Annotated in this window: 48 protein-coding genes, 1 tRNA gene, 3 rRNA genes and 2 pseudogenes (2 of these 54 running past the window's edge); 36 read left to right on the top strand and 18 right to left on the bottom strand. The window is 65.8% G+C overall.

From position 1 onward, the window contains the following. The 3 genes in view from atpD to MAAFP003_RS20030 are tightly spaced (at most 26 nt apart) and all read left to right on the top strand, a layout consistent with a single transcriptional unit that may run on beyond the window. Window positions 1–475 carry the final stretch of a F0F1 ATP synthase subunit beta gene (atpD, locus tag MAAFP003_RS20040; protein WP_096289561.1) on the top strand. It extends 974 nt beyond the left edge of the window, so the window shows 475 of its 1,449 coding nt (coding positions 975–1,449); its start codon lies beyond the left edge, outside the window; it ends in the stop codon at window positions 473–475. 26 nt (window positions 476–501) lie between these two features. Beyond that, on the top strand, window positions 502–867 hold the full coding sequence (locus tag MAAFP003_RS20035) for a F0F1 ATP synthase subunit epsilon (protein ID WP_096289560.1): 366 nt from the start codon (window positions 502–504) through the stop codon (window positions 865–867). A gap of 17 nt (window positions 868–884) precedes the next feature. Then, window positions 885–1,328 (top strand): DUF2550 domain-containing protein, encoded by a 444-nt coding sequence (locus MAAFP003_RS20030; protein WP_096289559.1) that lies wholly within the window; start codon window positions 885–887, stop codon window positions 1,326–1,328. Between the two features lie 25 nt (window positions 1,329–1,353). Here MAAFP003_RS20030 and MAAFP003_RS20025 read toward each other — a convergent pair whose 3' ends face one another. Then, window positions 1,354–1,938 carry a cob(I)yrinic acid a,c-diamide adenosyltransferase gene (locus MAAFP003_RS20025; protein ID WP_096291290.1) on the bottom strand — a complete coding sequence of 195 codons (585 nt, stop codon included), beginning with the start codon at window positions 1,936–1,938 and terminating at the stop codon, window positions 1,354–1,356. A 70-nt stretch (window positions 1,939–2,008) separates the two neighbouring features. On the opposite strand from MAAFP003_RS20025, the gene murA reads away from it, so the two are divergent. The 4 genes from murA (at window position 2,009) to rrf (ending at window position 8,748) form a co-directional block, all read left to right on the top strand. Beyond that, window positions 2,009–3,262, top strand: a complete 1,254-nt coding sequence (gene murA, locus MAAFP003_RS20020; RefSeq protein WP_096289558.1) for a UDP-N-acetylglucosamine 1-carboxyvinyltransferase — start codon at window positions 2,009–2,011, stop codon at window positions 3,260–3,262. Window positions 3,263–3,648: 386 nt separating this feature from the next. Next, a 16S ribosomal RNA gene (locus tag MAAFP003_RS20015) occupies window positions 3,649–5,171 on the top strand. A gap of 285 nt (window positions 5,172–5,456) precedes the next feature. Next, window positions 5,457–8,540, top strand: a 23S ribosomal RNA gene (locus tag MAAFP003_RS20010). Window positions 8,541–8,635: 95 nt separating this feature from the next. Next, a 5S ribosomal RNA gene (rrf, locus tag MAAFP003_RS20005) occupies window positions 8,636–8,748 on the top strand. Together the 16S, 23S and 5S rRNA genes form the textbook arrangement of a ribosomal RNA operon. A gap of 46 nt (window positions 8,749–8,794) precedes the next feature. Here rrf and MAAFP003_RS20000 read toward each other — a convergent pair. Further along, complete coding sequence (locus tag MAAFP003_RS20000) at window positions 8,795–9,286, bottom strand: methylated-DNA--[protein]-cysteine S-methyltransferase (RefSeq protein WP_096289557.1); 492 nt, start codon at window positions 9,284–9,286, stop codon at window positions 8,795–8,797. Beyond that, on the bottom strand, window positions 9,283–10,779 hold the full coding sequence (locus tag MAAFP003_RS19995) for a DNA-3-methyladenine glycosylase 2 (protein ID WP_096289556.1): 1,497 nt from the start codon (window positions 10,777–10,779) through the stop codon (window positions 9,283–9,285). Before MAAFP003_RS19995 ends, MAAFP003_RS20000 begins: the two co-directional genes overlap by 4 nt. Window positions 10,780–10,974: 195 nt before the next feature. Here MAAFP003_RS19995 and MAAFP003_RS19990 point away from each other — a divergent pair, with 195 nt between their 5' ends. Then, window positions 10,975–11,358 (top strand): VOC family protein, encoded by a 384-nt coding sequence (locus MAAFP003_RS19990; RefSeq protein ID WP_243394132.1) that lies wholly within the window; start codon window positions 10,975–10,977, stop codon window positions 11,356–11,358. Here the strand turns inward: MAAFP003_RS19990 and MAAFP003_RS19985 are convergent. Next, window positions 11,355–12,224, bottom strand: a complete 870-nt coding sequence (locus MAAFP003_RS19985) for a LysR family transcriptional regulator (protein WP_096289555.1) — start codon at window positions 12,222–12,224, stop codon at window positions 11,355–11,357. The two genes, MAAFP003_RS19990 and MAAFP003_RS19985, sit on opposite strands and share 4 nt — an antisense overlap. Before the next feature lie 90 nt (window positions 12,225–12,314). Between MAAFP003_RS19985 and MAAFP003_RS19980 the strand changes: the two genes are divergently transcribed. After that, the gene (locus MAAFP003_RS19980; protein WP_096289554.1) at window positions 12,315–13,541 is read left to right on the top strand and encodes an MFS transporter; all 1,227 of its coding nucleotides are present in this window, start codon (window positions 12,315–12,317) and stop codon (window positions 13,539–13,541) included. Here MAAFP003_RS19980 and MAAFP003_RS29255 read toward each other — a convergent pair. Then, window positions 13,538–13,681: a hypothetical protein gene (locus MAAFP003_RS29255; RefSeq protein WP_165796444.1), complete on the bottom strand. Its 144-nt coding sequence runs from the start codon at window positions 13,679–13,681 to the stop codon at window positions 13,538–13,540. The genes MAAFP003_RS19980 and MAAFP003_RS29255 overlap by 4 nt on opposite strands. Window positions 13,682–13,711: 30 nt before the next feature. Next, window positions 13,712–15,325, bottom strand: coding sequence for an adenylate/guanylate cyclase domain-containing protein (locus tag MAAFP003_RS19975; RefSeq protein ID WP_096289553.1), 1,614 nt, complete (start codon window positions 15,323–15,325; stop codon window positions 13,712–13,714). A gap of 45 nt (window positions 15,326–15,370) precedes the next feature. Here MAAFP003_RS19975 and nucS point away from each other — a divergent pair, with 45 nt between their 5' ends. Both nucS and MAAFP003_RS19965 read left to right on the top strand, forming a co-directional pair. Then, window positions 15,371–16,042, top strand: a complete 672-nt coding sequence (gene nucS / locus MAAFP003_RS19970) for an endonuclease NucS (RefSeq protein ID WP_096289552.1) — start codon at window positions 15,371–15,373, stop codon at window positions 16,040–16,042. Window positions 16,043–16,065: 23 nt separating this feature from the next. After that, window positions 16,066–16,362 (top strand): hypothetical protein, encoded by a 297-nt coding sequence (locus MAAFP003_RS19965; RefSeq protein WP_096289551.1) that lies wholly within the window; start codon window positions 16,066–16,068, stop codon window positions 16,360–16,362. Window positions 16,363–16,386: 24 nt separating this feature from the next. Here the strand turns inward: MAAFP003_RS19965 and mce are convergent, their stop codons facing one another. Further along, on the bottom strand, window positions 16,387–16,854 hold the full coding sequence (mce, locus tag MAAFP003_RS19960) for a methylmalonyl-CoA epimerase (RefSeq protein ID WP_096289550.1): 468 nt from the start codon (window positions 16,852–16,854) through the stop codon (window positions 16,387–16,389). A gap of 78 nt (window positions 16,855–16,932) precedes the next feature. Here mce and MAAFP003_RS19955 point away from each other — a divergent pair, with 78 nt between their 5' ends. Both MAAFP003_RS19955 and MAAFP003_RS19950 read left to right on the top strand, forming a co-directional pair. Further along, a complete protein-coding gene (locus tag MAAFP003_RS19955) occupies window positions 16,933–18,114 on the top strand; it encodes an acetyl-CoA C-acetyltransferase (RefSeq protein WP_096289549.1) in 1,182 nt (393 codons plus the stop codon). A gap of 179 nt (window positions 18,115–18,293) precedes the next feature. Continuing rightward, window positions 18,294–19,208, top strand: a complete 915-nt coding sequence (locus MAAFP003_RS19950) for a thioredoxin family protein (RefSeq protein ID WP_096289548.1) — start codon at window positions 18,294–18,296, stop codon at window positions 19,206–19,208. Between the two features lie 8 nt (window positions 19,209–19,216). On the opposite strand, the gene MAAFP003_RS19945 is transcribed toward MAAFP003_RS19950, so the two are convergent. Genes MAAFP003_RS19945 through MAAFP003_RS19935 form a run of 3 tightly spaced genes read right to left on the bottom strand, consistent with a single transcriptional unit; the run spans window position 19,217 to window position 23,946 of the window. Next, a complete protein-coding gene (locus MAAFP003_RS19945; RefSeq protein WP_096289547.1) occupies window positions 19,217–19,627 on the bottom strand; it encodes a hypothetical protein in 411 nt (136 codons plus the stop codon). Window positions 19,628–19,638: 11 nt separating this feature from the next. Continuing rightward, entirely contained in the window at window positions 19,639–21,831 is a 2,193-nt protein-coding gene (gene glgB, locus MAAFP003_RS19940) for a 1,4-alpha-glucan branching protein GlgB (protein WP_096289546.1), read from the bottom strand. A gap of 24 nt (window positions 21,832–21,855) precedes the next feature. Next, window positions 21,856–23,946, bottom strand: coding sequence for an alpha-1,4-glucan--maltose-1-phosphate maltosyltransferase (locus tag MAAFP003_RS19935; RefSeq protein ID WP_207768558.1), 2,091 nt, complete (start codon window positions 23,944–23,946; stop codon window positions 21,856–21,858). A 234-nt stretch (window positions 23,947–24,180) separates the two neighbouring features. Between MAAFP003_RS19935 and glgP the strand changes: the two genes are divergently transcribed. Then, a complete protein-coding gene (glgP, locus tag MAAFP003_RS19930) occupies window positions 24,181–26,796 on the top strand; it encodes an alpha-glucan family phosphorylase (protein ID WP_096289545.1) in 2,616 nt (871 codons plus the stop codon). On the opposite strand, the gene MAAFP003_RS19925 is transcribed toward glgP, so the two are convergent. Together MAAFP003_RS19925 and MAAFP003_RS19920 are read right to left on the bottom strand one after the other, a co-directional pair. Then, window positions 26,793–28,796, bottom strand: a complete 2,004-nt coding sequence (locus MAAFP003_RS19925; protein ID WP_096289544.1) for an ATP-dependent DNA helicase — start codon at window positions 28,794–28,796, stop codon at window positions 26,793–26,795. The two genes, glgP and MAAFP003_RS19925, sit on opposite strands and share 4 nt — an antisense overlap. A 27-nt stretch (window positions 28,797–28,823) precedes the next feature. Then, window positions 28,824–30,207 (bottom strand): annotated as a pseudogene (locus MAAFP003_RS19920) (nicotinate phosphoribosyltransferase). Between MAAFP003_RS19920 and clpS the strand changes: the two are divergent. The 8 genes from clpS (at window position 30,206) to MAAFP003_RS19880 (ending at window position 36,014) form a co-directional block, all read left to right on the top strand. After that, entirely contained in the window at window positions 30,206–30,511 is a 306-nt protein-coding gene (gene clpS / locus MAAFP003_RS19915; protein ID WP_096289542.1) for an ATP-dependent Clp protease adapter ClpS, read from the top strand. The pseudogene MAAFP003_RS19920 and the gene clpS sit on opposite strands and share 2 nt — an antisense overlap. A gap of 12 nt (window positions 30,512–30,523) precedes the next feature. Beyond that, window positions 30,524–31,117 (top strand): oxidative stress transcriptional regulator AosR, encoded by a 594-nt coding sequence (gene aosR / locus MAAFP003_RS19910; protein ID WP_096289541.1) that lies wholly within the window; start codon window positions 30,524–30,526, stop codon window positions 31,115–31,117. Beyond that, window positions 31,114–32,142, top strand: a complete 1,029-nt coding sequence (locus MAAFP003_RS19905) for a P1 family peptidase (RefSeq protein ID WP_096289540.1) — start codon at window positions 31,114–31,116, stop codon at window positions 32,140–32,142. The genes aosR and MAAFP003_RS19905 overlap by 4 nt, the downstream gene beginning before the upstream one ends. Window positions 32,143–32,241: 99 nt before the next feature. Further along, the gene (locus tag MAAFP003_RS19900; RefSeq protein WP_096289539.1) at window positions 32,242–32,913 is read left to right on the top strand and encodes a rhomboid family intramembrane serine protease; all 672 of its coding nucleotides are present in this window, start codon (window positions 32,242–32,244) and stop codon (window positions 32,911–32,913) included. Next, a complete protein-coding gene (gene murI, locus MAAFP003_RS19895) occupies window positions 32,910–33,725 on the top strand; it encodes a glutamate racemase (protein ID WP_096289538.1) in 816 nt (271 codons plus the stop codon). Before MAAFP003_RS19900 ends, murI begins: the two co-directional genes overlap by 4 nt. A 71-nt stretch (window positions 33,726–33,796) precedes the next feature. After that, window positions 33,797–34,582 carry a cyclic nucleotide-degrading phosphodiesterase gene (locus MAAFP003_RS19890; RefSeq protein WP_096289537.1) on the top strand — a complete coding sequence of 262 codons (786 nt, stop codon included), beginning with the start codon at window positions 33,797–33,799 and terminating at the stop codon, window positions 34,580–34,582. A 56-nt stretch (window positions 34,583–34,638) separates the two neighbouring features. Next, complete coding sequence (rph, locus tag MAAFP003_RS19885; RefSeq protein WP_096289536.1) at window positions 34,639–35,418, top strand: ribonuclease PH; 780 nt, start codon at window positions 34,639–34,641, stop codon at window positions 35,416–35,418. After that, on the top strand, window positions 35,415–36,014 hold the full coding sequence (locus tag MAAFP003_RS19880; RefSeq protein ID WP_096289535.1) for a non-canonical purine NTP pyrophosphatase: 600 nt from the start codon (window positions 35,415–35,417) through the stop codon (window positions 36,012–36,014). The genes rph and MAAFP003_RS19880 overlap by 4 nt, the downstream gene beginning before the upstream one ends. 84 nt (window positions 36,015–36,098) lie before the next feature. Here MAAFP003_RS19880 and MAAFP003_RS19875 read toward each other — a convergent pair whose 3' ends face one another. Together MAAFP003_RS19875 and MAAFP003_RS19870 are read right to left on the bottom strand one after the other, a co-directional pair. Further along, window positions 36,099–36,473 (bottom strand): DUF3817 domain-containing protein, encoded by a 375-nt coding sequence (locus MAAFP003_RS19875; protein WP_423790914.1) that lies wholly within the window; start codon window positions 36,471–36,473, stop codon window positions 36,099–36,101. Further along, window positions 36,470–36,865 (bottom strand): hypothetical protein, encoded by a 396-nt coding sequence (locus MAAFP003_RS19870; RefSeq protein ID WP_096289533.1) that lies wholly within the window; start codon window positions 36,863–36,865, stop codon window positions 36,470–36,472. The genes MAAFP003_RS19875 and MAAFP003_RS19870 overlap by 4 nt, the downstream gene beginning before the upstream one ends. Before the next feature lie 130 nt (window positions 36,866–36,995). On the opposite strand from MAAFP003_RS19870, the pseudogene MAAFP003_RS19865 reads away from it, so the two are divergent. The 3 genes and pseudogenes from MAAFP003_RS19865 to mbtN all read left to right on the top strand — a co-directional run. Continuing rightward, window positions 36,996–37,250, top strand: a pseudogene (locus MAAFP003_RS19865) (acyl carrier protein); the annotation flags it as partial. Then, window positions 37,250–38,824: a long-chain-fatty acid--ACP ligase MbtM gene (gene mbtM / locus MAAFP003_RS19860; protein ID WP_096289531.1), complete on the top strand. Its 1,575-nt coding sequence runs from the start codon at window positions 37,250–37,252 to the stop codon at window positions 38,822–38,824. The pseudogene MAAFP003_RS19865 and the gene mbtM, both read left to right, overlap by 1 nt. 22 nt (window positions 38,825–38,846) lie before the next feature. Then, window positions 38,847–39,995 carry a mycobactin biosynthesis acyl-ACP dehydrogenase MbtN gene (mbtN, locus tag MAAFP003_RS19855; protein WP_096291289.1) on the top strand — a complete coding sequence of 383 codons (1,149 nt, stop codon included), beginning with the start codon at window positions 38,847–38,849 and terminating at the stop codon, window positions 39,993–39,995. Here the strand turns inward: mbtN and MAAFP003_RS19850 are convergent. Next, complete coding sequence (locus tag MAAFP003_RS19850) at window positions 39,962–40,594, bottom strand: GNAT family N-acetyltransferase (protein WP_096289530.1); 633 nt, start codon at window positions 40,592–40,594, stop codon at window positions 39,962–39,964. The genes mbtN and MAAFP003_RS19850 overlap by 34 nt on opposite strands. A 130-nt stretch (window positions 40,595–40,724) precedes the next feature. Between MAAFP003_RS19850 and MAAFP003_RS19845 the strand changes: the two genes are divergently transcribed. From MAAFP003_RS19845 to MAAFP003_RS19820, 6 genes are all read left to right on the top strand, one after another. Continuing rightward, a tRNA-Leu gene (locus MAAFP003_RS19845) sits at window positions 40,725–40,806 on the top strand. A gap of 188 nt (window positions 40,807–40,994) precedes the next feature. After that, a complete protein-coding gene (locus MAAFP003_RS19840; RefSeq protein WP_096289529.1) occupies window positions 40,995–42,122 on the top strand; it encodes a ferredoxin reductase in 1,128 nt (375 codons plus the stop codon). A gap of 12 nt (window positions 42,123–42,134) precedes the next feature. Further along, window positions 42,135–43,355 carry a fatty acid desaturase family protein gene (locus MAAFP003_RS19835; RefSeq protein ID WP_096289528.1) on the top strand — a complete coding sequence of 407 codons (1,221 nt, stop codon included), beginning with the start codon at window positions 42,135–42,137 and terminating at the stop codon, window positions 43,353–43,355. Between the two features lie 119 nt (window positions 43,356–43,474). Further along, window positions 43,475–46,084, top strand: coding sequence for an ABC transporter ATP-binding protein/permease (locus MAAFP003_RS19830; RefSeq protein WP_096289527.1), 2,610 nt, complete (start codon window positions 43,475–43,477; stop codon window positions 46,082–46,084). Continuing rightward, on the top strand, window positions 46,081–47,820 hold the full coding sequence (locus tag MAAFP003_RS19825) for an ABC transporter ATP-binding protein (RefSeq protein WP_096289526.1): 1,740 nt from the start codon (window positions 46,081–46,083) through the stop codon (window positions 47,818–47,820). Before MAAFP003_RS19830 ends, MAAFP003_RS19825 begins: the two co-directional genes overlap by 4 nt. Before the next feature lie 92 nt (window positions 47,821–47,912). Continuing rightward, window positions 47,913–48,989 (top strand): phosphotransferase family protein, encoded by a 1,077-nt coding sequence (locus MAAFP003_RS19820; protein ID WP_096289525.1) that lies wholly within the window; start codon window positions 47,913–47,915, stop codon window positions 48,987–48,989. 6 nt (window positions 48,990–48,995) lie between these two features. Here the strand turns inward: MAAFP003_RS19820 and MAAFP003_RS19815 are convergent, their stop codons facing one another. The 3 genes from MAAFP003_RS19815 to MAAFP003_RS19805 form a co-directional block, all read right to left on the bottom strand. Continuing rightward, a complete protein-coding gene (locus tag MAAFP003_RS19815) occupies window positions 48,996–50,846 on the bottom strand; it encodes a fatty acyl-AMP ligase (protein WP_096289524.1) in 1,851 nt (616 codons plus the stop codon). Window positions 50,847–51,114: 268 nt separating this feature from the next. Continuing rightward, window positions 51,115–51,936 (bottom strand): mycofactocin-coupled SDR family oxidoreductase, encoded by an 822-nt coding sequence (locus MAAFP003_RS19810; RefSeq protein ID WP_096289523.1) that lies wholly within the window; start codon window positions 51,934–51,936, stop codon window positions 51,115–51,117. Then, entirely contained in the window at window positions 51,936–53,126 is a 1,191-nt protein-coding gene (locus MAAFP003_RS19805; protein ID WP_096289522.1) for an acyl-CoA dehydrogenase family protein, read from the bottom strand. The genes MAAFP003_RS19810 and MAAFP003_RS19805 overlap by 1 nt, the downstream gene beginning before the upstream one ends. A gap of 119 nt (window positions 53,127–53,245) precedes the next feature. On the opposite strand from MAAFP003_RS19805, the gene fabG reads away from it, so the two are divergent. The 5 genes in view from fabG to MAAFP003_RS19780 are tightly spaced (at most 20 nt apart) and all read left to right on the top strand, a layout consistent with a single transcriptional unit that may run on beyond the window. After that, window positions 53,246–53,986 (top strand): 3-oxoacyl-ACP reductase FabG, encoded by a 741-nt coding sequence (fabG, locus tag MAAFP003_RS19800; protein WP_096291288.1) that lies wholly within the window; start codon window positions 53,246–53,248, stop codon window positions 53,984–53,986. Further along, window positions 53,983–55,197 carry an acetyl-CoA C-acetyltransferase gene (locus MAAFP003_RS19795; protein WP_096289521.1) on the top strand — a complete coding sequence of 405 codons (1,215 nt, stop codon included), beginning with the start codon at window positions 53,983–53,985 and terminating at the stop codon, window positions 55,195–55,197. The genes fabG and MAAFP003_RS19795 overlap by 4 nt, the downstream gene beginning before the upstream one ends. A gap of 2 nt (window positions 55,198–55,199) precedes the next feature. After that, on the top strand, window positions 55,200–56,399 hold the full coding sequence (locus MAAFP003_RS19790) for a CoA transferase (RefSeq protein ID WP_096289520.1): 1,200 nt from the start codon (window positions 55,200–55,202) through the stop codon (window positions 56,397–56,399). A 20-nt stretch (window positions 56,400–56,419) separates the two neighbouring features. Then, window positions 56,420–57,613 (top strand): acyl-CoA dehydrogenase family protein, encoded by a 1,194-nt coding sequence (locus tag MAAFP003_RS19785; RefSeq protein WP_096289519.1) that lies wholly within the window; start codon window positions 56,420–56,422, stop codon window positions 57,611–57,613. A 4-nt stretch (window positions 57,614–57,617) separates the two neighbouring features. After that, window positions 57,618–57,671, top strand: the 5' end (the start) of a protein-coding gene (locus tag MAAFP003_RS19780) for a GntR family transcriptional regulator (protein WP_096289518.1). 627 nt of this gene lie beyond the right edge of the window; the window shows 54 of its 681 coding nt (coding positions 1–54); it begins with the start codon at window positions 57,618–57,620; its stop codon lies off the right edge, out of view.

Raw genomic sequence — 57,671 nt, 5'->3', positions numbered from 1 at the left:
GGCGCCGGCCACCACGTTCGCCCACCTGGACGCCACCACCGAGCTGTCGCGTTCGGTGTTCTCCAAGGGCATCTTCCCGGCGGTGGACCCGCTGGCGTCGAGCTCGACCATCCTCGACCCCAGTGTCGTCGGTGACGAACACTACCGGGTGGCGCAGGAAGTCATCCGAATCCTGCAGCGCTACAAGGACCTTCAGGACATCATCGCCATCCTCGGTATCGACGAGCTGTCGGAAGAGGACAAGCAGCTGGTGCAGCGGGCGCGTCGCATCGAGCGGTTCCTGTCCCAGAACATGATGGCGGCCGAGCAGTTCACCGGTCAGCCGGGTTCGACGGTCCCGCTGAAGGAGACCATCGAGTCGTTCGACCGCCTGACCAAGGGCGAGTTCGACCACGTGCCCGAGCAGGCGTTCTTCCTGATCGGTGGTCTCGACGACTTGGCCAAGAAGGCCGAGAGCCTTGGCGCCAAGCTTTAGTCGGCGATTCCGAAAGATGGTGTGACATGGCTGAATTGAACGTTGAGATCGTCGCCGTCGACCGAAAGATCTGGTCGGGTGAGGCAACGTTCTTGTTCACCCGCACCACTGTCGGCGAGATCGGTATCCTGCCGCGACACATCCCGTTGGTGGCCCAGTTGGTCGATGACGCCATGGTGCGCGTCGAGCGCGACGGCCAGGACGATCTGCGGGTAGCGGTGGACGGTGGATTTTTGTCGGTGACCGAGGAGAGCGTCACCATTCTCGCGGAGTCCGCCGAATTCGCTTCGGAGATCGACGAGGCCGCGGCCAAGCAGGATTCCGAGTCCGACGATCCTCGTGTTGCCGCCAGGGGCCGCGCCAGATTACGCGCCGTCGGCGCAATCGACTAGCCGCACAGGACGAGGCGATGAGCGCGCCCATGATTGGCATGGTCGTGCTCGTCGTCGTGCTGGGGGCGGCCGTTCTGGCCCTGAGCTACCGGCTGTGGAAGCTGCGGCAGGGCGGGACGGCCGGGATCATGCGCGACATTCCGGCGGTGGGAGGTCATGGCTGGCGGCACGGCGTGATCCGTTACCGCGGCGGCGAAGCCGCTTTCTATCGGCTATCCAGCCTGCGCCTGTGGCCGGATCGGCGGGTGTCCCGCCGGGGCGTCGAGATCGTCGCCCGGCGCGCGCCGCGCGGCGATGAATTCGACATCATGACCGACGAGATCGTGGTGCTAGAGCTGCGCGATACCACCCAGGAGCGCAGGTCGGCCTACGAACTGGCGCTCGATCAGGGCGCGTTGACCGCGTTCTTGTCGTGGCTGGAGTCTCGTCCGTCACCGCGCGCACGCCGTCGCAGCGTCTGACGAAAAGCCCGGCAGCTCAACTTGTTCAGGCGCCACCGCCTGGCTTCCCTCCTGGTTTCCAGAGCACATCGCCATCCACGTTGGCGGCCCTGGACAGGATGAAGAGCAGATCCGACAACCGATTCAGGTATTTCGCCGGCAGCACGTTGACTTCGCCGGGTGCGGAGTCGACTGCGGCCCAGGCCGATCGCTCGGCGCGACGCACCACGGTGCGGGCGACGTGCAACAGTGCTGACAACGGCGAACCTCCGGGAAGCACAAAGGAATTCAGCGCCGGCAGCGACTCGTTGTATTTGTCACACCATCCTTCGAGCCGGTCGATGTAGGACTGGGCGACGCGCAGCGGAGGGTATTTCGGGTTTTCCACCACCGGGGTCGACAGGTCCGCACCGGCGTCGAACAAATCGTTTTGGATCTGCCGCAATACGGCGGCGACTTCGGAATCTGGCCGGCCCAGCGCGATCGCGGCGCCGATCGCGGAATTGGCCTCGTCGCAGTCGGCGTATGCGACCAGGCGGGGGTCGTTTTTCGAGACGCGGGAGAAGTCGCTCAATCCCGTGGTTCCGTCGTCGCCGGTCCGGGTATAGATGCGGGTCAGATGTACTGCCATGATCAAACCGTACTCGGCGAAGTGAGTTAGCTGACTGACAAGCCGATACCCCTTCACTAGACTGACGCGGGTGGCTGAGCGATTCGTGGTAACCGGCGGTAATCGGTTGTCAGGCGAAGTCGCAGTAGGGGGCGCCAAGAACAGCGTGCTCAAGCTGATGGCCGCGACCCTGCTGGCCGAGGGCACCAGCACGATCACCAATTGCCCCGACATTCTCGATGTCCCGCTGATGGCCGAGGTGCTGCGCGGCCTGGGCGCCACCGTCGAACTCGACGGCGACGTCGCGCGCATCACCTCACCCGACGAACCCAAGTACGACGCCGACTTCGCGGCCGTGCGACAGTTCCGCGCCTCGGTCTGCGTGCTCGGGCCACTGGTCGGCCGGTGCAAGCGCGCCAGGGTGGCGCTCCCGGGCGGCGACGCGATCGGCTCGCGTCCGCTGGACATGCATCAGGCGGGCCTGCGGCAACTGGGTGCGACGTGCAATATCGAGCATGGGTGTGTGGTCGCTCACGCAGATACGTTGCGCGGCGCGGAGATTCAACTGGAATTCCCCTCGGTGGGGGCCACCGAGAACATCTTGATGGCCGCCGTGGTCGCCGAAGGTGTCACCACGATCCACAACGCCGCGCGCGAACCCGACGTCGTCGATCTCTGCACGATGCTCAACCAGATGGGCGCACGGATCGAGGGTGCGGGTTCGCCGACGATGACAATCACCGGCGTCGACCGGCTGTATCCCACCGAGCACCGGGTGATCGGGGACCGGATCGTGGCCGCCACCTGGGGGATCGCCGCCGCGATCACCCGCGGCGACATCACGGTCAGCGGTATCGATCCGGCGCACCTTCAGGTGGTGCTGCACAAACTGCATGACGCGGGTGCCACCGTCACGCAGACAGACAACAGTTTTCGCGTGACGCAGTACGAGCGTCCGAAGGCGATGAACGTTGCGACGTTGCCGTTTCCCGGTTTCCCGACGGATCTGCAACCGATGGCGATCGCGCTGGCATCGATCGCCGATGGCACCTCGATGATCACGGAGAACGTGTTCGAGGCGCGCTTCCGATTCGTCGAAGAAATGATCCGGCTGGGCGCCGACGCGCGCACCGACGGCCACCACGCCGTGGTCCGGGGCCTGCCGCAACTTTCCAGCGCACCGGTCTGGTGTTCGGATATTCGCGCAGGTGCCGGCCTGGTATTGGCCGGCCTCGTCGCCGACGGTGACACCGAGGTCCACGACGTCTTTCACATCGATCGCGGCTACCCGTTGTTCGTCGAAAACCTGGCGATTTTGGGAGCGGAGATCGAGCGGGTACAGTAACCAAAGTCAGTGCCCCACAGGCGCGGTCACCACTCGAAGGAGACCGAGACCGGGGCTTGACTCCCTCGCCGGATTGGTACTAACCTGGCACGGCTGCCCTCGCAGCGATCACCACGATCGCAAGAAATTGGGGGTTGACGCCTCTGCCGGATCTGTATTAAGCTGGCAGGGTTGCCCCGAAGCGGGCGAGAAAAGCAAGAAAAGTGTTGTTTGAGAACTCAATAGTGTGTTTGGTGTTTTTGTTTGTTGTTGTTTTTTGACCACTCCCAAAACACTCCCCGTGTGATAGGGATGTGGTCGTTTATTTTGATGCCAGTTATATGGCGTCTTTTTGTTAGGTCAGATTTTCTCTGATTCGAAATTCACCTCGCTTGTCGAGGAGTTTTTGTTTGGAGAGTTTGATCCTGGCTCAGGACGAACGCTGGCGGCGTGCTTAACACATGCAAGTCGAACGGAAAGGCCTCTTCGGAGGTACTCGAGTGGCGAACGGGTGAGTAACACGTGGGTAATCTGCCCTGCACTTCGGGATAAGCCTGGGAAACTGGGTCTAATACCGGATAGGACCTTTTGGCGCATGCCTTTTGGTGGAAAGCTTTTGCGGTGTGGGATGGGCCCGCGGCCTATCAGCTTGTTGGTGGGGTGACGGCCTACCAAGGCGACGACGGGTAGCCGGCCTGAGAGGGTGTCCGGCCACACTGGGACTGAGATACGGCCCAGACTCCTACGGGAGGCAGCAGTGGGGAATATTGCACAATGGGCGCAAGCCTGATGCAGCCATGCCGCGTGTATGAAGAAGGCCTTCGGGTTGTAAAGTACTTTCAGCGGGGAGGAAGGGAGTAAATTGACGTTACCCGCAGAAGAAGCACCGGCTAACTACGTGCCAGCAGCCGCGGTAATACGTAGGGTGCGAGCGTTGTCCGGAATTATTGGGCGTAAAGAGCTCGTAGGCGGTTTGTCGCGTCTGGTCGTGAAAACCGGGGGCTTAACCCTCGGCGTGCGGGCGATACGGGCAGACTGGAGTACTGCAGGGGAGACTGGAATTCCTGGTGTAGCGGTGGAATGCGCAGATATCAGGAGGAACACCGGTGGCGAAGGCGGGTCTCTGGGCAGTAACTGACGCTGAGGAGCGAAAGCGTGGGGAGCGAACAGGATTAGATACCCTGGTAGTCCACGCCGTAAACGGTGGGTACTAGGTGTGGGTTTCCTTCCTTGGAATCCGTGCCGTAGCTAACGCATTAAGTACCCCGCCTGGGGAGTACGGCCGCAAGGCTAAAACTCAAAGGAATTGACGGGGGCCCGCACAAGCGGCGGAGCATGTGGATTAATTCGATGCAACGCGAAGAACCTTACCTGGGTTTGACATGCACAGGACGCCGGCAGAGATGTCGGTTCCCTTGTGGCCTGTGTGCAGGTGGTGCATGGCTGTCGTCAGCTCGTGTCGTGAGATGTTGGGTTAAGTCCCGCAACGAGCGCAACCCTTGTCTCATGTTGCCAGCGCGTAATGGCGGGGACTCGTGAGAGACTGCCGGGGTCAACTCGGAGGAAGGTGGGGATGACGTCAAGTCATCATGCCCCTTATGTCCAGGGCTTCACACATGCTACAATGGCCGGTACAAAGGGCTGCGATGCCGTAAGGTTAAGCGAATCCTTTTAAAGCCGGTCTCAGTTCGGATCGGGGTCTGCAACTCGACCCCGTGAAGTCGGAGTCGCTAGTAATCGCAGATCAGCAACGCTGCGGTGAATACGTTCCCGGGCCTTGTACACACCGCCCGTCACGTCATGAAAGTCGGTAACACCCGAAGCCAGTGGCCTAACCTTTTGGAGGGAGCTGTCGAAGGTGGGATCGGCGATTGGGACGAAGTCGTAACAAGGTAGCCGTACCGGAAGGTGCGGCTGGATCACCTCCTTTCTAAGGAGCACCACGAGAAACACTCCAATTGGTGGAGTGTGAGCCGTGAGGGGTTCTCGTCTGTAGTGGACGGGAGCCGGGTGCACAACAGCAGGCAATCGCCAGACACACTATTGGGCCCTGAGACAACACTCGGCCGGCTTTGGTCGATGTGGTGTCCCTCCATCTTGGTGGTGGGGTGTGGTGTTTGAGCATTGAATAGTGGTTGCGAGCATCTAGACGGATGCGTTGCCTTAGGGCTGCGTATTCGTCAAAAATGTGTAATTTTTCTTTTGGTTTTTGTGTTCGTAAGTGTTTAAGGGCACATGGTGGATGCCTTGGCATCGAGAGCCGATGAAGGACGTGGGAGGCTGCGATATGCCTCGGGGAGCTGTCAACCGAGCGTTGATCCGAGGATTTCCGAATGGGGAAACCCAGCACGAGTTATGTCGTGTTACCCGTATCTGAATATATAGGGTGCGGGAGGTAACGCGGGGAAGTGAAACATCTCAGTACCCGTAGGAGAAGAAAACAAAAGTGATTCCGCGAGTAGTGGCGAGCGAAAGCGGAACAGGCTAAACCGCATGCATGTGTAACCGGGTAGGGGTTGTGTGTGCGGGGTTGTGGGATTGATATTTCTCAGCTCTACCTAGCTGGGGGGCAGTCAGAAAGTGTCGTGGTTAGCGGAAGTGGCCTGGGATGGTCTGCCGCAGACGGTGAGAGCCCGGTACGCGAAAACCCGGCACCTGCCTTGTATCAACTCCCGAGTAGCAGCGGGCCCGTGAAATCTGCTGTGAATCTGCCGAGACCACTCGGTAAGCCTAAATACTTCTCGATGACCGATAGCGGATTAGTACCGTGAGGGAATGGTGAAAAGTACCCCGGGAGGGGAGTGAAATAGTACCTGAAACCGTGTGCCTACAATCCGTCAGAGCTTCCTTGTGGAGTGATGGCGTGCCTTTTGAAGAATGAGCCTGCGAGTCAGGGACATGTCGCAAGGTTAACCCGTGTGGGGTAGCCGCAGCGAAAGCGAGTCTGAATAGGGCGCTTGAGTGGCATGTTCTGGACCCGAAGCGGAGTGATCTACCCATGGCCAGGGTGAAGCGCGGGTAAGACCGCGTGGAGGCCCGAACCCACTTAGGTTGAAGACTGAGGGGATGAGCTGTGGGTAGGGGTGAAAGGCCAATCAAACTCCGTGATAGCTGGTTCTCCCCGAAATGCATTTAGGTGCAGCGTTACGTGTTTCACCACGGAGGTAGAGCTACTGGATGGCCGATGGGCCCTACTAGGTTACTGACGTCAGCCAAACTCCGAATGCCGTGGTGTATAGCGTGGCAGTGAGACGGCGGGGGATAAGCTCCGTACGTCGAGAGGGAAACAGCCCAGATCGCCGGCTAAGGCCCCTAAGCGTGTGCTAAGTGGAAAAGGATGTGCAGTCGCAGAGACAACCAGGAGGTTGGCTTAGAAGCAGCCACCCTTGAAAGAGTGCGTAATAGCTCACTGGTCAAGTGATTGTGCGCCGATAATGTAGCGGGGCTCAAGCACACCGCCGAAGCCGCGGCAACCGCAAGGTTGGGTAGGGGAGCGTCCCCCATGCAGAGAAGCTGTCGGGTAACCGATGGTGGAGTTTGGGGGAGTGAGAATGCAGGCATGAGTAGCGATTAGGCAAGTGAGAACCTTGCCCGCCGAAAGACCAAGGGTTCCTGGGCCAGGCCAGTCCGCCCAGGGTGAGTCGGGACCTAAGGCGAGGCCGACAGGCGTAGTCGATGGACAACGGGTTGATATTCCCGTACCCGTGTATGAGCGTCCCTGACGAATCCATTCTGCTAACCACCCAAATGGTGGTCTATCAATCCCTTCGGGGTGCGAAGACCGCCGGCTGCGTGGGACCCGGGTGGGTAGTAGTCAAGCGATGGGGTGACGCAGGAAGGTAGCCGTACCAGTCAGTGGTAATACTGGGGCAAGCCTGTAGGGAGAACGATAGGCAAATCCGTCGTTCATATTCCTGAGAGGTGATGCATAGCCGATTGAGGCGAATTCGGTCATCCTCAGCTGCCAAGAAAAGCCTCTAGCGAGCGCATACATGGCCCGTACCCCAAACCAACACAGGTGGTCAGGTAGAGAATACCAAGGCGTACGAGATAACTATGGTTAAGGAACTCGGCAAAATGCCCCCGTAACTTCGGGAGAAGGGGGGCCGGCTTACCGTGAACGGCCTTGCGCTGGGAGCGGGAACCGGCCGCAGAAACCAGTGGGAAGCGACTGTTTACTAAAAACACAGGTCCGTGCGAAGTCGCAAGACGATGTATACGGACTGACGCCTGCCCGGTGCTGGAAGGTTAAGAGGACCCGTTAATCGTAAGGTGAAGCGGAGAATTTAAGCCCCAGTAAACGGCGGTGGTAACTATAACCATCCTAAGGTAGCGAAATTCCTTGTCGGTTAAGTTCCGACCTGCACGAATGGCGTAACGACTTCCCAACTGTCTCAACCATAGACTCGGCGAAATTGCACTACGAGTAAAGATGCTCGTTACGCGCGGCAGGACGAAAAGACCCCGGGACCTTCACTACAACTTGGTATTGGTGTTCGGTACTGTTTGTGTAGGATAGGTGGGAGACTGTGAAACTCTAACGCCAGTTAGAGCGGAGTCGTTGTTGAAATACCACTCTGACCGTATTGGACACCTAACTTCGAACCCTAATCGGGTTCAGGGACAGTGCCTGGCGGGTAGTTTAACTGGGGCGGTTGCCTCCTAAAATGTAACGGAGGCGCCCAAAGGTTCCCTCAACCTGGACGGCAATCAGGTGTTGAGTGTAAGTGCACAAGGGAGCTTGACTGCGAGACCTACACGTCAAGCAGGGACGAAAGTCGGGACTAGTGATCCGGCACCCCCGAGTGGAAGGGGTGTCGCTCAACGGATAAAAGGTACCCCGGGGATAACAGGCTGATCTTCCCCAAGAGTCCATATCGACGGGATGGTTTGGCACCTCGATGTCGGCTCGTCGCATCCTGGGGCTGGAGCAGGTCCCAAGGGTTGGGCTGTTCGCCCATTAAAGCGGCACGCGAGCTGGGTTTAGAACGTCGTGAGACAGTTCGGTCTCTATCCGCCGCGCGCGTCAGAAACTTGAGGAAACCTGTCCCTAGTACGAGAGGACCGGGACGGACGAACCTCTAGTGCACCAGTTGTCTCACCAGAGGCACTGCTGGATAGCTACGTTCGGACAGGATAACCGCTGAAAGCATCTAAGCGGGAAACCTTCTCCAAGATCAGGTTTCTCACCCTTTTAGAGGGATAAGGCCCCCCGCAGACCACGGGATTGATAGGCCAGACCTAGAAGCTCAGCAATGAGTGCAGGGAACTGGCACTAACCGGCCGAAAACTTACCAACACAATCGCAACCACTATTTTTTTCTGCGGCATTTGCCGCGAAAACCTCGATACCACACCCCCCACCAGAACACTTGAATGAAAAATAAATAGAGTTACGGCGGCCACAGCGACAGGGAAACGCCCGGTCCCATTCCGAACCCGGAAGCTAAGCCTGTCAGCGCCAATGATACTGCCCTATCGGGTGGAAAAGTCGGACACCGCCGAACACACACAAAAATGCCCCCTGCAAAGGGGGCATTTTTGCGTTCTCTGTCAATCGAATAACGTTAAATTGGATCGCAGATTTTCCAATTCGAGCAATGCGCGTTTGCGGCCGAGTCCGCCGCCGAAACCGGTCAGGCTGCCGTTGGCGCCGATGACGCGATGGCATGGCACGACAATCGCGACCGGATTGTGGCCATTGGCCAGTCCGACCGCACGCGCGGCACCGGGGGCGCCGATCCGTTCGGCGATTTCTCCATATGAACGAGTCTGTCCATATGGAATCGTCATCAGCGCCTTCCAGACCCGTCGCTGAAATTCGGTGCCCCGCAGGTCGAGTTCAATGTCGAAAGTCGTGAGCTCGCCGGTGAAGTACGCCACTAATTGTTCGACGGCCGCGCCGAACGCTCCCGGATTGGGCGACCAGTCGGCGCGACTCGGTTCGTAGGTCTGGTCGACCATCCGCAGATTGGTCAGCACCGTGCCGTGGCCGGCCAGGGTCAGCAGCCCGATCGGGCTGTCGATGGTGCGGTACTGGATCATGCGACCTCCTGTGGCGGCCATCGGTTCACCGGGTGCTCGAGCGTGGTCCACAAATGCTGGGTGGCGTACGAGCGCCACGGGCGCCAATGTGCGCTGTGCTCAATGAGTTTGCGTTGATTCGTCGGCAAGCCCAGCTGTTTGGCGGCGAGTTGAAGCCCAAGGTCGCTGGCGGGAAACGCGTCCGGGTCGCCGAGACCGCGCATCGCTATCACTTCGGCGGTCCATGGGCCCACCCCCGGCAGTGCCAGCAGCTGAGTGCGCGCGCTGTCCCAATCGCTGCCGGCGTCTAGGACCACGCTGCCATCGAGGAGACCGGCGACCAACCCGGTCATCGTCCGTTGCCGCAACTTGGGCACCGCCAGATGGACGGGATCGATCTCGTCGAGCTGCTCGATCGACGGGAAGGCATGCGTGAGTGTGCCTTCGGGGTCGTGGACGTGCGGCCCGTACGCCCTGACCAATCGGCCGACGTGGGTGCGTGCGGCCTTGGTGGAGACCTGCTGACCGAGCACCGCACGCACCGCGAGTTCCGCCTCGTCGACCGCGCGCGGAATGCGTTGTCCCGGCGCCTTGGCCACGACTGGGGCCAGCAGCGGGTCGCGACTCAACGTGTCCACGATCGCTTCCGGATCCGCGTCGAGGTCGAGCAGGCGCCGACAGCGGGCGATCGCGGTCGTGAGATCGCGAAAGTCATCGAGGGCGAGCAGGCAGCGGACGTGATCGACGGCCGGCGTCAGCGCGACCACGGCGTTGCCGGCCGGCAGCCGAAGGCTGCGCCGGTAGGCGCCGTCGCGCACTTCCTCGCAACCGGGTACGGCGCCCGCGGCCAGATGTCCGAAGACGCCCGCGTAGGCGAAGGGAGTGCGCACCGGCAGCCGAAGGCACACTGTCCCAGGCGAAGTCACTCCGGCTTTCGAAGCCCCCGACCGGGACGCCGCGCGCGTGCGCAGGCCGGTCGGTGTGCTCTCGAACACCAGGCGCACGGTGTCGTTGAACTGGCGGATGCTGGAAAAGCCGGCGGCGAACGCGACGTCGCAGAACGGCAGGTCGGTCGTCTCGATCAGTAGCCGGGCGGTCTGGCTTCGTTGCGCGCGCGCCAGCGCGAGCGGACCGGCGCCGACCTCGGCCTGCAACAGCCGCTCCAGCTGCCGGGGCGTGTACCCGAGGTGGGCGGCTAGACCGCCCACCCCGTCGCGGTCCACCGTTCCGTCGGCGATGAGCCGCATGGCCCGCGCCACGACGTCGCCGCGCACATTCCATTCGGGCGACCCCGGCGAGGCGTCGGGACGGCATCGTTTGCACGCGCGGAAACCCGCCCGCTGCGCGGCCGCCGCCGCCGGATAGAAGCGCACATTGCGGGCCAACGGCGGACGTACCGGGCAGCTGGGCCGGCAGTAGATGCGGGTGGTGAGCACCGCGGTGACGAACCAGCCGTCGAACCGGGCGTCCTTGGACTGGACCGCGCGGTAACAGCGTTCGAAATCGTCGTGCACGCCTCCACAGTTACACCAGAAGGCCGACAAGACTGGCGGAAAAGCGACATGATGGTGGGCGGACGCGCACGCTGTGAACTGCCGATGCCCCGAGGAGTCTGCCATGACCGAGCCGAGGCCCATTGCCGTCGAGAACTTCTCCCATGTCTGCATCGGCGTCTCCGACATGGACAGGTCACTGGCGTTGTCACCGCGGTGCTGGGCATCGACGTCGTCTTCGATGTCGAACTCGAGGGCGGCGGCCTCGACGCCGTGACCGGCGGCACGGCCCAGAAAGGCCGCATGGTCGGCGGACTGATCGGTGCAGCGATGGTCGAACTGCTGTTTCTCGGCGATGTACCGGCCAGCCCGGCCGGCCCGCACCGTGGCTACACCAACATCTCCTTTCGCGTCGCCGACCTCGACGCCACGTACGCGGCCGTGCGGCGCCAGCACCCCGAGGTGCGCACCGAGCCGATCGTCGACATCGGTGGGGTGCGGATGTTCTTCGTCCACGACCCCGATGACACGCCCATCGAGATTCTCGAGCTGCCCGGCGGCGCGCGCAGCACGGTCGAGCTCTGGCGACCCGGCGGCTAAGCCCTCGCGGCGGATGCGATGAAGTCCCGCGCGGCGCGCGACAACGGCCGCGACGAGTCCCAGATCATCCCGATGTCGCGGTAACCGTCCGCGTCGGCCAGGTGCAGCACGCAGACTCCTGGCGCATGCTCGCTGCCGTCGATCGGTGTCAGGCTGATGCCCAGGCCCGCGGCCACCAGCCCGGCGTTGGTGGTCAGGTTCGCCGACTCCAGGACGATGCGTGGCTGGAATTGTGCTGCGGCACAAAGCTCATCGAGTAGCTGTCGCATACCGAATCCCGGATGCATGGTGATGAAAGGCTCGTCGGCGAGATCCGTCATCGACACGGCCGTCGCGCCCGAGAGCCGATGGTCGCGGGGCACCGCGATGCCGAGGCGCTGACGCAACAGGCTGCGCCAGGCCAAGCTTGGCTTCTGTGGTCGAGGCGATACCACCGCAACGTCGATCAAGCCCTCCAACACGCGATCACTGATCGACTCGGCCGCGCCCTCCTCGAGCGTGAACGTCACACGCGGCGACACCTTGGTGAACCCGGCGATCAACCGCGGCACGACGATCGAGCCGAACGAACTCAAGAAGCCGAGCCGGATCTCACCGGCCGCGGGGTTGCTCAGGTCCTCGATTTCGCGCCGGGCCGAATCGAGCTCCAACTGCGCCCGTCGCGCGTGCTCGTAGAAGATGCGGCCGTAGGTGCTCAGCGAGAGTCGGCGGCCGTGGCGGTCGAACAGCGCCACCCCGAGCCGGCGTTCCAGGCGCGCCAGCATCCGCGTCAACGTCGGCTGCGCGATATGCAGTTGTTGGGCCGCCGCCGTGACGTGTTGCAGCTCGGCAAGTGTGAGGAACCACTCGTAGTCGCCATCGGCCATGACCGCCGCCTTTACTTATGTCGCATCTGCATCATAATGTGGGAAATAATTCATTTCCGTTGAGCCGGGTCACGGCGGACTATCAGGTCTATGCCCCAACTCACCGCGACCCCCAGTGCGCACCAAGCCGGCTGCCGCGGATACCGGCGTATCACCGCGGCGCTGGTCGGTGCCGGGCTGGCCAGTTTCGCCGCCATGTACTGCACACAGGCGCTGCTTCCCGCGTTGTCGGCGTACTACCGGATCTCCCCGGCCACGTCGGCGCTGACGGTCTCGCTCACCACCGGAATGCTGGCCGTGTCCATCGTTCCGGCCAGCGTGCTCTCGGAACGCTATGGGCGAATCACCGTGATGCTGGTCTCGGGGGTCGCCTCCAGCGTGATCGGCTTGCTGCTGCCGTTCAGCCCCACGCTCGGTGTGCTGCTGGTCGGGCGGGCGGCCCAAGGCGTCGCGCTCGCCGGGATTCCGGCGGTCGCGATGGCGTTTCTCGCCGAGGAGGTGCACGCGTCGTCGCTGGGATCGGCGATGGGGCGCTACATCGCCGGGACGACGATTGGTGGCTGCGCGGGACGGATCATCCCGGCGCTGGTGCTCGAGGTCAGCAGCTGGCGGGTCGCGCTATTGGTGTGTTCGGTGATGACGTTGGCCGCGACGGTAATATTCGCCCTGCTGGTGCCGAAGTCCCAGTTCTTCGCCCCGAAGCCGGTGAGCATCCGCGCGACCACCCAGAGTCTGCTGACGCATCTGCGAAACCCGTTGTTGCTGAAGCTTTTTGTCCTGGCGTTCACGCTGATGGGCGGATTCGTCACCGTGTACAACTACCTCGGCTACCGGCTTGCCGCCGCGCCGTTCGGGTTGCAGCCGTCGGTGGTGGGCCTGCTGTTCCTGCTGTACCTGGTGGGCACCTGGACGTCGGTCGTGGCGGGACGGCTCGCCGACCGCCGGGGGCGCTTGCTCGTGCTGGGATGCGCCCTGCCAATCACCGCGGCGGGGCTGCTGATGACACTGCCGAACGCGCTGCCGGTGGTCGTCGTCGGGACCGGCGTGTTCACCGGCGGGTTCTTCGCCGCGCACGCGGTGGCCAGCGGCTGGGTGGGGTCCGTGGCACGCCGCGATCGCGCCGAGGCGTCCGCGCTGTACCTGTTCAGCTACTACCTGGGCGGGTCGGTGGCCGGGGCGGCGGGCGGGCTGGTCTACAGCGTGGGCAGCTGGCGGTCCACCGTCTGGTTTGTGGGAACGCTGCTGATCCTTGCCCTGCTACTGGTGACGTCGTTGGTCAGGGCCACGGTGCCCGTGCGGATCCGCAGTCTGTCCTAGCGGTCGAAGACATTGCCGCGCACGGTGCCCGGATCGACGAACCATTCATGGCGCAGCACCAGTCCGAACGCTTGCGGTGCGTACGCGGTGCGTGCCGTGTCGGCCTCGTAGGGCGCCGGAAGCCGAAGCAAGCGAAGCACATTGACGAGGGTGTCCACTGAACGACCCCGCTATTCGCCGCGTTCGGGCGAGGCCAGCCGGGTGGGGTGATCGTGTCCACGCAGTGTCACAGTCTCACCCAAACACCAACGGGCACCTTCGCTTTCGCTCGCACCCCGGACGGTGTCCGCGGTCGCCAACAGTCGACCCGGGTGTGACTTGGCCAGCTCGCACAGCCGGGCCGCCTCGTTGACCGGTTCGCCGATCACGGTGTATTCGAAGCGTTCCTTGGCGCCGACGTTGCCCGCGACGACCTGGCCGGCCGCGACGCCGATCCCGGCCTCGAGCTCACTCATTTCGTGCGCCAGCCGATTGCAGATCGCGCGTGCCGCGGCCAGCGCCTCGTCCTCGGGACAGTCGAGGTGATTCGGGGCGCCAAAGATGGCCAGCGATGCGTCGCCTTCGAACTTGTTGACCAATCCGTGGTGCCGGTCGACTTCCTCGACGACGATCGCGAAGAAGCGGTTGAGCACATTGACGACCTCGGTCGGGCGCTGACTGGTCACCAATTGCGTGGAGCCGACGATGTCGATGAACACGACCGCGACGTGGCGCTCTTCGCCGCCGAGTTTCGGTCTGTCGCGCTCGGCGGCCAGGGCGACTTCTCGACCGACGTGCCGGCCGAAGAGATCACGTACTCGCTCGCGCTCGCGCAGGCCGTCGACCATCGCGTTGAAACCGCGTTGCAACTCGCCGAGTTCGGTGCCGTCGAACACCACCAGGTCGCCCCGCAGATCGCCCTGCTCCACTCGCTTGAGGGCCGCGCGCACCACCCGCACCGGTGTCGCCGTCAGCCAGGACAGGATCCACATCAGGATGAAGCCGAAGATCAGCGTCGCGATCGCGACGATCAGCACCGCGACGCTGAGTTGGGTCTCGGTCAGATTGTGCAGCACCAGCGCGAAGAACGCGATCAGCGCGATGCCGAGCACCGGCACGCCGGAACTGAGCAGCCAGACCGTCAGTGTGCGGCCCATGATGCCCGGCGCCAGCCGCTGCGGTACGCGGCCGGCCTCCAGCGCTTGGGCGGCCACCGGTCGCAAGGCGAACTCGGTGAACAAATAGCACGCGGTGGCCACCAAGATGCCGCAGAAGCTCACCGAGAAGCCCACGATCGGGATGAACAGCTTATTGGCCAGCCCGTAGAGCGTGGTCAGCAACGCGGTCCCGACGCCCCACAACACCAACACCCCGATCGCCAGCCAGAACGGGGCCAGGAAGGTGTTGCGTTCGTCGTCGAGGGTGGGCGCGCGCTCCTCGATCGCCCACCGCAGGGCGGCCGTCGTCCGGTGGGTGATCCAGAAGGTGCCGAGCGCCAGCGCGACGGCGACGTATCCGGGTGCGACGGCCCAGGTGATCCACGCCGGCGCGTCCGTGAAGATGCTGGGCGACGGCAACGCGACGCCCAAAAGCAGCACAGCCACGCCGATCCCGATCAGATTCGTGATCAGGATGAAGATGGTCAGGATGAGCTGAATGCGCACCCGCCGGCGGGCCTGGCTCTCGCTCACCCGTCCGAGCAGCAACGAACCGTAGGCGGGCGTCTCCTGTAACCGGCCGCTCTGACGGGTGACCCTTTCGAGCACCCGTCCCAAGCGTTGCGCCATGCTCTTGTTCGCCGACATGGTGGCGTCAGCCTAATTCGTCAACGACGCTCTAAGGTGAGTCGGGTGCGTCTAGTGATCGCCCAGTGCACCGTCGACTACGTTGGCCGGCTCACGGCGCATCTGCCGTCGGCGCGTCGGTTGTTGCTCTTCAAGGCCGATGGGTCGGTCAGCGTGCACGCCGACGACCGCGCCTACAAGCCGCTGAATTGGATGAGTCCGCCGTGCTGGTTGACCGAAGAGGTCGTCGGCGAGACGCCGGTGTGGGTGGTGCAGAACAAGACGGGCGAACAGCTGCGCATTACCGTCGAGGAGGTCGAGCACGACTCCAGCCACGATCTGGGCGTCGACCCCGGGCTGGTCAAGGATGGTGTCGAGGCGCATCTGCAGGCGCTGCTCGCCGAACACGTCCAGCTGCTGGGTGAGGGATATACGTTGGTGCGCCGCGAATACATGACGGCGATCGGCCCCGTCGATCTGTTGTGCCGGGACGCCCACGGTGGCTCGGTGGCCGTGGAGATCAAACGGCGCGGCGAGATCGACGGCGTGGAGCAGCTCACCCGCTACCTCGAACTGCTGAATCGCGATACCGTGCTGGCTCCGGTCCAGGGCGTGTTCGCGGCGCAGCAGATTAAGCCTCAGGCCCGAACTTTAGCCACCGACCGCGGAATACGTTGTCTTACACTGGATTACGACAAGATGCGCGGAATGGACAGCGACGAGTACCGGCTGTTCTGACTTGCCCGATTAGACTGGTCGGTATGGCTCGGCGCCGCACCCCGCCCCGCCGGCAACAGCTGCCTTCGCTGTCGCCGGCGCTGCGGCGAGTGGAAATCGGGCCCGGCGGTGACGACTACGAGGTACGTCCGATTGCCGCCGCGCGTGCACTCAAGACCTACCGATGCCCCGGCTGCGATCACGAAATCCGCTCCGGCACAGCACATCTGGTGGTATGGCCGACGGACTCACCACTGGGCGGGGTGGACGAGCGTCGGCACTGGCACACGCCGTGCTGGACGAACAGAGCAAACCGCGGCCCAACCAGAAAATGGTCGTGAAACGACAGGGCGGCTAGAGAGCGGCTAGGAAGCCGGCTCGACCAACTCCATCAAGACGCCGCCGGCGTCCTTGGGGTGGATGAAGTTGATCCGCGAGTTCGCTGTGCCGCGACGTGGGGCCTCGTAGACCAGTCGGACGCCCTGGGACTGCAGGTGTTCGCAGAGCGCGTCCAAATCGCTGACTCGCACCGCCATCTGCTGGATGCCCGGGCCGCGCTTGTCCAGGAATTTGGCGATCGTCGAGGACTCGTCGATCGGGGCCATCAACTGGATCTGCGCCGTGCCGGGTTCGCCGTCCTGGACGGCGATCATGGCTTCGCGGATTCCCTGGTCCTCGTTGACTTCCTCGTGCACCAACACCATGCCGAGGGTGTCGTGGTACCAGGCGATGGCCGCATCCAGGTCGTCGACTGCGATGCCGACGTGATCGATCGCAGTCACCAATGAGGTGGCCAGGATCTGACGGGCGTCAACTTGATCGGTCGTCATCACATAACGGTAACCTGGCGGCAAAGATTGCGCTTCTCCGGGAGGCCGAATGGGCCGTCCATGCGTCGCTAGGAGGTAGTTATGACGACATCGGTGATCGTTGCTGGAGCACGGACCCCGATCGGCAAGTTGATGGGTTCGCTGAAGGATTTCTCGGCCAGCGATTTGGGTGCGATCGCGATCGCCGGTGCGCTGGAGAAGGCCAATGTGCCCGCCTCCGCGGTGCAGTACGTGATCATGGGCCAGGTGCTGACCGCAGGCGCGGGCCAGATGCCCGCCCGTCAGGCCGCGGTGGCCGCCGGCATCGGCTGGGACGTCCCGGCACTGAGCATCAACAAGATGTGCCTGTCCGGAATCGACGCCATTGCGCTGGCCGATCAGCTGATCCGGGCCGGGGAGTTCGACGTCGTGGTGGCCGGTGGCCAGGAGTCCATGACCAAGGCCCCACACCTGCTGATGGACAGCCGCGCGGGCTACAAGTACGGCGACGTGACCGTGCTCGACCACATGGCCTACGACGGCTTGCACGACGTGTTCACCGACCAGCCGATGGGCGCGCTGACCGAGCAGCGCAACGACGTCGACAAGTTCACCCGCGCCGAGCAGGACGAGTTCGCTGCGCGGTCGCATCAAAAAGCCGCCGCGGCGTGGAAGGACGGCGTCTTCACCGACGAGGTGGTGCCGGTGAACATCCCGCAGCGCAAAGGCGATCCGTTGCAGTTCGCCGAGGACGAGGGCATCCGGGCAAACACCACGGCCGAGTCGTTGGCCGGCCTGAAACCGGCCTTCCGCAGCGACGGCACCATCACCGCCGGCTCGGCGTCGCAGATCTCGGACGGGGCCGCGGCGGTCGTGGTGATGAGCAAGGACAAGGCGCAGGAGATGGGCCTGTCGTGGCTGGCGGAGATCGGCGCTCACGGAGTCGTGGCAGGGCCCGATTCGACGCTGCAGTCCCAGCCCGCCAATGCGATCAAAAAGGCACTCGGCCGCGAGGGCATCACGGTTGACCAGCTCGATGTGGTGGAGATCAACGAGGCGTTCTCGGCGGTGGCACTGGCATCAACACGCGAACTCGGGATCGACCCCGAGATCGTCAACGTCAACGGCGGTGCGATCGCGGTGGGACATCCGATCGGCATGTCAGGCGCCCGGATCACGCTGCATGTCGCCTTGGAGCTGGCGCGGCGCGGTTCGGGTTACGGCGTCGCGGCGCTGTGCGGCGCCGGGGGCCAGGGCGACGCACTGATTCTGCGGGCCGGCTAACCCCGGACTGACCAGCGGTCAGCGTTGCTGGAAGACCGGCTGCGGTGCGCGTTGTGATGTTGCTCTCATGAGACGACCAGGTGCCTTGGCGGGGCCGGTTTTCGGTCGAATCCGCCCGTGCGGGAGCCCCTGCGCAACCGGGTGGATTGATGGTCGGCGCGCATGACAGACTTGACGGCGTGACGCGTCCGAGATCATCGATCGGGCCCGCGCTTGCCGGTGCGGTCGACCTGTCCGGTCTGAAGCAACGTGCTCAGCAGACCCCGTCAGCCGCCGGTGCCGCGGGCCGGCCGACGCCTGCGGGGCCGGGGACCACCGAGGTCAACGAGGCCAATTTCGAAGCCGAGGTGCTGATCCGCTCCGACGAGGTGCCCGTGGTGGTCGCTTTGTGGTCGCCGCGCAGCGAGGCATGCGTCGAGCTGGTCGACACGCTGTCCGGTCTGGCCGCCCAGGACGGCGGCAAATGGGCGCTGGCGACGGTCAACGTCGATGTGGCGCCACGGGTGGCCCAGATCTTCGGTGTGGAAGCCGTTCCCACCGTCGTGGCCCTGGCGGCCGGCCAGCCGCTGTCCAGCTTCCAGGGTTCGCAGCCCGCCGATCAGTTGCGCCGCTGGCTGGACCAACTGCTGTCGGCGACGGCCGGAAAGCTCAAGGGCGCAACCGGTTCCGAGGACGACGCCGAGGTCGACCCGGCCCTGGCCCTGGCGCGCCAGCAGCTGGAAGCCGGTGATTTCGAGGCGGCCAAACAGTCCTACCAGGCGTTGCTGGACACCAATCCGGACAGCGTCGAGGCCAAGGGCGCGATCCGCCAGATCGACTTCCTCACGCGCGCAACCGCACAACGTCCGGATGCGGTGACCGTCGCGGACGGCGCGCCGGGCAACATCGAGGCGGCCTTCGCGGCCGCCGATGTGCAGATCCTCAACCAGGACGTGACAGCGGCATTCGAGCGATTGACGGCGTTGGTGCGCAGCACTTCTGGCGATGAGCGCACTCGGGTCCGAACCCGGCTGATCGAGTTGTTCGAACTCTTCGATCCCGCCGACCCTGAGGTCATCGCCGGCCGTCGAAACCTCGCCAACGCGCTGTACTAGAGCAAACCTCAGTTGCGGTAGGGGGCCGGGGCCGCAGGCACGGGGATCGGGTTGGCGAGCACCCAAGAGACCGCCAGCTCGGCGACTCGGTATAACTCGGCCCTTCCGCCCCCGCCGCTTCGTACGGTGTCTCTCAATGTGTTCAGTTCGCTCTGATCGGCCACCGGGCGCCCACCGGTCAGCAACTGCGCCAGGTGGTCGGCCATAGCGCAGAAATCTGCGTCCCAATTGATAGCGCCGTTATCCAGGATCTCGCGTGAAAGCTTGCCCGCCAGGCGAATCGCCTCGCCCTGTTGGCTCGCGGCGGCACCGCCCTGCGGCACCAGCAGGCGCCACAGCTCGTCGAACTGTTCTTGCCAAGCCGTGCTTGTCACCGCAATCGGCGCCGCGGTGGCGTACTTGTTCTTCCGTCTCCACACCGCGCGGGGGATTACTCCGGTGCCAGCCACAGCGCCGACGTGGGCGGCAACACCAGCTGCGCCGAGGCGGGACGGCCATGCCACGGGTCCTCGGTGGCGTCGACTCCGCCGAGATTGCCGATGCCGGAACCGTTGTAGTCCGTCGCGTCGGTGTTGAGCACCTCGCGCCAGCGACCGGCGCTGGGCAGACCGAGTCGATAGCCGCTGTGCTCGGCGCCCGCGAAATTGAACACGCACGCCATGACCGAGCCGTCGTTGCCGTAGCGCAGGAAGCTCAAAACGTTGTTGCCGGAATCGTTGGCGTCGATCCAGGAGTAACCCTCGGGTGTGGTGTCGCGGCTCCACAGCGCCGAGTGGTCACGGTAGATGGCGTTGATGTCGCGCACGAAACGCAGTATGCCGTTGGAGAAGCCCTGCTCGTCGAGCTGCCACCAGTCCAAGCCGTTTTGTTCGGACCACTCGGCGCGCTGGCCGAATTCCTGTCCCATGAACAACAACTGCTTACCGGGATGAGCCCACTGGTAGGCGAGCAGGCTACGCAGCCCGGCGGCCTTGACGTGGTTGTTGCCGGGCATGCGGCCCCACAGCGTGCCCTTCCCGTGCACCACCTCGTCGTGGCTGAGCGGCAGCACGTAGTTCTCGCTGAACGCATACAGCATCGAGAAGGTCATCTCGTGGTGGTGGAAGCTGCGGTGGATCGGGTCGCGGCTGATGTAGTCCAGCGTGTCGTGCATCCAGCCCATGTTCCACTTCATCGAAAAGCCCAGCCCGCCAAGGTTGGTCGGCCGTGTTACGCCGGGCCACGACGTCGACTCCTCGGCGATCGTGACGATCCCCGGCGCGGCCTTGTGCGCCGTCGCGTTCATCTCCTGCAGGAACTGCACCGCTTCGAGGTTTTCTCGTCCGCCGTATATGTTGGGTGTCCAGCCGCCCTCGGGCCGCGAGTAGTCCAGGTAGAGCATCGACGCCACCGCGTCCACTCGCAGGCCGTCGATGTGGTATTCCTCGAGCCAATAGAGCGCGTTGGCGACCAAGAAGTTGCGTACCTCGCGCCGGCCGAAGTCGAAAACGTAGGTGCCCCAATCGAGTTGCTCACCGCGCTTGGGGTCGGAGTGCTCGTAGAGCGCAGTGCCGTCGAAGCGGCCCAACGCCCACGCGTCCTTGGGGAAGTGCGCCGGAACCCAGTCCACGATCACGCCGATGCCGGCCTGGTGCAGGGCGTCGACGAGCGCCCGGAAATCGTCGGGGGTGCCGAATCTCGATGTCGGCGCGTAGTACGACGTGACCTGATATCCCCACGATCCGGCGAAGGGGTGCTCGGCCACCGGCAGCAGCTCTACGTGGGTGAAGCCATGCTCCACAACGTAATCCGTCAGCTCGGTGGCGAGTTGGCGGTAGCTGAGTCCGGGCCGCCACGAGCCGAGGTGTACCTCGTAGGTGCTCATCGGTTCGAACACCGGATTGCGCTGGGCGCGCTGCGTCATCCAGTCCGCGTCGGTCCAGGTGAACGTGCTCGTCGTCACTCGCGACGCGGTATGCGGCGGCACCTCGGTGGCGAAAGCGAACGGGTCGGCCCGCTCGGTGACGACGCCGTCGGCGCCGTGCACCCGGAACTTGTACAGGCCGTCCGGCGCGAACCCGGGCCAGAACAGCTCCCAGACCCCGGTGGAGCCCAGCACCCGCATCGGAGCCTCAGTACCGGTCCAGCCGTTGAACTCGCCAATCAGGCTGATGCCCTTGGCGTTTGGCGCCCACACCGCGAACGACACGCCGTCGACGACGCCATCGGCCGTGGTGAAGGAGCGCGGGTGGGCACCGAGGACTTCCCAGAGTCGCTCGTGGCGACCTTCGGAGAAAAGGTGCAGGTCAACCTCGCCCAACGTGGGCAGGAACCGGTACGCGTCGGCCGTCACGTGCGCGCCGGAGCCGTAGTCAATCTTCAGCCGGTAGTCGATCAGATTGGTGAACGGCAACGCCACGGCGAACAATCCGGCGTCGACGTGCTCCATCGCGAACTCGTCGTCACCGACCAGCGCGACAACTTCCTGCGCATGCGGGCGGAAGGCCCGGATCACGGTGTGGTCGCCGTACTCGTGAGCGCCCAGGATGCTGTGCGGGTTGTGGTGGGTGCCGCTCACCAGCCGGCCCAAGTCGCCCGGGTCGGGCGCCAGGTTCGTATCGGTTCGGCTTTCGGTTCGGCTCATGCTGGTATCCCCTTCCGGGCCCTCTTACCTCCTGCGCAGCAACGTGTTTCGAGACTCCTGCGGGATGATCGGCATATTGATGATGTGGGCGACCGCCTGCCCGGGGTCGATGCGAATGTAATTAGACTGCCCCCACTGGAATTCCTGGCCGGTTATCTCGTCGCGTACCCAAAACCGCTCATAGGCCTCCATACCCAATGCCGCCATGTCTAACCACAGCGTGCCCTCCTCGGGCCCGAATGCGTTGAGGGTCACTACCACCAGCACGCAGTCCCCGGTGGCCGGGTCGAACTTGCTGTAGGCCAGCAACGCGTCATTGTCGACCGCGTGGAAGTAGATGGTGCGCAGCTGCTCGAGCGCGGGATGGACCCGGCGAATCGCGTTGAGCTGCTTCAGAAATGGTTCCAGTGACCGACCCTCGGCGCGCGCCGCCTCGTAGTCGCGGGGCCGCAGTTCGTACTTCTCCGAGTCGAGGTATTCCTCGCTGCCCTCGCGTACCGCGCGGTGCTCGAACAGCTCGTAGCCGGAATAGACACCCCAGGCCGGACTCATGGTCGCGGCCAGTACCGCGCGGATGGCGAACATGCCCGGGCCGTTGTGCTGCAATATCGCGTGCAGGATGTCGGGCGTGTTCACGAACAGATTCGGCCGCCGGAAGTCCGCGAGATCCGCGATGTCGTTGCCGAATTCGGTGAGTTCCCATTTGGCGGTGCGCCAGGTGAAGTAGCTGTAGGACTGGGTGAACCCAAGCTTGGCCAGGCCGTACTGGCGGGCCGGGGGGGTAAACGCCTCGGACAGGAACAGCACGTCGGGATCGGCGTCTTTGACCTGACCGATCAGCCAGGCCCAGAAGTCCGGCGGCTTGGTGTGCGGATTGTCCACCCGGAAGAACTTGATGCCGTGGTCAACCCAGTGCCGGACCACGCGCAGAACTTCGTCGTAGAGCCCGGCGGGATCGTTGTCGAAGTTGATCGGGTAGATGTCCTGGTACTTTTTCGGCGGGTTCTCCGCGTAAGCGATGGTGCCGTCCGGCAACTCGGTGAACCAGTTCCGGTGTTCGCGCGCCCACGGGTGATCGGGGGCGCACTGCAGCGCCAGGTCCAGGGCGACTTCCATGCCCAGGTCGCGGGCCGCGGCGACGAAGTTGTCGAAGTCCTCGATCGTGCCGAGCTCCGGGTGGATCGCATCGTGGCCGCCCTCGTCGCTACCAATCGCCCACGGCGAACCCACATCGCCGGGAGCGGCGGTGGGGGAGTTGTTGCGCCCCTTGCGGTGTACCTTGCCGATCGGGTGGATCGGCGGCAGATACACGACGTCGAAGCCCATCTCGGCGATGCGCGGAAGGTCCGCGGCTGCCGTCGCGAACGTGCCGTGCACCGGCTTTCCGTCGGCGTCCCAGCCGCCGGTTGAGCGCGGAAACATCTCGTACCAGGAGCCGAAGCGGGCCAGCGGCCGGTCCACCCAGATGCCGTGCTGCTCGCCGCGGGTGACGATCTCCCGCAGCGGATAGGTGCCGAGGATCTCCTCGATGTCGGGCGCCAGCGCCAGCGCGGTGCGTGTCACCGGATCTCCCGGAGCACGCAGCGCCGCCGCGGCGGCCAGCAGCGGCTCGCGCGCGGAGCGTGGCACCCCGGTGGCGGCGCGCTCGAGCAAACCGGCGCCCACCAGCAAGTCGTTGGACAGCTCCTTCTCGCCCTGGCCGGCGTCCAGCTTGGCCAACAGTCCGTGCCGCCAGGTGTCGATCGGATCACCCCAGCCGTCCACGCGATAGGTCCACAGCCCCACCCGATCGGGCGTGAACTGACCATGGAACACGAAGGGCTCGAGGCCCATCGTCATCGGCAGCTGCAGCGGTTTGACCCGCTCGCGCGGTTCGGCGTCCACCGCGGGCAGTGGCTTCTCGGGAGCCTGCACCGCCGTAACGCGGCGCGTCTCGTTGACCTGCGGGTAGCGCGGCCCCAGGTAGCGGACCACCAGGGTTGCCGCGACCGCGTCGTGGCCTTCTCGCCACACCGCGGCACTCACGGGGACCATCTCTCCGACCACCGCTTTGGCGGGGTACGCGCCGCAGGAAATTACGGGTGCGACGTTATCGATCTCGACACGACCGGGCACCACCACTCCGTTCCGTCCGATTGGTTACGGGCAAACCGCGGATTGTGCTGCGGCGCGGAATGCTTGCCGTCTGAGGAAACATCGTCACGTGGGGAAAGTTCCTGTGCAGGGGAAGCGTCTTTGCGGCCCCAATTACTACCCGTACCCACCCTAGTGTCTGGTCACACACGGCCGGCGGCGAACCATCGAAGACTGACCCTGCGAGCGGGCCAATCCTAAGTAAGGTTGTCTTGCGTGAAAGCTCTCCGCCGCTTTACGGTCCGCGCCCACCTGCCCGAGCGGCTTGCCGCACTCGAACAGCTGTCCATCAATCTGCGATGGTCCTGGGACAAGGCGACGCAAGACTTGTTCGCAAGCATCGATCCGACGCTGTGGGCGAATAGCGGCAACGATCCGGTGGCGCTGCTGGGCGCGGTCAGCCCCGCCCGTCTCGACGAATTGGCGCTGGACGAGGGCTTTCTGCGCTGGCTCGATGAGCTGTCCGCCGACTTGAACGACTACCTGTCCCGCCCGCGGTGGTACCAGCAACAGCAGGAAGCCGGCATCGCGATGCCGACCGGTATCGCGTATTTCTCGATGGAGTTCGGCGTCGCCGAGGTGCTGCCCAACTACTCGGGTGGCCTGGGCATCCTGGCCGGCGATCACCTCAAGTCCGCGTCCGATCTGGGCGTGCCGCTGATCGCCGTCGGCCTGTACTACCGCTCGGGGTACTTCCGGCAGTCGCTGAGCGCGGAAGGCTGGCAGAACGAGACCTACCCGTCGCTGGATCCGCAGGGGCTTCCGCTGCGGCTGCTCACCGATGCCGGCGGGAATCCCGCGCTGGTCGAACTGACGCTGCCCGACTCCGCGCGGCTGTCCGCGCGGATCTGGGTGGTACAGGTGGGCCGGGTTCCGTTGCTGCTGCTGGATTCCGACGTCCCCGAGAACGAGCACGATCTGCGCAGCGTCACCGACCGGCTGTACGGCGGCGACCAGGAGCACCGGATGCGCCAGGAGATCCTGGCCGGGATCGGCGGCGTGCGGGCGATTCGCGCGTTCACCGCGATCGAAGGCCTGCCCGCTCCCGAGGTGTTCCACATGAACGAGGGGCACGCCGGCTTCCTCGGTGTGGAGCGCATTCGCGAGCTGATCACCGATCAGGGACTGGACTTCGACACCGCCCTGACGGTGGTGCGCTCGGCCACCGTGTTCACCACCCACACGCCGGTGCCCGCCGGGATCGACCGGTTCCCGGTCGAGATGGTGCAGCTGTACTTCGACGACCATTCCGACGAGGACCTCGACGATCAGGAGCTCGCGTTGCTGCCGGGGGTCCCGATCGACCGGGTGCTCGCCCTCGGCGCCGAAGACGATGAAACCAAATTCAACATGGCGCACATGGGGCTGCGGCTAGCCCAACGCGCCAACGGTGTCTCGCTCCTGCACGGCCGCGTCAGTCGTGGCATGTTCAACGAACTGTGGCCGGGATTCGACCGGGCCGAGGTGCCGATCGGGTCGATCACCAACGGCGTGCACGCCCGCACCTGGGCGGCGCCACAATGGCTGCAGCTGGGCCGCGAGCTGGCCGGGCCGGACGACGCCGCGTTCAGCGATCCGGGTGTGTGGTTACGGCTGCGCGAAGTCGACGCCGGTCATCTGTGGTGGATCCGCTCCCAACTGCGTGCGCTGTTGGTCGAGGACGTCCGGCGGCGGTTGCGCCGCTCGTGGCTGGAGCGCGGCGCGCCACATGCTGAGTTGGGTTGGATCGCAAAGGCATTCGATCCAGACGTGCTCACCGTCGGTTTTGCGCGCCGGGTGCCGACCTACAAGCGGTTGACGTTGATGCTGAGCGACCCCGACCGCCTGGAGCGCCTGCTGCTCAATGAGGATCGCCCGATCCAGCTGATCGTGGCGGGCAAGTCACACCCGGCCGACGACGGGGGCAAGGCCCTGATCCAGCAGATCGTGCGTTTCGCCGATCGGCCCGAGGTGCGCCACCGCATCGCGTTCCTGCCGGACTATGACATGTCCATGGCCCGGCTGCTGTACTGGGGCTGCGACGTCTGGCTGAACAACCCGCTGCGGCCGCTGGAGGCGTGCGGCACGTCGGGAATGAAGAGCGCGCTCAACGGCGGCCTGAACCTGTCCATCCGCGACGGCTGGTGGGACGAATGGTACGACGGCGAAAACGGTTGGGAGATACCGTCGGCCGACGGGGTGAGCAACGAGCAGCGCCGCGACGAGCTGGAGTCCAGCGCCCTGTACGGACTGCTCGAACAAGCGGTAGCGCCGAAGTTCTACGAGCGCAATGAACACGGGGTGCCGCCGCGCTGGATCGAAATGGTTCGGCACACCTTGCAAACGCTCGGGCCCAAGGTGCTGGCGTCCCGCATGGTGCGCGACTACGTCGAGCAGTACTACACGCCGGCTGCGCAGTCGCTGCGCAAAACCATTGCCGACACCGGCGAGGGCGCTTTCGGCGCGGCGCGTGAGCTGGCCGACTACCGGCGCCGTGCCGTTGCGGCGTGGCCGAAGGTCGCGATCACCGATGTCGACTCCACCGGTCTGCCCGACACTCCGGTGCTCGGCTCGAAGCTCACCCTGACCGCGACCGTGCAGCTGGACGGTCTGGCGCCCGACGAGGTCACCGTGGAGGCGGCGGTGGGCCGGGTCGATTCCGGCGATGCACTGCTGGACCCGGTCACCGTCCAGATGTCCTACACCGGAACGGCCGAAGGCGGCAACCAGGTCTTCTCGACGACGACCTCGCTGCCGGTGGCGGGTGCGGTCGGCTACACGGTTCGGGTGCTTCCGTATCACCCGATGCTCGCGGCCGGCAACGAACTCGGCCTGGTGGCGCTCGCCCGTTAGGTGTCGGGCGCGGTGCGCAGGCGCTGCAGGGCGCCGCGGACCTGCTCGGCGTTAGTGGTCTGCCAGAACGGCGGCAGCGACGCCCGCAGGTAGCCGCCATACCCGGCGGTGACCATTCGCGAGTCGAGTATCGCCACCACTCCGCGGTCGGTGTCGCGGCGCAGCAGCCGTCCCGAGCCCTGCGCGAGCAACAGCGCCGCATGATTGGCCGCGACGGCCATGAAACCGTTGCCCCCGCGCGCGGCCACCGCGCGCTGGCGGGCACCCAGCAGCGGGTCGTCCGGACGCGGGAACGGGATGCGGTCGATCAGCACCAGCGACAGCGACGGCCCCGGCACGTCGACGCCCTGCCACAGCGACAGCGTGCCGAACAGTGAGGTCTCGGGGTCGGCACTGAACTGCTCGACCAATGCCGAGGTGCTGTCGTCGCCCTGACACAGCACCGGCGTGGACAACCGCTCGCGCATGGCATCGGCGGCGGCTCGCGCGGCGCGCATCGACGAGAACAGGCCCAGGGTGCGACCGCCGGCTGCGGTGATCAGTTCGGCGATCTCGGTCAGCTGTTCGGCCGAGCCGGTGCCGTCGCGGCCGGGCGGCGGCAGATGCTTTGCCACGTAAAGGATGCCGGCCTTCGCGTGCTCAAACGGCGACCCGACGTCGAGACCCCGCCAGGGCGGGCGTTGCGTCGCATCGTCGGGTCCGGCCAGGCCCCACGCCGAGGCCATCGCATCGAAGGAACCGCCGATCGTCAGCGTGGCGGAGGTCAGCACGGTCGTCGACCGCGAGAACACGTGGTTGCGCAGCAAGCCGGCCACCGTCAGCGGAGCCACCCGCAGCACGGGACGCGTCGAGCCGCGGTTGTCCTCGTGATCCAGCCACACCACCTCGGTGCGATCGGGGATCGCGGGCCCGAACGACGTCAGAATCCGCGACGCGGTATCGGAGATCTCGCTCAGCGCCGCAACGGCTTCGGCGCGCGCGGCGGCCGCCTTGGCGTCGCTGGTGGTGTCGATGTCGGCGCGCGCCGCGCCGGCCACGTCGCGCAGCGCGCGCAGGTACGTCGCCAGCTCGTCGTCGAGGTGGTCGATGCGACCCGGCGTGGCGTCGTGGATCGCCGCGGCGAAGGTTGCGGTGGTCGCCTCCAGGCGTCCGACCAGTTCCGGGTTCACCAATCGGGTGATCCGCCGCGCGGCGACCCCGAGGGCGGCCGACGTCAACTCCGCGGTGGCCACCGACGTCACCCGGTCGGCCAACTCGTGCGCCTCGTCGACCACCAGCAGCGAATGTTCGGGCAGCACCGTCGATTCGGAGACGGCGTCGATGGCCAGCAGGGCGTGATTGGTGACGACGATGTCGGCCACGCCGGCGCGCCCGCGAGCGCGTTCGGAGAAGCATTCCGAGCCGAACGGGCAGCGGGCCACCCCGAGGCATTCGCGCGCCGAGACGCTGACCTGCGACCAGGATCGTTCCGGCACACCGGGTTTGAGGTCATCACGGTCACCGGTATCCGTCGTCGCGGCCCATGCGGTGAGTCGCTGCACGTCGCGGCCCAGGGCGCTGGCCGCCATCGGATTGAACAGCTCCTCCTGGGGTCGTGTCTCGTCGCCGTCGGGTTCTTCGGCAGAGCCGTTGTGAATCTTGTTCAGACACAGATAGTTTCGCCGTCCCTTCAGCAACGCGAACCGGGGTCGATGCGGCAGCGCGTCGGCAAGCGAATCGGCCAGCCGCGGCAGGTCACGATCGACAAGCTGGCGCTGCAGCGCGATCGTCGCCGTCGACACCACGACCGGCTCCTCGTCGGCGATCGCGTGCACGATCGCCGGAATCAGGTAGGCCAGCGACTTACCGGTCCCGGTGCCGGCCTGTACGGCGAGGTGCTCGCCGGTTTCGAATGCGCGCGCGACCGCGGTGGCCATCTCCTGCTGGCCGCTGCGTTCGCTGCCGCCGAGCGCGGCCACGGCGATCGCCAGCAGCTCGGGCACAGACACCTCTGGCGTGATAACTCCCGTTGTTGCGCGCGGATTCGGCTAGCTCGACCGTATCGATTCGACCGGGACGCGCGTCGTCGGAATCGCCGGTTCGCCGTGCGCCAATTTCAGGCCCTCCCAAGGCAGGCTGTGCAGCCCGGACGCCACCAGGTCCCGGGCGGCGGACAGGGCCACGCGGTCGGTGCCCGCCACCACCTCGCCGCCGCGGACGAGCGGGACGGTCAGCACCCGGAACGGCTCGGTGGTCGCCGGGGGCCGGCCCGCGGGGTGCACGACCTCTTCGATGATCGTGCCGGTGGCGCGGGATAGTCGCAGCGCTTCTTTGTGGCCACCCTGGGATTCCTTGTGGCTGCTGCGCTTTTGCACCGGTATGCCGTCGACTTCGACCAGCTTGTAGACCATGCCCGCGGTCGGGGCGCCCGAGCCGGTCACCACCGAGGTGCCGGCGCCGTAGCTGTCGACCGGCTCGGCCCGCAGCGCGGCGATGGAGAACTCGTCGAGATCGCCGGACACCACGATGCGGGTGCGGGTGGCGCCCAGCTGGTCGAGCTGCTCGCGCACCTGGCGGGCGAGCACGCCGAGCTCGCCGGAGTCCAGTCGCACCGCGCCGAGCGTCGCCCCGGCGGCGGCCACGGCGTTGGTCACGCCGGTTGTCACGTCGTAGGTATCCACCAGCAGCGTGGTGTCCACGCCCAGCGCGTCGACCTGGGCCCGGAATGCGGCGACCTCGTCGGGCCCACCCTCGCCGGTGTGCAGCATGGTGAACGCGTGTGCGGCGGTGCCTTCGGTGGGGACGCCGTAGCGACGCTCGGCTTCGAGGTTCGATGACGCGGCGAAACCGGCGATGTAGGCCGCGCGGGCCGCGGCGACGGCGGATCGTTCGTGGGTTCGCCGCGATCCCATTTCGATCAGTGGGCGCCCGGCGGCCGCACTGACCATGCGCGCCGCCGCGGAGGCGATCGCCGTGTCGTGGTTGAAGATCGACAGCGCCAGCGTTTCGAGCATCACACATTCAGCGAAGCTGCCGCGCACCGTCAGCACGGGCGAGCCCGGAAAGTAGAGCTCGCCTTCGGCGTAGCCGTCGATATCGCCGGTGAACCGGAAATCGCGGAGATAACGCACGGTGTCGGCGTCGAGGAATTGCCCCAGTAGCCGGCACGCGTCGTCGTCGAACCTGAACTCTGGCAAGAGCTCCAGCAAACGACCGGTGCCGGCGACCACGCCGTAGCGCCGGCCTGCGGGAAGGCGGCGGGCGAACAATTCGAACGTGGTCCGGCGCTCCGCCGTGCCGTCGCGCAGCGCCGCTGCCAGCATCGTCAACTCGTACTTGTCGGTTAACAGCCCAGCTAAGGCCGGCTCGTTCATTCTCCCAACGGTAACGGCTGGCAGCGGGCGGCCGGTCTCTCGGTATCCTGGAGGCCATGGTTGCCGCATCAGCGCCCACCAAGCCCGGCACCTCCGGGCAACGCGAGTCCGCTCCGGTCGAGGTCACCGCCAGTCCCTGGGTCACCATCGTGTGGGACGACCCGGTCAATTTGATGACCTACGTGACGTACGTGTTCCAGAAGTTGTTCGGCTACAGCGAGCCGCATGCCACCAAATTGATGCTGCAGGTGCACAACGAAGGTAAGGCAGTGGTGTCGGCGGGTAGCCGCGAGTCGATGGAAGTCGACGTGTCCAAGCTGCACGCCGCCGGTTTGTGGGCGACGCTGCAGCAGGACCGCTGAGATCGATTTCCGGTGCGCAAATGGAAGCGGGTTGAGACCGCCGACGGTCCCCGTTTCCGGTCTTCCCTGGCTCCGCATGAGGCGGAGCTGCTGAAGAATCTGGTCGGTGCGTTGATCGGCCTGCTCGACGAGCGCGAATCCTCTTCGCCGCCAGACGAACTCGAGGAGATCACCGGCATCAAGACCGGAAACGCCGAGCCGCCTCAAGATCCGACGCTGCGACGGCTGCTGCCGGACTTCTTCCGGCCCGACGACGAGGACACGTCGAGCGTTGGGTCGCAAACACCCGAAGGGCTGAACTCGGCGCTGCGCAGTCTGCACGAGCCCGAGATTATCGACGCCAAACGTGTTGCGGCACAGCAGTTATTGCGCACTATTCCGGATAGTGGCGGACGGTTCGAGCTCAGCGAGGACCAGGCCAACGCCTGGATCTCGGCCGTCAACGACATTCGGCTGGCGCTGGGAGTCATGCTGGAAATCGGGCCGGACGGGCCGGAACGGCTGTCGGCCGATCATCCGATGGCCACCCACTTCGACGTCTACCAGTGGCTGACCGTGCTGCAGGAGTACCTGGTGTTGGTGCTGATGGGTAAGCAGGCCGGATGAACGCGCTCACCGACGTCGGGGGCATCCGCGTCGGCCACTATCAGCGCCTGGATCCGGACGCGTCCTTGGGCGCCGGGTGGGCCAGCGGCGTCACCGTCGTGCTGACCCCGCCGGGGACCGTCGGCGCGGTCGATTGCCGCGGCGGCGCACCCGGCACCCGGGAGACCGATCTGCTGGACTCGGCCAACACGGTGCGATTCGTCGACGCGGTGCTACTGGCCGGCGGCAGCGCCTACGGCTTGGCGGCCGCCGACGGCGTGATGCGCTGGCTGGAGGAGCACGAGCGCGGCGTGGCGATGAAGGGCGGACTGGTGCCCATCGTCCCGGGTGCCGTGATCTTCGATCTGCCGGTCGGCGGCTGGGACTGCCGGCCGACGGCGGAGTTCGGCTATGCCGCCTGCGAAGCCGCCGGCGCGGCGGTGGCCGTCGGCACGGTCGGCGCCGGGGTGGGGGCGCGGGCCGGCGTGCTCAAGGGCGGCATCGGCACGGCGTCGACCACATTGCCGTCGGGCGTCACCGTCGGCGCGGTCGTCGCGGTCAACTCCGCCGGCGAGGTCGTCGACCGGACCACCGGCCTGCCGTGGATGGCGGATGCGATCAAGGCGTTCGCGTTGACGCCGCCGCCGGCGGACCAGATCGACGCGCTCGCGCAGCTACCGTCGCCGCTGGAACCGCTCAACACGACGATCGCGGTGGTCGCGACCGACGCGGCGCTGAGTTCCGCGGCGTGCCGACGGGTCGCCATCGCCGCCCAGGACGGCCTGGCCCGCTCCATTCGCCCGGCGCACACCCCGCTGGACGGCGACACCGTGTTCGCGCTGGCGACCGGGGCGGTCGAGGTGCCGCCGCCGGCCGATGCGCCCGCGGCGATGTCCCCGGAGACGCCCCTGGTCACCGAGGTGGGTGCGGCCGCGGCCGATTGCCTGGCCCGTGCCGTGCTGGTCGGTGTGTTGTCGGCCGAGTCGGTCGCCGGAGTACCGACCTACCGCGACACGTTGCCGGGTGCATTCGGGACAGGGAGCTGACGTGCTGGTGATCCGTGCCGACGCTGGGCGGACGTGCCAGGCTGGCGACGCCTGTGCCGGTAGCCTGGATGTTGCCGTGGACGCTCGAGAAGGGCAATTATGGGCATGAGCCCCAGACAGCAACGCGTACCCGCTACCCAAAAAAAGCGGCCCGAGTGGGTGGTGGGCGGGGCCACGATCCTCACCTTCGTGGCGCTGCTGTATCTGATCGAACTGTTCGATCAACTCTCGCGGCATTCCTTGGACGCAAACGGCATCAGGCCGCTGGAAACCGACGGCCTGTGGGGCATCGTCTTCGCGCCCGTGCTGCACGCCAACTGGCAGCACCTGATGGCCAATACCGTTCCCCTGCTAGTGCTGGGGTTTTTGATGACCCTGGCCGGATTGTCCCGCTTCGTGTGGGCGACCGCGATCGTGTGGATCCTGGGCGGCTTCGGCACCTGGCTGATCGGCGACTGGGGCAGCAACTGCGGCCCGACGGACCATATCGGGGCCTCTGGGCTGATCTTCGGCTGGCTGGCCTTTCTGCTGGTCTTCGGGATATTCGTGCGCCGGTTCGTCGACATCGTCATCGGCCTGGTGGTGCTGTTCATCTACGGCGGCGTGCTGCTCGGCGCAATGCCGGTGCTCGGCCAATGCGGCGGGGTGTCCTGGCAGGGCCACTTGTGTGGCGCCATCGCCGGAGTTGTCGCCGCGTATCTGTTGTCCGCCCCGGAACGCAAGGCCCGGGCGAAGCGTAAAGCGGGCACCGTGCCGCGGCTGAAGGCATGAGCTCACCCATGGCGCCCGTCGGGGTCTTCGACTCCGGCGTCGGGGGACTGACGGTCGCCCGCGCGATCATCGATCAACTGCCGGACGAGGACATCGTCTATGTCGGCGACACCGGCAACGGCCCCTACGGCCCGCTCACCATTCCCGAGGTGCGCGCCCACGCGCTGGCCATCGGTGACGACCTGGTCGGCCGTGGGGTGAAGGCGTTGGTGATCGCCTGCAACACCGCGTCGGCAGCCTGCCTGCGCGATGCCCGCGAGCGCTACGACGTGCCCGTCGTCGAGGTGATCCTGCCGGCCGTGCGCCGCGCCGTGGCCACCACCCGCAACGGCCGCATCGGCGTGATCGGCACCCAGGCGACCATCACCTCGCACGCCTACCAGGACGCGTTCGCCGCCGCCCGTGACACCGAGATCACCGCGGTGGCCTGCCCGCGCTTTGTCGACTTCGTCGAGCGCGGCGTGACGAGTGGGCGTCAGGTCTTGGGTCTGGCCGAGGGATACCTGGAGCCACTGCAACGCGCTCAGGTCGACACGTTGGTGTTGGGCTGCACGCACTACCCGCTGTTGTCGGGGTTGATTCAGCTGGCGATGGGCGAAAACGTGACGCTCGTTTCCAGCGCCGAGGAAACCGCGAAGGAAGTGCTGAGGGTGCTCAGCGAACGGGATTTGCTGCGCCCGCATGACGCGCCGCCGGCGACGCGCGTTTTCGAAGCCACCGGCGACCCCGAGGCGTTCACGAAACTGGCGGCGCGATTTTTGGGACCGGCCGTCAATGGCGTCCGGCCGGTGCACCACTCGCCGATTGGCTAGTCGGCAGCGAGATTCTCATCACATCAATCGTGCGATGTTTTTCTCATGGTGCTTCCGGGCATGGCACAGTAGTGCCTGTGCGAATAACCGTGCTCGGCTGCTCGGGCAGCGTGGTCGGTCCGGACTCGCCGGCGTCGGGATATTTGCTTCGGGCTCCGGACACTCCGCCGCTGGTCCTGGACTTCGGCGGGGGTGTGCTGGGCGCGTTACAGCGTTATGCCGACCCGGGTTCCGTGCACGTGCTGTTGTCCCATCTGCATGCCGACCATTGTCTGGATATGCCGGGGCTATTCGTGTGGCGCCGCTATCACCCGTCGTCGCGTCCGCTCGGCAAGGCGATGTTGTACGGCCCCAGCGACACCTGGTCGCGGTTGGGCGCCGCGTCGTCGCCCTACGGCGGTGAAATCGACGACTGCTCGGACATATTCGACGTCCGTCACTGGGTCGACGGCGAGCCGGTCGAAGTCGGCGCCCTCACCGTGACACCACGCATTGTCGCGCATCCCACCGAGTCCTACGGTTTGCGGATCACCGATCCCAGCGGGGCGTCGTTCGTCTACAGCGGGGACACCGGAGTCTGCGATCAGCTCGTCGAGCTGGCTCGTGACGCCGACGTGTTTCTGTGCGAGGCGTCCTGGACGCACGCGCCGGATCGTCCGCCCGCACTGCACTTGTCGGGCACCGAAGCCGGCCGGGTCGCGGCACAGGCCGGCGTCCGCGAGCTGCTGCTGACCCACATACCGCCGTGGACCTCGCGGGAGGACGTGATCAGCGAGGCCAAGGTCGAGTTCGACGGTCCGGTGCACGCCGTGGTGTGCAACGAGACATTCGACGTTCGGCACTCCGAACGAGTCTGATTCAGCCGACCTGCCTGCGTGACGCACCGGCGGGCTGGGGTGGCTAGGGTTATTGGGTGTCGAAACGAGAAGACGGTCGCAATGACGACGAGCTTCGTCCGCTAGTCATCACGCGGGGGTTCACCGAGAATCCCGCGGGTTCGGTCCTGATCGGATTTGGTGGAACCAAGGTCCTGTGCACCGCGAGTGTCACCGAGGGAGTACCGCGCTGGCGCAAGGGGACTGGCCTGGGCTGGCTGACCGCGGAGTACGCCATGCTGCCGTCGGCCACCCACACTCGCTCCGACCGGGAATCGGTGAAGGGCCGGCTGTCCGGGCGCACCCAGGAAATCAGTCGGCTGATCGGTCGATCGCTGCGCGCGTGTATCGACCTGGCGGCGCTGGGGGAGAACACCATCGCCGTCGACTGCGATGTGCTGCAGGCCGACGGCGGTACCCGCACGGCGGCGATCACGGGTGCCTATGTGGCGTTGGCCGACGCGGTGACCTATCTGTCGGCGGCGGGCAAGCTGTCGGATCCGCGGCCGTTGTCGTGCGCGATCGCGGCGGTCAGCGTAGGCGTGGTCGACGGCAGGATCCGCGTCGACCTGCCCTACGAGGAGGACTCGCGCGCCGAGGTCGACATGAACGTCGTCGCCACCGACACCGGAACCCTGGTGGAGATCCAGGGCACCGGCGAGGGCGCGACGTTCCCGCGCTCGACGTTGGACAAGCTGCTCGATATGGCGCTCGGCGCTTGCGACACGCTCTTCGCCGCCCAGCGTGAGTCGCTCGAGTTGCCATATCCGGGTGTGCTCCCCGAAGGGCCCGGGCAGTCGAAGGCGTTCGGCAGCTGACCCGCCTGCTCGTCGCCAGCCGCAACCCCAAGAAGCTGGCCGAACTGCGCCGGGTGCTGGATGGCGCAGGGCTGACGGGGCTGACGCTGGTGTCGCTCGACGACGTCGCGCCGTTCGACGAGGCGCCGGAAACCGGCGAGAGATTCGAGGACAACGCGTTGGCGAAGGCGCGGGATGCGTTCGCGGCCACCGGCTTAGCGACGGTTGCCGATGACTCCGGCCTAGAGGTGGCGGCGCTGCGCGGTATGCCCGGCGTGCTGTCGGCCCGCTGGGCGGGCAGTCACGGCGACGACGCCGGCAACACCGCGCTGCTGCTTGCCCAGCTGCGTGATGTGCCCGACGAACGGCGCTGCGCGGCATTTGTGTCGGCCTGCGCGCTGGTGTGGGACAGCGGCGAAGTCGTCGTCCGCGGCGAATGGCCGGGCACGATCGCCCACGCGCCGCGCGGCGACGGCGGGTTCGGCTACGACCCGGTCTTCATCCCGGGCGGCTCCGAGCGCTCCGCGGCGGAGTTGAGTCCCGCGGAGAAGGACGCGGCCTCGCACCGCGGTCGGGCCCTGGCGCTGCTGTTGCCCGCGTTGCGCGCGCTGGCCTGAGTCAGTCGGGCGGCCCGCGAGTAGTGAAGCCAGCCGCACGTTCGGCCTCGAGTGTGAAGCCAGCGTCACACCCGGCGGCGAGATCTACAGCCCGAAGCGGGCCTTGATGTCCTTGGTCTGGAAGTGCTCGACGATGATGCCCAGCAGCGGGATCGTGCCGGCCAGCAGCACGCCGATGGTCTTACCGATCGGCCAGCGGACCTTGATCGCCAGATTGAAAGCCGTTAACACGTAAGCGAAATAGACCCAGCCGTGCACGATTCCGATCCACCGGATCTCGTGGTGGAACACCAGATGCGAGACGATTTCGTAGCACAGAGCGATCAGCCACAGACCCGTGGTCCACGTCATGATCCGATAGCCGAGCAGAGCCGGGCGGATGCGGTCGGCGGAGACGGCTGGGCTGGTTTCGGAGCTAGTTTCAGAGCTAGTTTCAGGGGGTGTCTCGGGTGTGGTCACGCGGTGGTCCTGTTCTGCTTTTCGGCATCGTGGGCAGCGAGCTGGGCCAGATAAGCGTTGTACTCCCGCAGGGCGGGGTCGTCGTCGGATGGTGGCTGCGCGGGAGCGGGCCGCTCGGGTAGCAGCCCGGCCGGGATCTCGGTGACCGCCCCGTGATTGCGCGGCTGCGGCGGAGCCTCTTCGTAGCGGACGAAGTTGCGGTACGCGTAGACGCAGAACCACGCGAACAACGGCCATTGCAATGCGTAGCCGAGGTTTTGGAACGTGCCGGACGGGGACTCGAAGCGTGTCCACTGCCACCAGCCCAAGGCCAGGCAGCCACCGGCCGCGACGATCGCCAAAACGATCAGCGCGGGCCGGTGATGGCGCTGACGACGGGCCTCACTGGACACCCCTCGACGGTACCGCGCGCTATTGAGGCCGCGTGACAGCAGCGCGGTGGGTTCGCTGGACGGCTGATGTGGCAAAACTCTCACCGGCCAATAGAAGGCTAGCCTTGCCTTACTCAGACGTGTAACGTCGCTCGCCATGGCCTCCTCTTCCGCTGCGGTGACCACTGCGCTGCAAAGCATTCTGCGTGACGACCTCAACGTCGACATGGCCCGGGTCACCCCCGATGCCAGGCTGGTCGATGACGTCGGCCTGGATTCCGTGGCCTTTGCTGTGGGCATGGTTGCCATCGAAGAGCGGCTCGGCGTCGCGCTGTCCGAGGAAGAGCTGCTGACCTGCGATACCGTCGGCGATCTGGACGCGGCGATCGCGGCCAAAAAACCGTAATGAGCGAACTTGCGGCGGCGATCACCCGGTCGATGCGGACCGCGACCTCCGAATTGGCCGTCTTCGACAAGGAGTCGTCGGACTGGAAGCGGCTCCCGTGGCCGGAAGTGCACGGGTTAGCCGAAGGGGTTGCGGCCTGGCTGCTTGACCATGACCGGCCCGCCGCGGTCGGTCTCGTCGGTGAGCCGACCGTCGAGTTCATCGCCGCGATCCAGGGTGCGTGGCTAACCGGCGCGGCCATCTCGATCCTGCCGGGGCCGGTACGAGGCGCTGACTCTCAGCACTGGGCGGAGTCGACGCTGACCCGGTTTGCCGGCATCGGGGTAGGCGCGGTACTGAGCCACGGCTCGCACTTGGAAGGCCTGCGAGCGGCCGCGCACCCGAGCATCGTCACCGAAGACCTCGCCACCGCGGCAGGCACCCGCCGCTCGGCTTCGGGCATCCCCCACGCCGACCCAGTCGGCCCCGCCATTCTGCAGGGAACGGCGGGATCGACCGGATCACCCAAAACCGCGATGCTGTCGCCGGGCGCCGTACTCAGCAACATGCGCGGTCTCGATCAACGATTCACCCTTGACGCGTCCCGTGACGTTGTTTGCTCATGGCTGCCGCTTTTTCACGACATGGGGCTTACCTGCGTGCTCGCCTCGACGCTGGCCGGGATGCCACTGTGGCTGTCTTCGCCAACGGCGTTCTCCGCATCGCCGTTCAACTGGCTGAAGTGGCTCTCGGAAAGCCGTGCGACGATCACCGCCGCACCCAACCTCGCCTACAACATCCTCGGCAAGTACGCGTCGCTGGTGTCCGACGTCGATCTCGGCGCCATGCGGGTTGCCATCAACGGTGGCGAACCGGTGGACTGCGACGGGTTTGCGCGATTCACAGAAGCCATGGCGCCGTTCGGGTTTGACGCTGGTGTGCCGGCACCGTCGTACGGCCTCGCCGAGTCCACCTGCGCGGTCGCCCTGCCCACGCCCGGTACCGGATTGACCTTCGCCACCGTCTCGGACGAGAGCGGTTCGCGTAAATACGCCGTTCTGGGCGAGGCGCTTTCGGGCATGGAAATCCGGGTGGTATCCAGCGATCGGTATGCCGGCACGGCCGACCATGAGATCGGTGAGATCGAAATTCGCGGCACGTCGATGATGGATGGTTACCTGGGGCACCCGGCCATCGATCGCGAAGACTGGTTTCCCACCGGCGATTTGGGCTTTTTCGACGATGGCGGTCTGGTCGTGTGTGGCCGGGCCAAAGAAATCATCTCGATCGCGGGACGCAATATTTTCCCGACGGAGATCGAGCTGATCGCCGCTCAAGTCACCGGGGTGCGAGAAGGCTGCGTGGTCGCCCTGGGCACCGGCGAGCGGTCCGCTCGTCCCGGCCTGGTCGTCGCCGCCGAGTTCAAAGGCGACGACCAGACCCAGGCCCGCACCGAAGTGATCCAGCGCATCGCGTCGGTATGCGGAATCGTGCCGGCCGACGTGGTTTTCATGTCTCCTGGTTCCCTGCCGCGCACCTCGTCGGGCAAGCTGCGTCGGCTGGAAGTGCGGCGCACCCTCAAGCTGGTGGACTGACGTGACCGCGACAGGCCAGACGGTGTTCGATGCCGACTACCGTGCGCTGCTCTGCGAGGCGTTCGACGACCGTGTCACCGAGTGGACCTCCGAAGCCGAAGCGCAGCAACGCTTTCCGCGCAAGCTGATCGAGCATCTGGGAGCAAGCGGAGTTTTCGCCGCTAAGTGGACCGACCAGGCTCACCCCGACGTCAGCAAGCTCGTCGAGCTTGCCCTGGCGCTGGGCCACCTGGCCTCGGCCGGTATCGGAGTGGGCGTCAGCCTGCACGATTCGGCCATCGCCATGTTGCGCCGGTTCGGCAAAACCGACTACCTGAAAGACATCTGCGAGAAGGCGATTCGCGGCGAGGCCGTGCTCTGCATCGGCGCCTCGGAAGAATCGGGTGGGTCGGATCTGCAGATCGTTGAGACCGAGGTCCGTTCGCACGACGGCGGTTTCGCAGTCCGCGGTATCAAGAAGTTCGTCTCGCTGTCTCCGATCGCCGACCACATCATGGTCGTGGCGCGCAGCGTCGACCACGACTCGTCCAGCCGGCACGGCAACGTCGTCGTGGTGGCGGTGCCGACCACACATGTCGACGTGCAGCAGCCGTACAACAAGGTGGGTGCCGGGCCGCTGGACACGGCGGCGGTCCACATCGATACCTTGGTCCCGGCCGACGCGATGGTCGCGCGGGCCGGCACCGGGCTGGCGGCCATAAGTTGGGGGTTGGCGCACGAGCGCATGTCGATCGCCGGCCAGATCGCGGCGTCGTGCCAACGCGTGATCGGAATTACCCTGGCCCGCATGATGAATCGGCGCCAATTCGGCAACACCTTGTTGGAGCATCAGGCGCTGCGGCTACGGATGGCGGACCTGCAGGCGCGGGTCGACCAGTTGCGTTTCGCGCTGCACGGCATTGCCGCTGCGGGACGGCTGGATCTGCGGGCGGCCGCGGGGATCAAGGTCACCGCGGCACGCCTCGGCGAAGAAGTCATCGGCGAGTGCATGCACATCTTCGGCGGGTCCGGCTATCTCGTCGACGAAACACCGCTGGGCCGGGTGTGGCGGGACATGAAGCTGGCCCGGGTCGGCGGCGGCACCGACGAAGTCCTCTGGGAATTGGTCGCGGCCGGCATGAAAGCCGATCACGCCGGTTACGAGGATTGGGTCGCGCGCTCCAACGCGTAGAGCGCCATCCGCCGGTTCGGCGCGTCGTGCTCGCCCAGCGAACGGCATCCGACGAAATCGCACAGCCGGCGCACGGTGGTGTTGCGGTGATCCGGGTCGAACATGATCCGCTCGCAGCGTGGTTCCTGGTCGAACACGCTGGCCACGATTCGCGGTAGCAGTCGTGGGCCGAAGCCGCGGTTGACCAGCCTCAGATCCGCGATGGCCGCATGGAGCCCGATGTCGTAGGGCTGAGCGTCGTAATGACGCGAGATCATGTCCTTTGCTGCCCAATAGATCTCGAGGTAGGCGCACTCTTCGCCGCGCAGGGTGGCGATCAGCGGCAGCGAATAGGTCCCCGCGAGCTGCGCATCGAGGTGCTGACGCCACCGCGGCGCCGGCCACGCGTACTCCCAGGTCTCGGCGAGATGCGGGCGATTCATCCACTCCGACACCATCTCTGCGTCGTCGCCGACCGCGGCGCGCATGTCGTATGGCGGTTCCAGCGCGGGGACCGGAGGCCGGCCAACGCGCTGTACCTCTTCGGGGAGGTCCTTGCGCTCGCGCTTCAGTACCTGGGTCGACGTATCGTCGGTTTGGGTGCTTGCGGCTCCGTTCATCGTTTGCTGACCTTACCCGAGCCCGGTTTCAGGTTAGGTTAGGCATGCCAATTGTACGGGAGCTGCTGGGCCAGGCCGCAGCAACGTGACGGCTTTACGGGCGCCGCAGCGGTAATATCGCTACGCCCAGGCGCGAGTGGCGGAATTGGTAGACGCGCTGGATTTAGGTTCCAGTGTCTTAGGACGTGGGGGTTCGAGTCCCCCCTTGCGCACTCTGGCGTTCGTGTCGCCCTGCCGTGCACGGATGTGCCGAGCTCAACTGATCTCGATTTCGTGACCAGCGGATCGCCTCCGCGTCATTCAGCGAACAAGTGTTTAGTGAATTTCCGGCCCGGGTAGTCGGACAAGAACCGTGCCTCAGCCGATCCACGGTGAGCCGACAAAGACGTTGGGACGACGTATGGGTTCTACGCTGCACAGCCTCACTCGATGGAGCAAGTCGCCCGCCAAGGGCGTCACCGCCGCCAAGTCCTGGGTCAACGTGCCACGAGGACTCGCCGCCCGTGCGACCACTCCATTGCTGCCGGACGACTACCTCAAAATGCTCAATCCCTTGTGGTCGGCGCGCGAACTGCGCGGCCTCATCGTCGACGTGCACCCAGAGACCGCGGATTCGGCGACCGTCACCATCAAACCCGGGTGGGGCTTCTCCGGGAAATACCGGCCGGGCCAGTACGTCGGCATCGGATTACGGATCGACGGTCGGTGGCATTGGCGCTCGTACTCGCTGACCTCAATTCCGCAGCGCGACAACAAGAACATCACGATCACCGTCAAGGCGACGCCCGAGGGCTTCCTGTCCACACACCTGGTCAACGGCGTGGAACCGGGCACCATCGTGCGGCTGGCGACTCCGAAAGGAGAGTTCGCACTGCCCGACCCGCCGCCGGCGAAGATCCTGTTCGTCACGGCCGGCAGCGGGATCACGCCGGTAATGGCGATGTTGCGCACCCTGAAGTCCAGGGGACACAGTTCCGACGTCGTGCACGTTCACTCGGCACCGACGGTCGACGACGTGATTTTCCACGACGAGCTGCGCGAGCTGGAAAGCAGCGAGCCCGGGTATCGACTTCACTTGCACCTCACCGAAACTGAGGGCCACCTCGATTTCGGCGACCTGACCGGGATCGTGGGTGACTGGAAGGAACGCCCTGCCTGGGCCTGCGGGCCTCCCGCCCTCCTCGACACCGTCGAACGCGCGTGGAAGGACGCGGGTCGCGGCGACCAGCTGCATATGGAGCGCTTCACCATCGCGGCCACCGACAAGGGCGGTGAGGGCGGCACCGTCAACTTCGCGATATCCGATAAGACAATCGAAATTGATGGCGCCACATCCCTTTTAGAGGCAGGAGAGAAAGTCGGCATCCAGATGCCGTTCGGCTGCCGGATGGGCATCTGCCAAACGTGTGTGCTCCCGCTCGAGGCGGGGCACGTGCGCGACTTCCGGTCCGGAACCGAACACGGCGCGGGTGACCGTATCCAGACGTGCATATCGACGGCGTCCGGCGACTGCACGCTCAAGATCTGAGGAGGAAATCCGATGGCTATTACCGATGTCAAGCAATACGCACATCTCAGCGACGAGGACGTCGAAGCGCTGGGGCGCGAACTCGACGCGATCCGCGCCGACATCGAGGAATCGCGCGGCGAGCGCGATGCCCGGTATATCCGGCGAGCAGTGCACCTGCAACGAATGCTTGTCGTTGGCGCTCGAATCGTGTTGATGGCCAGTAATAATCGGTACGCATGGGTTGCCGGGACGGCGATGCTGGGTACCGGCAAGATCATCGAGAATATGGAACTCGGCCACAACATCACGCACGGTCAGTGGGACTGGATGAATGATCCGGAAATCCATTCGACCGAATGGGAATGGGACACCACCTCACCGAGCGTGCATTGGAAGAAGTCGCACAACTTCATCCACCACAAGTACACGAACATCGTCGGGATGGACGACGATGTCGGTTACGGCATCATGCGGGTCACCCGCGACGAGCCCTGGGCGCGTTGGATGATCGGCAACCCGATCTACAACCTGCTGCTGGGCACCCTGTTCGAATGGGGTGTGGCGGCGCACGGGCTGGAGCTTTCCCATGTCCGCCGACACGAGAAATCGTGGGCCGAAGTCCGCAAAGATCTGCGCATCATCGCCAAGAAGGTCGGCAAGCAGGTCGGCAAGGACTACATCGTTTTTCCGGCGCTGGCCGGACGCAACTGGAAGCACACGCTGCGGGCCAACGCGGTCGCCAACCTGATTCGCAACTACTGGTCCTACATGGTGATCTTCTGCGGTCACTTCCCCGACGGCGCCGAGAAATTCACCGTAGAAGAGTTCGAGAACGAGACGCAGGCGGAGTGGTACCTGCGCCAGATGCTGGGCTCGGCGAACTTCCACGCCGGGCCGCTGTTGGCTTTCATCAGCGGTAATCTGTGCTACCAGATCGAGCACCACCTCTTCCCCGATCTGCCCAGCAACCGCTACGCGGAAATCTCGGTCCGGGTGCGCGAGTTGTGCGAGAAGTACGACTTGCCGTACACCACCGGTTCGCTCGGACGGCAGTACTGGCAGTCGTTCTGGACGATCCTCAAGCTCGCCCTGCCGGACAAACTGCTCACCGCAACAGCCGACGATGCCCCGGAGACTCACTCCGAGTTGAAGTTCCGCGTGCGTGAGGGACTTAGGGACAGCTTCGTCGACCCGGCGACCGGCAAACGGCGGGGCCTGCGCACCGCGCTGCGCGAGCTACAGGCGCACTGAGTAGCCGCCTGACGCGCGGCTGCTTCTAGGACCGCGCCTCGACCGCCCTGGTGGCTTCAGCTATGGTAAGGCAACCCTTAGTTTGAGCTGAGCCACGACCAGGGTGGAGAGGACCGCTGATGGCCCGCGGGTTTCAGGGCGCGATACTGCGCGGATTCGGCGCGCGCGATCACCTCGCAACCGTGCTCGAAACCGTGCACATCGCACCGCATTTCGTGCGGGTCCGGATGGAGTCGGCAACCCTGTTCGAAGACGTCGAGGCCGAGCCCGCCGCGTGGCTGCGGTTCTGGTTCCCCGACCCGGCCGGATCGGACACCGAGTTCCAGCGCGGCTACACGATCTCCGAAGCCGATGCCCCGACCGGCCGCTTCGCGGTCGACGTCGTATTGCACGAACCCGCCGGCCCGGCATCGACGTGGGCCCGCACCGTCGCCCCCGGCACCACGATCGCGGTGATGTCGCTGATGGGTTCGTCGCGGTTCGACCCGCCCGAGGAGCAGCCGGCCGGTTACCTGCTGATCGGCGACTCGGCGTCGATCCCCGGGATGAACGGCATCATCGGCACGATTCCCGACGACGTGCCGATCGAGATGTACCTCGAGCAGCATGACGACCACGACACGGCGATCCCGATCACGGACCATCCCCGGCTGCGGGTGCATTGGGTACCTCGCCGGGACGACAAATCGCTGGCTGACGCCATCGAGTCCCGCGACTGGTCGAATTGGTATGCCTGGGCGACACCCGAGGCCACCACGCTGAAGAACGTGCGCAAGCGACTGAAGGAGGCCTTCGGCTTTCCCAAATCTGAGGTTCACGCGCAGGCGTACTGGAGCGCCGGGCGCGAAATGGGCACCAGCCGCGGCGGTGAGTCGCAGGCTCTCTCGGCGCCCGCCGACGAGGCGACGCTGGAAAGCGTTGCTGCACAGCCCGATACACCGACGGCCGCCGTTGGCGAGGCGAACCCCGGCAACTGGCGCGCTCAGGCCGCAGGCCGTTTGCTCGCGCCGCTGCGTTCGGCGCTGATCCTCTCCGGTGTGCTTCAGGCCGTGATCACGCTCCTGCAGCTCGCGCCGTTCGTGCTGCTGGTCGAGCTCGCCCGGCTCCTGGTGACCGGCGCCGACGCCTCGCGATTGTGGGATGTGGGCATCGCGGCCGTCCTGCTGCTGGGGCTGGGCACCGTGCTCGGCGCCGCCCTCACCCTCTGGCTGCACGTGATCGATGCCCGGTTCGCCAGCGCGCTGCGTTCGCGGTTGTTGGGCAAGATGTCGCGGCTGCCGCTGGGCTGGTTCACCGCCCGTGGATCGGGCGCGATTAAGCAACTGGTCACCGACGACACACTGTCGCTGCACTATCTGGTCACGCACGCGATCCCGGACGCGGTCAATGCGGTCGTCGCGCCGGTGGCGGTGCTGGTCTATCTGTTTACCGTCGACTGGCGCGTGGCGCTGGTCTTGTTCGGGCCGGTGCTGGTCTATCTCGTGATGGCGTCGGCGTTGTCGATCCAATCCGGTCCGAAGATCGCGCAGTCGGCGCGCTGGGCCGAAAGAATGACGTCGGAAGCCGGTGCCTACCTCGAGGGTCAGCCGGTGATCCGCGTCTTCGGTGGCGCGGCGGCGTCGAGTTTCCGGCGCCGGCTCGACGAGTACGTCGGATTTTTGGTGGCCTGGCAGCGCCCGCTGGCCGGCAAGAAAACCGCGATGGACCTGGCTACCCGCCCGTCCACCTTCCTGTGGCTGATCTCGGTCATCGGCACCCTGCTGGTCGTCACGCACCGGATGGATCCGGTGAACCTGCTGCCGTTTATGTTGCTGGGCACCACCTTCGGTGTCCGGCTGCTCGGCATCGCCTACGGGCTCGGCGGCATTCGCACCGGAATGCTCGCCGCCCGGCGCCTGCAAATCGCGCTCGACGAGCAAGATCTCGGGGTGACCGCGCATCCGGGCTCGACGGTCGGCGACTCGGTGGCCACCGTGGTGTTCGACCGCGTCGGCTTCAGTTATCGCCCCGGGGTTCCGGTGATTAAGGACGTATCGCTGGAACTGCGCCCGGGAACGGTGACCGCGCTCGTCGGACCGTCCGGCTCTGGCAAGTCGACGCTGGCGGCGCTGCTGGCGCGGTTCCACGATGTCGAACACGGCGCGATACGTGTTGGGGGACAAGATATCCGGTCACTGACCGCCGATGAGCTCTACCCGCGGGTCGGCTTCGTGCTGCAGGAAACCCAGCTTGTGCAGGGCACCGTCGCGGAGAACATCGCGCTGGCCGTGCCGGATGCCACCCGCGAACAGATCCAGGCCGCCGCCCGCGAGGCGCAGATCCACGACCGGATACTGCGACTGCCGCAGGGCTACGACACCATGCTGGGCGCGAATGCCGCACTCTCCGGCGGTGAGCGCCAGCGCCTCACCATCGCCCGCGCGATTCTCGCCGACACTCCGGTCCTGATCCTCGACGAGGCCACCGCGTTCGCCGATCCAGAGTCGGAATACCTTGTGCAGCAAGCGCTTAACCGGCTGACTCGCGATCGGACCGTGTTGGTGATCGCGCACCGGCTGCACACCGTCACCCGGGCTGACCAGATCGTCGTGCTCGATCACGGGCAGGTCGCCGAACGCGGTACCCACGAGGAGTTGCTCGCCGCCGACGGGCGGTATCGGCGGTTGTGGGATACCGGTCAGGGCACTGCGGTGGCCGCGACCGGCGCGGCGCAGGAGGGCGGGCGATGATGCGCACCTGGATCAGCCTCGTTCCGGCGCACAGCCGCGCGAAGATGACCGCCTACGGGATCCTCGCGCTCATCTCCGTCGTCGTGCGTGCTGTCGGCGCGGTCCTGCTTGTCCCGCTGGTGGGCGCACTGTTCAGTGACGCACCGCAGCGTGCGCTGGCGTGGCTGGGCTGGCTGACCGTCGTCACCGTGACCGGATGGGTCGTCGACACCATGACCGCTCGCACCAGCTTCGACTTGGGTTTCGCGGTGCTCGACCATTCGCAGCATGACGTGGCCGATCGGCTGCCCAGGGTGCGGTTGGACTGGTTCAACTCCGACAACACCGCGACGGCCCGCCAGGCGATCGCGGCAACCGGTCCGGAACTGGTCGGCTTGGTGGTCAACCTGCTGACGCCGCTGACGACGTCGATTCTGCTGCCCGCGGTCATCGGCCTGGCGCTGTTGGGAATCTCGTGGCAGCTCGGTGTGGCGGCGCTGGCCGGTGTGCCGCTGCTGCTCGGCGCGCTGTGGGCCTCGCTTCGGTTGGCCCGGCGCGCCGACGTGGCGGCCGGGGACGCCAATACCGCACTCACCGAACGGATCATCGAGTTCGCGCGGACCCAGCAGGCGCTGCGTGCCGCGCGGCGGGTCGAGCCGGCCCGCAGCCAGGTGGGTTCCGCGCTGGGCGAGCAACACCGCGCGACGATGCGCCTGCTCGGCATGCAAATCCCCGGCCAGCTGCTGTTCAGCGTCGCCAGCCAGCTGGCCCTGATCGCGCTGGCCGGCGCCACCACGGCGCTGACCATGGACGGCACGCTCACCGCGGCGCAGGCGGTTGCCTTGATCGTCGTGATCGCCCGCTACCTGGAGCCGTTCACCACCGTCAGCGAGCTGGCACCCGCGCTGGAGAGCACCCGCGCCACCCTGGACCGCATCCGCAGTGTGCTCACCGCACCGGCCGTGGCGTCGGGCGCCGCCGACCTGCCGGACACCATGTCCGCCCCCCGCATCGAATTCGACGACGTCGCCTTCGGTTACGACGGCGCCCGCGCGCCGGTGCTGGACGGGGTCAGCTTCGCACTGGACCCCGGAACCACGACGGCAATCGTCGGGCCGTCGGGCTCCGGAAAGAGCACCATCCTGGCGCTGATCGCCGGGTTGCACCAACCCACCCGCGGCCGCGTCGTCATCGACGGCGCCGACGCCGCCACGCTGAACGCCGACGCGCGCCGCGGCCTCAGCAGTGTCGTGTTCCAGCACCCGTACCTGTTCCACGGGACGATCCGCGACAACGTCCTGGCCGGCAATCCGACCGCGGGCGGGGAGCAGTTCGGCCGGGCCGTCGCGCTGGCCCGGGTCGACGAGCTGATCGACCGGTTGCCAGACGGCGCCGACACCGTCGTCGGCGAGGGCGGCTCGGCGCTCTCCGGTGGCGAGCGGCAACGGGTCAGCATCGCGCGGGCGCTGCTGAAGCCCGCTCCCGTGCTACTGGTCGACGAGGCGACCAGCGCCCTGGACACCGAGAACGAGGTCGCGGTGGTCGACGCGCTCACCGCCGACCCGCAAGCGCGCACCCGCGTGATCGTGGCCCATCGGCTGGCGAGCATCCGCCACGCCGACCGCGTGCTGTTCGTGGACGACGGGCGTGTCGCCGAGGACGGGTCGATCGACGAATTGCTGGCTGCCGGTGGCCGATTCAGCGAATTCTGGCGGCAGCAGCATGAGGCTGCCGACTGGCACATAGTCGCTGAGTAAGTCGCCGATCAGGTCACGGCGGGTGGCACTTGCGGTATGCCTTACAGTTGATCGGTCGGTCAGCTGGTTGAATCCCGGAGGCGTGGTTGCGTATGAGTGCTGTGGTCTCGATTCCGCGGTACCCCGGCGATGTGACACCCGCATGGCTGTCCGCCGCACTGAGCGGACGGCACGCACCGGTCGAGGTGTCCGGAGTCGACGTGGTGGCCATCGGCACCGGCCAGACCGGGGCGACCTATCGCGTGACGGCCGAGTACGCCGCCGATCCCGGTGAGCTGCCGCAGACCTTCGTGATCAAGCTGCCCGCCCAGGACGACACCGTGCGCGACCGCGTCGTCATCGGCTACCGCAGCGAATGCGCCTTTTACACGTCGGTGGCCGACCGCGTGCGGGTGCCTACCCCGAGTTGCTACTACTGCCAGATCACCGACGACGCCATGGAATACGCGCTGCTGCTGGCCGACCAGGCACCCGCGGTGCAGGGCGATCAGATCGCCGGCTGCGGCGAGCAGGAGGCGCGGCTGTCGGTGCTGGCGCTGGCCGGCCTGCACGGGCCCAGCTGGTGCGACGCCTACTGGCTGGATCTGCCCGGGCTGGCATTTCCCCGTCCGGATGACGACATGGCCAAGGGTCTCGGCGAAGTCGCGAAGATGAGCGCCGACATCACCCTGGAAAAACTGGGCGACCGGATGAGTGCCGAAGATCGCGAGACCTTCACCACGACAATGGGTTTGGTGACACCATGGCTGTCATCCGAGCGGGAGCGGTTCGCGTTGCTGCACGGTGACTACCGGTTGGACAACCTGCTGTTCGATCCGGAGCGCACCCGGGTGAGCGTGGTCGACTGGCAAACGCTCGGTGTGGGTCTGCCGGCACGCGATCTCGCGTATTTCACGGCGACGAGCCTGAATCCGGAGCTTCGATCTATTGTCGAGAAAGACCTTGTCGACGACTATCATCAAGCGCTGCTGGGTTACGGCGTCACCGGCTACGACCGCGAAACATGTTGGCGTGATTACCGACTCGGGATGCCGCAGGCGTTGCTGATTTCCGCCCTGGGCTTCGCCTTCGCAACCTCGACCGAACGTGGTGACGACATGGTGCTGGCGATGCTCAGTCGTGGCTGCCAGGCCGTCCGCGATCTGGGGACGCTGGAACTGTTCGGCTGAGCCCGGTTATCGGTTGAACCGGCCGTCGAGATACTCGGCCCGGCACGCGTTGCGCGCGAGTTTGCCGCTGGTGGTGCGCGGAATCGCGCCGGCGGCAACGAGCCGCAGGTCGGCTACCCGAACCTGATGCTCGCGTGCGACCGCCGCTCGCACGGCCGCGGCGATCGCCTCGGGATCCGCGCGCCCGACGCCCGCGGCGCGTTCGGCGACGATGACAAGTTGCTCGGCCGAGCCACCGTCGGAAGCCTCGGCCGGTACGGAGAACGCCGCCACGTAGCCGGTCCGGATGGCCGGGGACGAATGACTGACCGTGGTTTCGATGTCGTGCGGATAGTGGTTGCGACCGTCGATGATGATGAGGTCTTTGATCCGGCCGGTCAGGTAGATCTCACCGTCGATGTAGACGCCGAGATCGCCGGTGGCCAGCCAGTAGCAGTTGTCCGGCGCGCCCTCGGCATGGCTGCCGTGCTCGAGGCGGGACTGCAGCTTGTTGCCGAACGTGCGCTGCGACTCTTCCTCGCGCCCGAAGTAGCCGCGGGCGACGTTGTTGCCGTGCAGCCAGATTTCCCCGACTCCGTAGTCCGGTACCTCGCCACCGTCCGGGCTGGCGATCACGGCCCACAGATCGCGGAACGGGTGGCCGCAGGACACGTAGGCAACCGCACCGTCGGCGTCCGGCTCGACGATCACCGCGCGCCCGGCGGCGAGTTCGGCGCGGTCCAGGTAGACCGCCTTGAACCCGGAATGCGGGGGAGTGCTGGCAACTCCGAGCGTCGCCTCCGCCATCCCGTAGGACGGTTTGACCGCCGTCGCTGGCAGTCCGTACGGCGCGAAGGCCTTGGTGAATTTCTCGATGGCCGCAATGGTCACCGGCTCCGAGCCGTTGAGCAGGCCGACCACATTGTGCAGGTCGATGTCGGCGCCTTCGGGGGGCAGCCCGCGCTCGGCGGCCAATTCGAATGCGAAATTCGGTGCGGCGGCGAATGTCGGGCCGTTGGCGGCTTCCGCGCTCAGTTCCTTGATCCAGCGGAACGGCCGGCGCACGAAGGCCATGGGATCCAGCAGCGTCAGGTATTCGCCACCGCACAACGCCGGGAACATGATCATGATCAGTCCCATGTCGTGGTAGAGCGGCAGCCAGCTGACACTGTGAGTGTTTCGGTGCAGGTCGCCGGCCAGGATCATCTGCAGCACATTGGTGCAGACGGCGCGATGGGTGACCTCCACGCCGGCCGGGCTGCGGGTCGACCCCGAGGTGTACTGCAGGTATGCGATGTCGTCGGTGCCGATCGTCGGCTCGACGAACATCGAGGCCAGCGACGCCGGGATCGCGTCCACCGCGATCAGTCGCGGGCGCCCGGCCACCGGATGCGCGCGCAACGACTCCCGCACTGACTCGGCCGCCGCGCTGGTCGTCAACACCACGGCGGGGCGCGCGTCGGCCAGCACGGCGGTCAACCGCTCGGTATGACCGGCCAGGGTGGGAGCGAACAGCGGAACCGCGATGTTGCCCGCATTGACGGCGGCGAAGAACGAGGCCACATACTCCAGACCCTGGGGCGCCAGGATCGCGACGCGATCGCCGGGCTTGGCAACCTGCTGGAGACGGGCGCCGATCGAGCGGACCTGGGTCCACAGCTCGTTCCAGCTCAGTTCGAGGACGCGGCCGTCCTGCTCTTTGGCGTAGTCGATGAACCGGTAGGACGGACGGTCGCCGAATGCCGCACGGTTTTGGTCGAAGAACGACGTGAGCGTCAAACCGTCCGGCAGGACGATGGAGCCGTCAGCGAGGACGTAATCATTAATGTCAGCCGCTAGTGGCTTAGCAGCGTCAATCGACAAATGGGGCCGTCCCATGTTGAAAGAATAAGTAACGCTCTTAGTCTTTTGCTCCACCGGGTGGGTGTGTCGCCCAGGTCGTTCAATAACGATGTGATGTATATCACATTACGGCGCCGTAATGAGCAGCTCATCGGGTCGCCGGCAAACGGCTACATTTGCCGTTGTCGGAATGAATTGTGTTGGGGCATTTCGTAGCTCGGGATCAGGTTGTGGTTGCCGATGTTCGCGCGTTCGCAACCGATTGTGAGCGGGGTGCCAGATCTGGGGTGCGTGGGCCCACGCGTCAGTATTGGCTCGACCCTTGATCCACCCGGATCTGGGCCGCGGTGACTTTGCGCGACTCGTCGCTGGCCAGCCAGCAGACGGCGTCGGCGATCTCTTCCGGTTCGGCAACCCAGTCGGGCAGAAACGGCGTCAATACATGCGCCAGCTGGGGGTTGGTTTCCATCGCCCTGGCCACCGCCGCGACCATGTCGCCGGAGCCCATCTGCGTGTTCACCGGGCCGGGGTGGACGCTGTTGACCCGGATCGAGTGTTTGCCCAGTTCGGCTGCGAAGGCCCGGGCCAGCCCGGTGACGGCGTGCTTGCTGGCCGTGTAGTGCACCATGAACGGCTGCTGCTTCGCTCCGGCCGCCGAGCTGATCAGAATGATCGAGCCGCCGCGCCCGCCTTCGATGATCTTGTCCGCGCCGGCCATCACGGTGTTCCAGGTGCCCGTCACGTTGATGTCCAGCACGTGGCCGAAGTCCTCGGGCGTGATCTCGTTCCACGGCTGCGGGGCCGCGACCCCGGCGTTGGCCACGATGATGTCCAGACGTCCGAATGCGGCGACGCCGTCGTCGACGGCCTTGCGCAACGCTTCCAGGTCGCGGGTGTCGACAACCGAGGCAAGGATGCGACGGTTGGTTTCCTCAACCAGGCGAACAGTTTCGGCCAGGTCTTCTTCCGTCGCCGGATCGTAAGGCACGCAGGACGGCAGCTTGCCCGCGATGTCGACGGCGATGATGTCGGCGCCTTCGGCGGCCATGCGCACGGCGTGGGCGCGGCCCTGGCCGCGCGCGGCTCCGGTGATGAAAGCGACACGCCCCTCGAGCTTGCCTGCCATTAGCGCTCCTTCTTCGTGGCTCGCCCGGCCGCCCGGACCAGGTTCGAGCCGATGATCAGACGCTGAATCTCACTGGTGCCCTCGTACAGCCGCAGCAGGCGCACGTCGCGGTAGATGCGTTCGACGGCAACGCCACGCATGTAACCACTGCCACCGTGAATCTGAACCGCGAGATCGGCTACCCGCCCGGCCATTTCGGTGCAGAATAGCTTCGCCGACGACGGCGCCACCCGGCGGTCCTCATCGGTCACCCACAGCCGCGCGGCTTCGCGGACCAACGCCCGGCCGGCCATTACCTCGGTCTGCTGGTCGGCGAGCATCGCCTGGACCAACTGGAAACTGCCGATCGGCTCACCGCCCTGCGTCGCACTGGCCGCGTATGCGACGGACTCGTCGAGCGCGCGTGTCGCGGCGCCGACCGCCAGCGCGGCGATGTGGACGCGTCCCCGCGCCAGCGAAGTCATCGCAGCCCGATAGCCGACGTCTTCGCTGCCGCCGACGAGCGCATCCGAGCCGACGCGAACATCGGTGAAGTTGACGTCCGCCGTCCACGCGCCTTCCTGGCCCATCTTGGCGTCCTTGACGCCCACCTCCACACCCGCGGTATCGGCGGGAACCAGGAACACCGCGATCCCCGGACCCTGGTCGTCGGCTGGGCGGGTGCGCGCGAACACCACGAACAGATCGGCGACCGGCGCGTTGGTGATGAAGCGCTTCTGGCCGGAGATCACCCAATCGTCATCGACTCGGCCGGCTTTGGTGCGCAAGCCGGCCGGGTTGGATCCGGCGCCGGGTTCGGTCAGCGCGAACGATGCGACGACGTCGCCGGACGCGATCGACTCCAGCCAGCGCGACTTCTGTTCGTCGGTGCCGAATCCGACCAGAACCTGCCCGGCGATGCCGTTGTTGGTGCCGAACATCGAACGCAGCGCCAGCGAGGTGTAGCCCAGCTCCATGGCGAGCTCGACGTCTTGCGTCAGGTTGAGGCCGAGCCCGCCCCATTCCTGAGGAATCGCGTAGCCGAACAAACCCATCTTCTTGGCCTCGTTGCGCAGGTCGTCGGGGACGCGATCCTCGTCGAGGATCTCCTGTTCCCGGGGAACGACTGCGGTGCGCACGAATTGCCTTGTCTGAGCGAGGATCTCGCGGAAGTCATCGTCGCTGACTGCCACGGATTCGGCGGTGGCCATGATCAGACACTCCTCTCCCGAGCCGGGATACCCCGGTCCAGCGCAGGATCTTATATCAAATATGATATTTGCCTGGAACCGCCCGGTGGTGGCGAGAACAGTGAAGGATGTGGAGCCAGATGTCGTTGTTGACAGGTCAGACGGCGGTAATCACAGGCGGAGCGCAGGGACTGGGTCTGGCCATCGCGGAGCGGTTCGTGGCAGAGGGCGCGCGCGTGGTGCTCGGCGACGTCAACCTCGAGGAAACCCAAGTCGTGGCCAAACAGCTGGGCGGTGACGACGTCGCCGTCGCGGTGCGGTGCGATGTCACCCAATCGTCCGACGTCGAGGCGCTGATCCAGACCGCGGTGCAACATTTCGGCGGCCTGGACATCATGGTCAACAACGCCGGTATCACCCGCGATGCCACCATGCGCAAGATGACCGAGGAGCAGTTCGATCAGGTCATCAACGTGCACCTGAAGGGGACCTGGAACGGGACCCGGCTCGCCGCGGCGGTCATGCGGGAGAACAAGCGGGGCGCGATCATCAACATGTCCTCGGTGTCCGGGAAGGTCGGCATGGTCGGCCAGACCAACTACTCGGCGGCCAAGGCCGGCATCGTCGGCATGACCAAGGCCGCTGCCAAGGAGCTGGCTTACCTGGGTGTGCGGGTGAACGCCATTGCTCCGGGATTGATCCGTTCTGCCATGACAGAGGCTATGCCGCAACGCATTTGGGACTCGAAGGTCGCCGACGTGCCGATGGGCCGCGCCGGCGAGCCCAGTGAGGTGGCCAGCGTGGCGCTGTTCCTGGCATCCGACCTGTCGTCGTACATGACCGGCACCGTTATGGAAATCACCGGCGGCCGCCACCTATGAGTGCCGAGGTCGTCATCTGCGAGCCCGTCCGCACGCCGATCGGCCGCTACGGCGGAATGTTCTGCTCGCTCAGCGCCGTCGATCTCGGGGTCACCGCCCTGAAAGGACTGCTGGAGCGCACCGGTCTGGCTCCCGATGCCGTACAGGACGTGATTCTCGGTCACTGCTATCCCAACAGTGATGCGCCCGCAATCGGGCGCGTGGTGGCGTTGGATGCCGGCCTGCCGGTGACCGTGCCCGGCATGCAGGTGGACCGCCGCTGCGGCTCGGGCCTGCAAGCGGTCATCCACGCCTGCCTGCAGGTGGGCGCCGGCGACAGCGACCTCGTCGTCGCCGGGGGATGCGAAAGCATGAGCAATGTCGCCTTCTATTCGACCGACATGCGTTGGGGTGGTGCACGCAACGGCGTCCAGGTGCACGACGGACTGGCACGCGGGCGCACGACGGCCGGCGGCCGTCACCACCCGGTCGCGGGCGGGATGCTCGAGACCGCGGAGAATCTGCGCCGCGAGTACGGCATTTCACGACAGGAGCAGGACGAACTTGCGGTGCGGTCGCATCAGCGCGCCGTCGCCGCGCAGAAGGACGGCGTGCTGGTCGACGAGATCATCCCGGTCGTGGTCACCACCCGCGGCGGCGAGGAAGTCATCGACACCGACGAGCATCCCCGTGCCGACACCTCGGTCGAGTCGCTGAGCAAGCTGAAACCGGTTCTGCGTAAGGATGATCCGGAGGCGACGGTCACCGCCGGCAACGCCAGCGGGCAGAACGACGCCGCATCGATGTGTGTGGTGACCACGCGGGAGAAGGCAGACGAGTATGGCCTGACACCCCTGGTCCGCATGGTGTCGTGGGGCCTGGCGGGGGTGGCGCCCAACGTCATGGGAATCGGCCCGGTGCCCGCTACCGAGGCCGCGCTGGCCAAGGCCGGCTTGCAACTGTCCGACATCGATCTCATCGAACTCAACGAAGCCTTTGCCGCCCAAGCCCTTGCCGTGACGCGCGAATGGAAGTTCGGCGCGGGCGATTTCGACCGAACCAACGTGCACGGCTCGGGAATATCGCTGGGACATCCGGTCGGCGCGACCGGGGGGCGGATGCTCGCCACTTTGGCGCGTGAGCTCAACCGTCGCCAGGCACGCTACGGGCTGGAGACCATGTGCATCGGCGGCGGCCAAGGGCTGGCCGCGATCTTCGAACGGGTCGGCTGACGGTGAGCAATCCCGGGTTGCCGCTGGCCGGTCTCACCGTGGTCGAGGTGTCCAGTTTCGTCGCCGCGCCACTGTGTGGAATGACGCTGAGTCAGCTTGGCGCAGAGGTGATCCGCGTCGACCCGATCGGCGGCGCTTCCGACGTCCAGCGCTGGCCACTGTCGGCGGACGGCACCTCGATCTATTGGACCGGCCTGAACAAGGGAAAGCGTTCGGCCACCATCGATATGCGTTCGCCCGAGGGGCAGGAACTGGTGGCGCGGCTGATCACCGAGGGCGACGGGATCGTGGTGACCAATGCCGCCGGCCTGTCCTGGCTGAGCCATGATGTGCTGGCAGCCAAGCGATCCGACGTGGTTCACGTCCAGTTGCTCGGGCGCGGTGACGGCTCCACCGGGGTGGACTACACCGTGAACGCAGGCATCGGCTACCCGCTCGTCACGGGCCCGGCCGACGCGGCCGGTCCGATCAATCATGTGTTGCCGGCCTGGGATGTGTGCTGCGGACTGTACGCGGCGTTGGCGGTCGTGACCGCCGTCCGGCGTCGCGAGCAGTCCGGGGCCGGGGCGCGGATCAGCCTGGCGTTGGAGGATGTCGCCCTGGCCACCGCCGCGAATCTTGGCTTGTTGACCGAACCTCAGGTCAACGGGACGCAGCGTGAGCGACTGGGCAATGCCATCTACGGTCAGTACGGGCAGGACTTCACCAGCCGTGACGGGGCCCGGTTCATGATTGTCCTGTTGACCGGCAGGCACTTTCGTGACCTGCTCACGGTGACGGGCACGGGCGCCGCGGTGTCGGCGCTCGGGGAGGCGCTGGGGGTGGATTTCGGCTCCGAGGGTGATCGTTACCGGTACCGGGACGTGCTGTCCGGTCTATTCGCCACCTGGTTCGCCGACCATACCGCCGAAGAAATCACCGCCGCGCTGTCGGACACCACGGTGTTGTTCGAGCGCTACTGCACCTTCGCCGAGGTTGCGGCTGGTCCGAAAGTAACTGCTAATCCCTTGTTTTCGCGTCTGCGGCAACCCGGCGTAGGCGACTATCTGGCACCCGGCCTGCCGACCGCGTTCGACGGTGCGCATCCGGGTCCCGCGCCCGCGCCCGCCCTGGGGCAAGACACCGCCGAGGTCCTGCGCGGCCTGGGCTTGACCACCGCCGACATCGAGCGCCTCGCCAGCGCGAACACCATCGCCTGTTGAGCCGGAAGGACCCACCGCACATGACCAAGCTCGCCCAAACCCTCGGGCTGACCGAATTCCAGACCGAGATCATCGCCACGGTGCGCCAATTCGTCGAGAAAGAAGTCATCCCCAACGCGGCCGAACTCGAACGTGGCGACACCTACCCGCAGCACATCGTCGACCAGATGCGCGAGATGGGCCTGTTCGGACTGATGATTCCGCAGCAGTACGGCGGGCTGGGGGAGTCGCTGCTGACCTACGCGCTTTGCGTGGAGGAACTGGCGCGCGGCTGGATGAGCGTATCCGGAGTGCTCAACACCCATTTCATCGTGGCGTACATGCTGCGTCAGCACGGCACCGACGAGCAGAAGCAGCGGTTCCTGCCCCGGATGGCGGCCGGCGAGACTCGCGGCGCGTTTTCGATGTCGGAGCCGGAGCTGGGTTCTGATGTCGCGGCGATCCGCACCCGCGCCCGTCGCGATGCCGACGGCACCTACACCATCAATGGCCAGAAGATGTGGCTGACCAACGGCGCCACCTCCACCCTGGTGGCGGTGCTGGTGCGCACCGACGAAGGCTCGGACAAACCGCACCGCAACCTGACCGCGTTCCTGGTCGAGAAGCCAGTCGGATTCGGCGAAGTCGTTGCCGGCCTGCACATTCCAGGCAAGATCGACAAGCTCGGCTACAAAGGCATCGAAACCACCGAGATGATTTTCGACGGTTACCGGGCCGGCGCCGACGATGTGCTCGGCGGCATCACCGGGCAGGGCTTCTTCCAGATGATGGACGGCATCGAGGTCGGCCGGGTCAACGTGTCGGCACGCGCGTGTGGCGTCGGGTTGCGTGCCTTCGAGCTCGCGGTGCGCTACGCGCAACAGCGCCAGACGTTCGGAAAGCCGATCGCCGAGCACCAGGCCATCGCGTTTCAGCTGGCCGAGATGGCGACAAAAGTCGAAGCGGCACATCTGATGATGGTCAACGCTGCGCGGCTGAAGGATTCGGGCGAGCGTAACGACGTCGCTGCCGGCATGGCCAAATATCTGTGCAGCGAATACTGCACCGAGGTGACTCAGCAGAGCTTCCGGATCCACGGCGGCTACGGCTATTCCAAGGAATACGAGATCGAGCGGTTGATGCGCGACGCGCCGTTCCTGCTGATCGGCGAGGGAACCAGCGAGATCCAGAAGAACATCATCAGCAAGCGATTGCTCGCGGAATACCAGGTGTAGGCAGATGAGCGTTCCGGATTTCGTTGCGCGGCCTCAGCTCTCCGAGGACGTCGCGCGG

The sequence above is a fragment of the Mycobacterium ahvazicum genome, from assembly GCF_900176255.2.
GTDB classification, from domain to species: domain Bacteria; phylum Actinomycetota; class Actinomycetes; order Mycobacteriales; family Mycobacteriaceae; genus Mycobacterium; species Mycobacterium ahvazicum.
This window is presented reverse-complemented; position numbering and strand designations above follow the sequence as displayed.

Coding starts and splice junctions, on each gene's coding strand:
- MAAFP003_RS20035 (WP_096289560.1), top strand. CDS start 502: ATGGCTGAATTGAACGTTGAGATCGTCGCCGTCGACCGAAAGATCTGG.
- MAAFP003_RS20030 (WP_096289559.1), top strand. CDS start 885: ATGAGCGCGCCCATGATTGGCATGGTCGTGCTCGTCGTCGTGCTGGGG.
- MAAFP003_RS20025 (WP_096291290.1), bottom strand. CDS start 1,938: ATGGCAGTACATCTGACCCGCATCTATACCCGGACCGGCGACGACGGA.
- MAAFP003_RS20000 (WP_096289557.1), bottom strand. CDS start 9,286: ATGATCCAGTACCGCACCATCGACAGCCCGATCGGGCTGCTGACCCTG.
- MAAFP003_RS19985 (WP_096289555.1), bottom strand. CDS start 12,224: ATGGCCGATGGCGACTACGAGTGGTTCCTCACACTTGCCGAGCTGCAA.
- MAAFP003_RS19980 (WP_096289554.1), top strand. CDS start 12,315: ATGCCCCAACTCACCGCGACCCCCAGTGCGCACCAAGCCGGCTGCCGC.
- MAAFP003_RS19975 (WP_096289553.1), bottom strand. CDS start 15,325: ATGTCGGCGAACAAGAGCATGGCGCAACGCTTGGGACGGGTGCTCGAA.
- MAAFP003_RS19965 (WP_096289551.1), top strand. CDS start 16,066: ATGGCTCGGCGCCGCACCCCGCCCCGCCGGCAACAGCTGCCTTCGCTG.
- MAAFP003_RS19955 (WP_096289549.1), top strand. CDS start 16,933: ATGACGACATCGGTGATCGTTGCTGGAGCACGGACCCCGATCGGCAAG.
- glgB (WP_096289546.1), bottom strand. CDS start 21,831: ATGAGCCGAACCGAAAGCCGAACCGATACGAACCTGGCGCCCGACCCG.
- clpS (WP_096289542.1), top strand. CDS start 30,206: ATGGTTGCCGCATCAGCGCCCACCAAGCCCGGCACCTCCGGGCAACGC.
- MAAFP003_RS19905 (WP_096289540.1), top strand. CDS start 31,114: ATGAACGCGCTCACCGACGTCGGGGGCATCCGCGTCGGCCACTATCAG.
- MAAFP003_RS19900 (WP_096289539.1), top strand. CDS start 32,242: ATGGGCATGAGCCCCAGACAGCAACGCGTACCCGCTACCCAAAAAAAG.
- murI (WP_096289538.1), top strand. CDS start 32,910: ATGAGCTCACCCATGGCGCCCGTCGGGGTCTTCGACTCCGGCGTCGGG.
- mbtM (WP_096289531.1), top strand. CDS start 37,250: ATGAGCGAACTTGCGGCGGCGATCACCCGGTCGATGCGGACCGCGACC.
- MAAFP003_RS19850 (WP_096289530.1), bottom strand. CDS start 40,594: ATGAACGGAGCCGCAAGCACCCAAACCGACGATACGTCGACCCAGGTA.
- MAAFP003_RS19840 (WP_096289529.1), top strand. CDS start 40,995: ATGGGTTCTACGCTGCACAGCCTCACTCGATGGAGCAAGTCGCCCGCC.
- MAAFP003_RS19835 (WP_096289528.1), top strand. CDS start 42,135: ATGGCTATTACCGATGTCAAGCAATACGCACATCTCAGCGACGAGGAC.
- MAAFP003_RS19830 (WP_096289527.1), top strand. CDS start 43,475: ATGGCCCGCGGGTTTCAGGGCGCGATACTGCGCGGATTCGGCGCGCGC.
- MAAFP003_RS19825 (WP_096289526.1), top strand. CDS start 46,081: ATGATGCGCACCTGGATCAGCCTCGTTCCGGCGCACAGCCGCGCGAAG.
- MAAFP003_RS19820 (WP_096289525.1), top strand. CDS start 47,913: ATGAGTGCTGTGGTCTCGATTCCGCGGTACCCCGGCGATGTGACACCC.
- MAAFP003_RS19815 (WP_096289524.1), bottom strand. CDS start 50,846: ATGGGACGGCCCCATTTGTCGATTGACGCTGCTAAGCCACTAGCGGCT.
- MAAFP003_RS19810 (WP_096289523.1), bottom strand. CDS start 51,936: ATGGCAGGCAAGCTCGAGGGGCGTGTCGCTTTCATCACCGGAGCCGCG.
- MAAFP003_RS19805 (WP_096289522.1), bottom strand. CDS start 53,126: ATGGCCACCGCCGAATCCGTGGCAGTCAGCGACGATGACTTCCGCGAG.
- fabG (WP_096291288.1), top strand. CDS start 53,246: ATGTCGTTGTTGACAGGTCAGACGGCGGTAATCACAGGCGGAGCGCAG.
- MAAFP003_RS19795 (WP_096289521.1), top strand. CDS start 53,983: ATGAGTGCCGAGGTCGTCATCTGCGAGCCCGTCCGCACGCCGATCGGC.
- MAAFP003_RS19785 (WP_096289519.1), top strand. CDS start 56,420: ATGACCAAGCTCGCCCAAACCCTCGGGCTGACCGAATTCCAGACCGAG.